This is a genomic window from Prevotella sp. E13-27, assembly GCF_023217965.1.
Lineage (GTDB): Bacteria > Bacteroidota > Bacteroidia > Bacteroidales > Bacteroidaceae > Prevotella.
Window position 1 is genome coordinate 1,209,247 of sequence record NZ_JALPSC010000002.1, and the last position, 57,671, is coordinate 1,266,917.

Genomic DNA, 57,671 nt, shown 5'->3' on the forward strand with positions numbered 1-57,671 from the left:
TGAAGTTCTGGTTTGAGTAGCCTTCCAGCTCCTTTATGGCCTCATAGGCGCCACGCAACTCAACGCTGAACACCTCGCTACCACGAAACATGTTACGATTCTGATAGGTCACAGACAGAGCTGCTCCCAGGTCACCTGCTGTGTTTGTTCCTTCAGGCTGCACACTTATTGTAGATGGTTTGTTGCCCTGTAGTTGAATGTCACAATCAAGAATAGTCGTATCGGCCTGTTGTCTGAGTGAAATGTTAGTGTATTTCACAGCCTGCATCCTGCCGAAGTGGTTATATGTGCGTTGCAAACGTGCTGCTGAATACGGCTGATTGGCTGTGAAATGTGTACACTCTTCAAGAACGCTTCGTCTGAGAGGCAGCTGATATACAGTATTGGCACCACCAGCATTATAGCTAATCTTTCCTATTGTATAGCAAGAATGCAGAGTGTCAGGAAGGTTGTCACGCTTCATTGCTGCAAGGCGCAGCGTAAGGTCGATATCCGTTGAGCCAGCCAGAGTGTCTGCCAGATAGCTTATATATTCTTTGTGGAATCGATAATAGCCATTGTTGTTAAGAAAGCTTGTCAGTCGCTTGCGCTCAGCATCGAGTTTCGCCAAGTCAAACCTCATATTAGCATTCAGCATACGTTTAGCGCTATCGCCGTTAACTTTCAACAGCGAGTCAATACGACTGTCGCCAATCTCGTATCTCAACCTACGGACATAATATGCTTTTCCAGGCTGAAGCCAATAGGTCACATGTGCCTTCTTACCACGATACTGCACATCGGCTATCACCTCTGACTGCATATAGCCCTCGTTACACAGAGCCTGACGAAGGTCTGCACTCGAACGAACCATCTGCATACTGTCAAATATCACAGGCGGCTCACCTATAGACTTTATAAAACGGTTTATCCAACGTGTAGTGTCTCTTCCTGACAAAGAATATGTGGCAAGAGATGTCTTCGCCAACGAGAACAGGCGTGAGTTGGGATTCTGTCGCACATAGCTGCGCAATTGTCCCAAGCTGACATCAGCTTCTGCCGAAGGGGCCAGTCTTACCTTAACAGTGCTAAGCAGGTATTTGTCATCTGGAACATAGCGCGTCGTAGAACAGGAATTCATCAGCATCATAATGGGAGCTATCAGCATCATAATCCATGATGTTGACAGCATTCCTTTATTATTATGCAGTTTATCCATGTGCATTTTTCTTTCTTCTGCTGAACGAAAGGTTATTTGCGTCGTCTGAACTCTGCGCAGGTTATAGCAGTTGCAATAGCCACATTCAGGCTTTCAGCCGTATCACCCTTGCGATAGCAAGGTATGAGGAGTCTCTCCGTCACCAATTGTCTCACTTCTGCTGAAATGCCGTTTCCCTCGTTACCCATTACAATAATGCCTTCCTCGGCAAGGTTCTTGCTATAAAGGTCTTCGCCGTCGAGCAATGTTCCATATACAGGCAGCGATGTTTGGCCTAACAGATCCGTGAGCTTGGTATATATAATGTTCACGCGAGCTATGCTTCCCATTGTGGCCTGAACCACTTTCGGATTCCAAGCATCGGCAGTATCCTGCGAACAATAGATGGTATCTATTCCAAACCAGTCAGCAATACGTATTATCGTTCCCAGATTGCCTGGGTCCTGCACTCCGTCAAGAGCGAGACACAGTCCGCGAGGTTCTGTCACCTCACTTGTTTTTGGCATACAGAAAGTAGCAAGCACATATTGAGGATGCTGCAGGAAGCTCAGTTTTCGCAATTCATCAGGAGTAACCTCAATACAATCTATTCCAAACGGATTCTCATAGGCGGCTGTGGCAAAGACCGTCTGAGGCTTAAAGCCACAACGCAACAGATCGCCCACCACCTTTGGACCTTCTGCTACGAAGAGTCCGCTCTGCTGCCTGTGTTTCTTCTGTTCCAGCAGTTTTACTTGGCGTAACTGGTTCTTACTTAGCATAAGTTATAACTTCAGAAGTTGATTCTATGTAGGACGCAAAGTTACTATTTTTTTTCTGTTTCTTAAAGAAAAAGGCTGGGAAAATCTCAAGGATTTTCCTCAGCCTTCTATTTTGTGTTTCCTATTTGAAAACAGATTACTCTGCAGCAAGAGTGAAGCGACGGAAGTCAGCAATCTTCAGTTCCTTGTCCTGCTGAGCGAGCCACTGAGAAACAGTAGCCTTGTCGCCGTCGCCGAACTGGAACTCCTGGTCAACGAGGCAGTTCTCCTTCAAGAACTTCTGTACGCGACCCTTAGCGATGTTCTCGATCATTACTGGCTTCAGCTGAGCCTCGCCCTCTACCTTAGCAGCAGCGATAACCTTGCGAGCCTCGTCAGCCTGCTCCTGTGTGAGCCAGCCCTTAGACATGTTGCTCTCAATGTGGTCTTCGCTATCCACGAGGTTGGGGTTGATACCAGCCTTCTTAAGCTTCATCTCAACGAACTTCTCAACCTGCTCGAGCTTTGTCTTCTCAACTGCAGTCTTGTACTCCTCGTCGAGAACCTTCTGCTCTACGTGCTCTGCGTCAAGAGCTACTGGCTTCATGGCAGCTACCTGCATAGCAAGCTTGTGACCAGCCTCCTGGTTCTCCTTTGTGGTCTGAACCATTGTGCAGAGAGTGTGCTTACCCATGTGGTCGTAAACTTCAATGTTTGCGCCCTCGAGAGTCTGGTAGCCATCGAGCTCCATCTTCTCACCAGTGATACCTGAACGCTGTGTAACAGCCTCAGAAGCCTTCATGCCGTTAACAACAAGATTGTTAACCTCATCGAGAGTCTTGCACTTTGCAGCAACAGCAGCGTCGAGGATGCTCTGTGTCAGAGCAATGAAGTCAGCACCGTTAGCCACGAAGTCGGTCTCACACTTCAGGGCGAGGATTGCACCAAAACCGTTCTCAACCTTTGTGAGCACGCAACCGTTAGAAGTCTCACGATCGCTACGCTTAGCAGCGATAGCCAGTCCACGCTCGCGAAGCAGCTCCTTAGCACGGTCGAAATCACCCTCAGCCTCAGTCAGAGCCTTCTTTACGTCAGCCAGACCTGCGCCAGTCATAGCGCGAAGCTTTTTGATATCGTCAATTGAAATTGCCATAATAATTTACGATTTAACTTGTTACGTTTTTCATTTAAGAGTGAAGAGTGAATCGTTTCCTTTTCACTCTTCCCCTTTTTACTTATCACTTACTCAGCAGCTGGTGCCTCTTCCTCAGCAGCAGGAGCCTCTGTAGCCTCCTCCTTGCGAGCACGACGTGTGCGCTTTGGAGCTGCCTCTTCAGACTCTGCCTCAGCCTGTGCCTCAGCAGCCTTCTCGTCAGCCTTTTCAGCCTTGCGCTCCTCGAGACCCTCTGCGATAGCAGCGCAGCATGCATTGAGGATTACCTCAACGCTGTCCTTAGCGTCATCGTTTGCAGGGATGATGAAGTCAACGTTCTTAGGATCGCTGTTTGTATCAACGATACCGAACACGGGGATACCCAGACGGTTAGCCTCACGAACGGCGATGTTCTCCTTCATCACGTCAACAACGAACAGAGCGCTTGGCAGACGTGTCAGGTCAGCGATAGAACCGAGGTTCTTCTCAAGCTTAGCGCGCTGACGTGTAATCTGCAGGAGCTCACGCTTTGACAGGTTGCTGAATGTGCCGTCGTTCATCAGTTTGTCGATGTTTGCCATCTTCTTCACAGCCTTGCGGATGGTTGGGAAGTTGGTGAGCATACCACCAGGCCAACGCTCGATAACATAAGGCATGTTCACGCTTGTAGCCTTGTCGGCGATGACTTCTTTAGTCTGTTTTTTAGTACCTACGAAGAGGATTTTCTTACCCTGACGGGCAATGGCCTTCAATGCCTCTGCAGCATCGTCAATCTTAACGACTGTCTTGTGGAGGTCAATGATGTGAATACCGTTACGCTCGGTATAGATGTATGGAGCCATGGCGGGGTTCCACTTACGCTTCAGGTGACCAAAGTGGCATCCAGCCTGGAGCAGCATATCAAAATTTGTTCTTGCCATTTTCTTTTTTCTTTTTAAATAAGTTGTTTACTTTCTTTTTAATCTTTTTGTTAGATCAGCCAAGTGGTAGTCTAGTTTGACTAGTTCGACTAGTTCAACTAGTTTTTCTAGTACTAGCCCCCAGAATCCCCTTGGTTTAGATACTAAACGTAGTCCAGTATGATTAACGCTTACTGAACTGGAAGCGACGACGTGCCTTTGGACGACCTGGCTTCTTACGCTCTACCTCACGGCTGTCACGTGTAAGGAAGCCCTGAACCTTGAGTGCCTTCTTGTCATCAGCGTTCAGCTTAACAAGAGCACGTGCGATAGCCATACGCAGAGCCTGGCTCTGACCTGTGAAGCCACCACCATCGAGGTTGGCATTGATGTCGTACTTTTCAGCTACTTCCAAGAGCTGCAGAGGCTGCTTAACAACATACTGCAGGATAGCTGAGGGGAAATATTCTGTAATATCCTTCTTGTTGATCGTAATTTTGCCAGTACCTTCCGACAAATAAACACGAGCTACAGAGCTCTTACGACGACCTGTTGCGTTAATTACTTCCATTGTCTTCTATTATTATTTATACTGGTTAATATCAATAGCCTGTGGCTTCTGAGCCTCATGATTGTGCTCTGTGCCCTCATAGATATAGAGGTTGTTGAGCAGTGCGCGTCCGAGGGGACCCTTTGGCAGCATACCCTTCACAGCGTGACGGAGCATCTTGTCAACACCATCCTTCTTCTTGCGAAGCTCAGCAGGTGTGTTGAAGCGCTGACCACCAGGATAGCCAGTATAACGGGTGTAAACCTTATCGGTTTCCTTCTTACCGGTGAAAACAACCTTGGCAGCATTAATAATAATAACATTGTCGCCGCAATCAACATTAGGAGTGAAACTTGGCTTGTACTTACCACGAATCAACTTAGCGACTTTAGAAGCGAGGCGACCTACCACCTGATCGGTAGCGTCGATTACCACCCACTCCTTCTTGACTGTCTCCTTGTTAGCTGAGACTGTCTTGTAACTTAAAGTGTTCATTCTTAAAATTAAATTTACTAAAAAACAGTTTTTTAAAATCTTTTTGCGGCATTTGCCGCGCTCTCGAATAATCTTGAATGTCGATTCACGAACCACGTCATCCGGCCAAAGATAAGCGCTATTCACACGGCACTCACGGGGGATTCTAAGACCCTCCCCCAATAATCGGACTGCAAAGGTACAATATTTAATTAAGAAAAAGAAACAGACACACTAACCATAATGTAAATTTATGTTTATTTAACACAACATTACGATTAATTATTATTTGTCCATCACCTTAGGTTATTGAGAAGACACGGCGTACCGACTCACCGGCGTACCGCCGTACCATTTGCATAATTCAAATGAAGTAGTAAAATAGTGAAATTAACTTTTATATATTATATATATTATATTAAATTTAATATAATATATATAATATATAAACATATTTTCAAGGTCTATGGTATGCAGCAAGTAAAAATCCTAATGGTGAGTCGGTACGCCGGTACGCCGGTGAGTCGTACGGATTCTGTTGACTATTGCTCCTGTGAATGTAGACTACTTTCCTGAATATGTTTACTTTTCTCTAATATATCATGCGACAACTCAATTTTAACATTTGAAATAAATCTGAGATAAATGAAAAGAATCCTTGTTTTGCACCCAATAATTTCGTACCTTTGCAATGCATTCGAATGACACACAACGAGCGTTTAGAAATAACGCGTGAAGCGTTTGGTAAGAAAGCGAGAGGCGTTTGGTAAGAAAGCGAGAAGCGTTTGGTAAGAAAGCGAGAAGCATTTAAATAAGAAAGCAAATAGCGGACAAATCTAAGGTCAGTAGAAAAGCAGAGAGGGGCACCACGGCAGCAGCACTCCTCCCACGATAAAAACAAAAGTCCACCTAATGATTACAAAAATGCAATGGTGAGGCCAGCCATAACAATGGACACCATAGACATGAGCTTGATGAGGATGTTCAGAGACGGACCACTCGTGTCCTTGAAAGGATCGCCAACGGTATCGCCCACGACAGTAGCCTTATGACAATCGGAGCCCTTGCCACCGAAGTTGCCCTCCTCCACCATCTTCTTGGCATTGTCCCACGCGCCACCGGCATTGGCCATGAAGACAGCAAGTGTGAAGCCTGCAGTAAGGCCACCGACAAGGAGTCCCATGACACCAGCGACACCAAGAACACAGCCCACGATGATAGGAATGATTATTGCCAGGAGCGATGGGAAAATCATCTCTTTCTGAGCCGAGCGAGTGGAGATTTCCACGCAACGACCATAGTCGGGAGTGCCTGTTCCCTCAAGTATGCCTTTAATCTCGCGGAACTGACGGCGCACTTCCTCAACCATAGACTGAGCTGCACGACCCACAGCTCCCATGGTCAAACCACAGAACAGGAAGGCAGCCATGCCTCCTATGAAGGCGCCAACGAGAACCTTCGGGTTCATGAGGTTCACCTGGAAGAAGTTCATGAAGTCGGGAATGGTGGCATCGGTAGCGCTAATGATTTCACCCTTGAGATTAGTGAGGGTGATGTTGGCACGTTCCATAGCAATCTTCACCTCTTCAATATATGATGCCAGAAGGGCGAGGGCTGTGAGAGCTGCTGAGCCAATGGCAAAGCCCTTGCCGGTAGCAGCGGTGGTGTTACCAAGGGCATCAAGAGCATCGGTACGCTGGCGTACTTCTGGCTCGAGCTCGCTCATCTCAGCATTACCTCCGGCATTGTCAGCAATAGGTCCATAGGCATCAGTGGCAAGAGTTATGCCAAGCGTGGAGAGCATGCCCACAGCAGCAATGCCAATGCCGTAGAGACCGCGAGAGAGCGACTCAGCCGACATGTCGAGGTTGAAGCCATTGGCACAGAGATAGCTGAGCATTATGGCAACAGAGATGGTGACAACGGGTATCATGGTAGATATCATGCCTGTACCTATACCTTTTATTATAACGGTGGCAGCACCTGTCTCTGAAGCAGCAGCGATGTCCTGCGTAGGCTTATAGGAATGAGAAGTGTAATACTCTGTGCCCTGACCAATGATGACGCCTGCACAGAGACCTGTGATGACTGAGAATGATGTGCCAAGCCAGTTGTCGAGTCCCAAAAGATAGAGAATGACAAACGTGGCAACAGCAATGAGTACAGCAGAAACGTTTGTTCCCAAGGCCAGCGACTTTAGCAGGTCGCGCATAGTTGCTCCGTCCTTGGTGCGGACGAGGAAGATGCCTATCAGCGAGAGGAAGATGCCCACAGAGGCAATAATCATGGGGGCTATGACAGCCTTGAGCTGCATGTCGCCATTCATGGCAAAGGCCGTAGCGCCAAGGGCTGCAGTAGAGAGTATGGAGCCACAATAGCTCTCATAGAGGTCGGCACCCATGCCTGCTACATCACCCACATTATCGCCCACATTGTCGGCAATGGTAGCGGGGTTGCGAGGATCGTCTTCAGGAATATCCTGTTCAACCTTTCCCACAAGGTCGGCACCAACATCGGCTGCCTTAGTGTAGATACCGCCACCTACACGAGCAAACAGCGCCTGTGTAGAGGCACCCATGCCAAAGGTAAGCATGGTGGTGGTTATAGTGATAAGGGCTATGCTTCCCTCAGTATAGACGCTGCTGAGTATTAGAAACCAGATAGCTATGTCGAGAAGACCGAGACCCACGACAACAAGGCCCATGACAGCTCCTGAGCGGAACGCGATGCGAAGTCCCTGGTTGAGACCCTTGCGGGCACCATTGGCAGTACGTCCAGAAGCATAGGTGGCGGTCTTCATGCCGAAGAAGCCTGCCAGTCCGCTAAAAAGTCCGCCTGTGAGGAAGGCAAACGGTACCCATGGATTCTGCACATGAAGCACATAGGCCATGAAGGCGAACACTACGGCAAGGACGATAAAGACCATCGTCACAACCTTGTACTGCTGCTTAAGATAGGCCATAGCACCACGACGCACATGGGCTGCTATCTCACACATTCGAGGTGTGCCCTCGTCTTCTTTCATCATCTGGCGGAAGAAGAAGAACGCCATACCAAGGGCAACGATACTTGCCACTGGCACTAACCAAAAAACGGAAGGAATATTCATAGTTATAGTTTATATGATGGTTGTATTAACGTGGTTCTGAATAGTTTTCTCAGCTTGAAGCTTCGCCTAAAGGCAAGGTCATGAGGAAACGTGCACCTGCAGTATAGCTGGTGTCGAGAACAATGTCACCTCCCAGTCGGCGACAGAAGCTGCGAGCTACAGTCAGTCCGATGCCGGTACCAATTTCGTATTCGTTGAGCTGAACGAACTCTTCAAATATGTGTTCAGCCTCGTTGGCAGGTATGCCAATGCCGGTATCCTCTATTACAAACTGAACCTTGCCTTCAAGCTTTTCCACCTTCAGGCGGATTGTTCCTTCCTTAGTGAAACGTTCAGCATTGTCGAGCATCAAGACGATGGCGCGAGTGGCTGCCTGCTCATTAGTGTGGAGCATCAGAGTATCACTCCCCTCGCCTACCTCAAGCTCAATGGGTATCTTATACTCCTCGCATGGAGGGAAGTTTGACGCAGCCTGGGCAGCTATCTGAAGTGCAAGCACGTCATCGTTACGCTCAATGACCGTCTTGCTGTTTGCATCGCTAAGCTCAAGCATCTTGTTAACAAGCTCGGTAATGCGATTTGTATTCTCAAGTATCTGCTTGTTGATGTCTTTGCGAGTATCTTCGTCGAGATCAGCATTCGATGTGGTGATAACCTGGGTGAAGCCCGACAGGATGTTAAGAGGAGTGCGAATCTCATGTGATATCTGCTGTATGAACGACGTCTTCATGCGCGATGACTCCTTGGTGCGCTCATTGGCCTCCTCAAGTTTCTTATAAGCTATTTCAAGACGCATGGCTGCCTTGTGTCGGAAGAAAATGAACAGGCTGAATCCAAACAGCACAAGCACCATCAGCACAATGGCTGCCAAGAACTGCTGACGCTCCATATCGGCCTTCTGCTGCATAATCTCTGTCTCTTTCTGCTGAGTGTTGTATATCGTTGCCATCTCCAACGCCTCATCACGCTGCATGCTGATTATTGATGAGTCGAGGCGCTCGCAAATAGCTCTTGCTACAGCATTGGCAGTATCAAGACGATTGGCGTTGATATTGGCACGATACTTTGGCAAGTAGTAACGTTGGATATTCTCTACTGTAGGGTGAATATTGAACTTATTCATTTGTGCATCAAGTGACTCATAGTTACGAGCTGCATCAACCCAGCGTCCGGCAGAAGTGAGATAGTTGATGGCTTCGAGTTTTCCATCACCAGTGTTTGCATAGTCAGTCAGCAAGGCTTTTTCATAGTTAAGCTTTGCGTCAGCCTTATTACCAAGACCTTCCATTGCCCAGGCACGATAAAGGTAAAGGCGAGCTGTCTGCTTGTCAAGATAGCTCTGGTTGGGATCAGGAAGATTGCTATATTCGTGAAGGAGTTCTTCGAGATGACTTGTCCAGTCATAGGCTTCCTGATAATAATGCTGGAAAAGATAGTTATCTGCAATCGTGATTACACCTACTACAGCACTTGTCACATTTGATGATGACGGCTCGTATTTTATTACTTCAAGATATTTGCTATAGGCATCATGAAAGCTCTTGGCTGCTTCATTGGAGGTGTTCAGTTTAAGCTGACAGCATCCCACAGAGAGTAACAAGTAGGCAAAGTCGCAATTGCTATCGTAGCCCTTTTCCACAAGCTTATTCATTGCAGGCACAGCAACCTTCATAGTTGACTCATATTCACCACGTAGCAGAAGCACACTGGCAAGTCTGTTGGCAGACTTAGAGTAGTATTCAAGGTCTTCGCGGTTCTTTATGTCAAGAGAAATGGCTTTCTGCCAGTAGTTCTCGGCCAGGTGCATCTTACGCTCACGAGAGTATGCATAGCCTCGCCAATAGTTGGCTTTCATCTCAGATATTTCATTTGTTGAGTCCAACTGGTCTGCCAACTGGAGCAACCTTTCATAGTCATACTGTTTATAGGCTGCATTTATAAGACTATCGGCTTGGTTCTGTTTGACTATGGTCTGACGTTCTTTATCTGTACATGATGAAACAGCTGCGATAAGGAACAATGTAAACGATATATATTTAATGAATCGTGCTTGCATCTTGAAAAATATTTTTTGCAAAGATAAAAAATATTGGCAACAAAATGACATTTTATTCAAAAAGAAAAGTAATTTTGCCATGAATAACATTAATTATTGCACATTTCGGTAAGAATATGCAAATAATCGACTTTTTAAAGTGCTGTTAAAAGAGAAATGAAATCGACAAGAGACAGTCAAATATACAAAGTGACAATGGCGGGCGGAGCAGCAAACGTAGCCCTGCTCGTATTCAAGTTCGTAGCTGGAGTTTTAGGACATAGCTCAGCGATGATTGCTGATGCCGTACACTCACTAAGTGACTTCATCACTGATGTTATAGTAATAATATTTGTATGGATAAGTGCAATACCAAAGGACAAGTCACATGACTATGGTCACGGCAAATACGAAACGCTGGCAATGACTATCATTGGCTTGGCGCTGATTGCTGTCGCAATAGGAATAGTCTATGACGGAGCAGAGAAGATAATAGCATGGGCAGGCGGTAAACAGCTCGAAGCCCCTGGCATGCTTGCCCTATGGGCAGCCCTGATCTCTATAGCCACGAAGGAAGTTGTATATCGATACACAATGACCAAGTCAGTACAGCTTAATTCACAAGCACTGAGAGCCAACGCATGGCATCATCGCAGCGATGCTCTCTCGTCAATAGGAACTGCTGTGGGCATAGGTGGAGCAATATTTCTCGGACAGCGCTGGACGGTGCTCGACCCAATGGCATCTGTCATCGTAGGATTGTTTATAGTCAAGGTTGCTATTGTGCTGCTACGCGATGCCATAGGCGACCTTACAGAGCAGTCTTTACCAGAAGATATCGAGGAAGAGATTTTGCAGCTGGCGGCATCTATTCCTGGAGTAGTTGAACCTCATGACCTGCACACTCGACGAATAGGCAGTCACTATGCCATTGAGCTACACATACTGATGAACGGTGACATAACGCTGAAAGAAGCTCACGACAAAGCCTCTGAGGTGGAAGAAGTATTGAAAAAGAAATACGGCGAAGAGACACATATTTCTGTACATGTGGAGCCGAAATAAACAATATCAGCCAAAAAACATGCGATGTATTATTGCATTATCAGATAAAAAACTCCCGATGCTCAGGAAGTGAACATCGGGAGTATTTATTGTAGGATTATCTACTACTTACAGGGCTGCACCAGCAATCCACTCATAGATGCAAGAGGCAACGCCAAGGAGGCAGATGCCTGCTGTACACAGAACGAGGGAAATCTTAGTAGCGCCGTCCATAGAGAAGGCTGGCAGAGGATTCTCCTCCTTTGTTATATACATAGCCTTCACGATGAGCAGATAGTAGTAAAGTGAAATCACAGTGTTAACCAAAGCCACGAACACCACGAAGTATGGCCAGAATGGAGCTCCGTTGTGACCATTGACAGCAGCAAGGAACACGAAGAACTTTGAGAACATACCTGCAAATGGTGGGATACCTGCCAAAGAGAACAGAGCGAGAGTCATGAGCAGAGCCAACTTAGGATTGGTGCTATAAAGACCATTGTAGGCAGACATCATTGTGCTTCCTCCATTATTCTCCACAGCGCTGATAACGGTGAAGACAGCCATGTTAGCTGCTACATAAACCAGCACGTAGAACGTTAGTGCAGTAGCACCTACCTGAGCATCGCCACCGATGACAGCCAGCATGATATAGCCTGCCTGTGAGATTGACGAGAAAGCCATGAAGCGCTTCAACTCGTTCTGACGAATGGCAAAGAGGTTAGCCACTGTAATAGAGAGCATGATAACAATCCACAACAGTGGGTTCCAATAGTCTATCATAGAATCAAACACCTTGGTGAGGATGATGCACAGAGTGAGAGCTGCAGCTCCCTTCGACACTACGCTCAGATAACCTGTGACAGGTGTAGGAGCACCCTGATAGGTGTCAGCAGTCCATAAGTGGAAGGGAACAAGAGAAATCTTGAATCCCAATCCGCTGAAGAAGAACACGAGACCCATGATGGTGAGCGGAGAAGTGGTCAGCTCATCTGCCACATCTTCAAAATACAGAGAACCTGTAGCAGCATAGAGGAACGAGATACCAAAGAGCATCACACCACTTGAGAATGTAGCCACAAGGATGTACTTAGCTGCGCCCTCAGCAGAGTTCTTACGGTTCTTATCGAAGGCAACCATACAAGCCATAGGAACAGAAGCCATCTCAAGACCAAGGAAGAACATCAGGAATGAGCCTGAAGACATCATCATATACATGCCGAGCAGAGTAGAGAGAACCAGCATGAAGAACTCGCCAGAAATCTTCTTATTGGTCTCTAACCACGTCTTCGACATAATGACAACGATGAGTGTACCCATTGTGAGGATAATCTTCATCACGTTGACCATCTCGGAGGTAACGTAGATGCCGCCGAAAGCTTCAGCAGGCTCCATAGTACCAAACAGGACGGCAGTCTGAAGGACTAATGCACCACATGTAATAGTCCAGAGTTTAGAAAGCTTATTCTCACTCTTGTTCAATGCAAAGTCAGCAAAGAAGACCACAAGCAGCAACGCTACTAATATAGCCTCTGGAATCATATTTAAGAATTGTACGTAATTCATATCTTTATTTCCTCCTTTACTTTACATTACACCAATTGATTGAAGAATGCTGCCTGCACTCGGCGAAATCATGTCGCTGAAGAAGAACGGAGCACAGCCAAGACCTGCAACACAGAAGATGAGGCAGATAACAGCAACGCGCTCATCCCAAGTTGCATCGGTGAGCTCAAGGAAGTGCTTGTTCTCAACCTCGCCATAGAGAATCTTACCAACAACACGAAGGATATAGACTGCTGTTACGACGATTGAAGTACATGCAATGATGGTAGCAACCATACGGAACGACGTGTTGGGGTCGCCAGCAAGAGGCTCAGCACCAAATGCGCCCACGAAGATTGTCATCTCAGCAATAAAGCCTGAGAAGCCTGGCAGACCGAGGTTTGCAAGACCTGCTATCACATAGCCTACTGCAAGGAAAGGCATTATCTTCATCAAACCTGCAAGCTCACGAATGTCACGAGTATGTGTACGTCCGTAGATCATACCGATGAGGGCGAAGAAAAGAGCCGTCATCAGACCGTGAGAGAGCATCTGAAGAATAGCACCTGTCACAGCTGTCTGGCTCATCATCAACAGAGCAAAGAGCACAAGACCACAGTGAGACACAGAGCTGTAAGCATTGATGTACTTCAGGTCTGTCTGCACGCAAGCTGACAAAGCACCATAGACAACAGATATTGTAGTCAGGATAAGGAATATCCAAGACAGTTGCTGAGCTGCTTCAGGCAGAAGGTACATTGCTACACGGAAACATCCGTAACCTCCAAGCTTCATCAGCACGCCAGCATGGAGCATTGACACAGCTGTTGGCGCAGAAGCATGACCATCTGGTGACCATGTGTGGAATGGGAACAGAGCGCCAAGAACACCAAAGCCAATGAAGATGAAGGGGAAGAAAGCGTTCTGTATAGATACAGGAATCATGTGAGATGTTTTTGCAATCTCGTTCACATTCATCGTATAGACACCGCTGTACTCACCATTGAAATAGTATATACCAAGCACACCAAGGATGAGAAGCGCAGAACCACCCATCAGCATAAGTGTAAGCTTCATAGCTGCATACTCCTTCTTGCCTGAACCCCATACACCAATAAGAAGGTACATAGGAATAAGAGCTACCTCATAGAACATGAACATTGTGAACATGTCAACGCAGATGAAGAAGCCAAACACACCTGTAGAAAGCAGGGTGAACCAAAGGAAATACTCCTTAGTAAGGGGCTTCAGCTGCCAAGAGGCGAATGTGCCTGTGAACACGATGATGCTCGACAGGAGCAGCATCACAACAGAGATGCCATCAACACCTACTGCATAGTTGATGTTAAGAGACTCAAACCAAGGGGTCGAAGCCACAAGCATCATATTATTTGACCAAGCAGCGGGATTATCGTGATTGGTCACATAATAATAGCAAAGCCATATAGACAGGGCAAGCAAGCAAGACGAGCCTGCCACCATCACACCACGCACCTGATTAAGGTTGCGGGCAATCCACAATCCCAGAAGCATCAGGGCGGGAATCAAAACGAATAAACTTAATATATTCATAGTCGTTATTCCTTTCTTATAGTTACTATATGCACTATAGATACTATAGAGCTAATAGGATTAATGTTAATGCCACACTACCTGTGAGGAACCACACAGCATACTGACGCACATCGCCACTCTGCCAAGAACGGAGGCTCTCGCCACCCTCATTAGCGCCCCATGCCATAAAGTTGAACGTTCCGTCAACAACGTGACGATCGAACCAGGCAATAGGAGTAGAGATACAACGGAAGATGATGCGATGGGTAACATACTGCCAAATCTCGTCCTGATAGAAACGCTTGTAGGCAGCGCGATGCAGACGAGGGAAGGTCTTGTAAAGTTTGTCGGCAATGGGCTGTTTCTCACCTTTATATATATAGGTGGCCAACAGGATAGAGCAGACAGCAACCACAATAGATGTACCGGCAACCGTCCAATCGAGATGGATGTCATACGCCTGACCGCTGGCTGACACGAAGTGACCGAAGGGCAGGAAGCCACAAAGGATGGTCACCAATGACAGGAAGATAAGCGGGAAGGTCATCATCCAAGGTGCTTCATGCGGTGTGTGATGTGCGTGAGCCTCCTTATTCTCTGTACCCCAGAAGATACCGTAGTACAGACGGAACATATAGAAAGCGGTCATAGCAGCAACACCCGTCATGATCCAACCTACCACAGGACTGTAGTGCATGCAGGCAGTCAGTATCTCGTCCTTAGAGAAGAAGCCTGAGAACGGAGGTATACCTGCAATGGCCAGACATGAAATCAGGAAGGTGATATGAGTGATAGGCATATACTTACGTAGACCACCCATCATCGACATCTCGTTAGAATGTACGGCATGGATAATACAACCGGCACCGAGGAACAGACAAGCCTTGAACATGGCGTGTGTGAACAGATGGAACATACCGGCCATATAGCCCAGCTGAGCATGGTTATCAAGCACCACACCGGCCTCGTGAGAAGGCAGGCTGACACCAAGAGACACCATCATAAATGCTATCTGTGAAATGGTTGAGAATGCAAGCACACGCTTAATATCGCTCTGAGCACAAGCAACAGCAGCTGCATAAAAAGCAGTGAATACGCCCACCCATACAACTATAGACAAAGCCTCTGGCGCATATTCGATCCACAATGGGAACATACGTGCAATCTGGAACACACCAGCTACCACCATCGTAGCAGCGTGGATAAGTGCAGATACAGGTGTTGGACCTTCCATTGCATCTGGAAGCCAAATGTGCAAGGGGAACATAGCAGACTTACCTGCACCACCAATAAACATCAGAGTCAGAGCCGTAGGAATAATGCAGGCACCTGCAGCTACAGCCTTAGACATATTACCCTCGATGAATGGTGTTGTCCCCTGCCCCATTACGATGTCACCTGCAAATGAGAAGCTGAACGAATCGGTGAAATAGCCGAAGGTCAGAATACCCACGAGGAAGAACATATCGGCAAAGCGGGTCACGATGAAAGCCTTCTTTGATGCAGCAATAGCCGGCTTCAAAGGATAGTAGAAGCCGATGAGCAGATAAGAAGAAACACCCACGAGCTCCCAGAACATATACATCTGGAAGATGTTGGTGGCCAGAACGAGACCCAGCATAGACATTGTGAAGAGGCTCAGGAAAGCATAGTAACGCTGGAAGCCCTTCTCGCCATGCATGTAGCCGAACGAATAAATGTGCACCATGAATGACACCGTAGAGATGACGATGAGCATCATAACCGATATAGGATCCAAGAGGATACCCATGTCGAAGTGCAGATTGCCAAGAGGCAACCAAGTGAAGTTATATGGAACAAACGTCTGATAAACGTCGTTAACACGATCTGCTCCAAAATACTGGAATGCAGTCATGTATGACAGAATGGTGACGAGTCCCAATGAACACGTGCCGATAAGGCCTGCGGTCTTATGCGACATCTTCATGCCAGCAAGTCCTAACACGATGAAGGACAGCAGAGGCAGAAGGAGAATGAAAATTGAATATTCGAATCCCATAGTCTTTTATCCTTTCATGTTAGTAATACTGTCTGCCGTATCGCTCTTGAAGTTGCGATAGACATTGATAATAATAGCTATAGCCACAGCACTCTCAGCAGCTGCAACACCAATGACAAAGAGGGTCATGAACATGCCTTCCATTCCATCGGGATAGAGCATACGGTTGATTGCTGCGAAGTTGATATCAACGGCGTTGAGAACCAGCTCGACAGAGATGAGCATAGCGAGCAGGTTACGACGAGTAACAAAGCCATAAACGCCGATGAAGAACAAAAGTGCGCTGAGCACGAAATAACATTCAACAGGTACCATTATTCTTTCTCCTCCTTTCTTGCTACTACTAATCCACCAATGATACATGCCAGCAAGAATATCGAGATGAACTCGAACGGCAGCACATACTGATACTTCTCACTACCCACAAGGGCATTACCAATCTCCTTCATCGAAACCTCGGCATCAGCCACAGCATCGAAATTTGAGTAGAAGCCAGTCTTCACGAGAATCAAGCTTACAACGATGAGAGAAACAAGGACAACAAGTCCGTTGCCAATCATGCGGCTAGTCTTGATCTTCTCAACCATTCCCTGCAGGGTTTGCTTAGAGACAAGCTGAATGGCGAAGACATAGATCATTGTCACGCCACCGGCATAGACGCTGATCTGGGCAGCACCAAGGAATGTATAATCGAGCAGGAAATAGATGCCTGCCACGCCAAAGAGCACAAACAACATGAATGTTGCGGCTCGCATAATTCGCGTTGTCGTCACGCACAGCAGTGCTGAGCCAAGAATGACGATCGCGAGGATTGTAAACATAATTGCGTTTGCCATAGTTGTTTACTTCGTTTTGGTGTTAAACTTACCGATTTCCTGTGGAGCACCACCATCAATCAGGTTGGGCAGCGAACCACCCTTGTACTGCTCTTTGTCAAGGTGAAGCACCAGCTTAGAGCGATCGAACGTAGCGTTCTCGAAATCGTTAGTAAACTCAATTGCGTCGAAATTGCAGGCATTAGTACAGAGCTGGCAGAACATGCAGTCGCCTAAATCATACTGATAGTCATCGAGCACCTTCTTTTTCTTACCTGTCTCAGGGTCTTCAGCCATGTGACTGGTAATCTTGATGGTGCCGTTAGGACAAGCCTTTTCGCACAAAGTACAAGCCGTACACTTGTATGCACCGTTCTCGTCGCGCTTGAACACCAAGCGACCACGATGGCGAGCAGAAACGTGAAGTGTGGTCTTGCGATTCTCAGGGTACTGCTCAGTTGACTTATTGGTAAAGAAGTCCTTGAAGTATTCCTTCCAGGTAATCTTCATACCAGTAGCCAGCGTCTTAATGCCGTGCCCGAGTTCTCCAAAATATGATTGTTCTTTTTCCATTTTAATTTTTGTTTTTCTAGTGATACTAGTCCAACTAGTTTAACTAGTTTCTAGAAATAAAATCCCAAAGCCACAACCACAGTCATCACCACAAGGTTAATGAGCGCCAGCGGCATAAGGTATTTCCACTCGAGTTTCAGAATCTGGTCGATACGCAGACGTGGGAAGGTCCACTTAATCCACATGAGAATCCACACAAGACCAAAGGCCTTCAGCATGAACCATACGATGCCAGGAATGTAGTTCATCACAGCATCAACAGCCTCCACACCAATATTCATAGGAGCCCAGCCGCCAAGGAATACGGCAGCAGCAATACCTGCTATAATAAAGAGATTGAGGAACTCAGCCAGATAGAAGAAGCCAAAGCCCATTCCTGAATACTCAGTATGATGACCAGCGGTAAGCTCACTCTCAGCCTCAGCCATATCGAACGGACCACGGTTTGCCTCAGCATTACCAGCTACGAGGAACACGAGGAAAGCGATGATAGCTGGGACATGACCTTGGAAAATGAGCCACTTCCAAGGACCGGTCTGAGCTTCTACGATTCCACTCATCTGCATTGTACCTGTCAGGATTACAGCAGTAATGAGACAGAGACAGAGCGACATCTCATACGAGATCATCTGTACTGCGCCACGCATAGCCGACACAACAGAGTATTTGTTGTTAGAGCCCCAACCAGCGAGGAAGATACCAACGACGCCAATTGAAGAGATGGCTGTCAAGAGGAATACGCCTACATTAAAATCAAGAATGGTTGCGCCATTGTTCCAAGGAAGGAAGCAGAAGGCGCCCACAGAACCGATAATAACGAGGAATGGAGCAACAATATAGAGAAACTTATCAGCCTTGTCAACGAAGAAGATCTCCTTGATAAGCATCTTCAACACGTCGGCAAAAACCTGTAGCAAGCCCCAGTATCCTACACGCATCGGGCCAAGACGGCACTGGAAGTAGGCACAGACTTTACGCTCCATAAATATCAGTGCGCAGGCAATCAGAGCATAAGCCGTTAATACGACTACACCTACGAGCACGCACTCAATTAATATCGACAGGAAATCTCCTAAACCGAGTGTCTCGCGAAGGAGAGCGTCGAACCATTGTGTAAAAATAGAGAAATCAAACATAATTCTAAACGCTTTTATCTGTCAATATCAGGAATTACGAAGTCAATAGCAGCACCTGTAGCCACGAGGTCGGCAATCTTCTGACCACGCAGCATAGGATCGAGTGCGCCTGTCAGCGAGAGACCCATTGGGCGCATCTTCAGACGATATGGGCTCTTGTCACCACGGCTGTCAAGATATACGCCAAACTCACCGCTTGCTCCTTCTACAGAGAAGTACCACTGTCCCTCGGGAACCTTAATGATTGGCTTCTGCTTAACATAGAAGTCGCCTTCAGGAATATTATCGATGAGCTGCTCAATGATGTGCAAGCTCTGATACATCTCGTTGATATGTATAGTATAGCGATCCATTGTATCACAGCCAGTCATAGTAACCTGCTCCCACTCCACCTTGTCATACATGTCATATGGATGGTTCTTGCGCACATCGTTAGCCCAGTCGGAAGCACGTCCGGCAGGACCGGTAACAGCATAACTGATGCAGTCTTCCTTCGACATAGGACCAACCTTCTCGAAACGTTTGTGAGTAATAATGTTGTCACCAAACACATCGACATACTCCTGAATAATAGGCTTCATGTACTTGATGAGGTCCTTCACGTTCTTTACGAAGTTTGGATCAATATCAGCCTGCAAGCCACCAATTCTATAATAGTTCTGAATCAGACGTCCACCTGTGGTCTCCTCCATGCAATTGAGTACATGCTCACGGTCGCGCATAGAATAAAGGAATGCAGTAAGAGCGCCCATATCCTGAGCACAGCAGCCAACATAAAGAAGGTGTGAATCGATACGCTGCAACTCATCCATTATGGTACGGATATACTTGATACGATCAGTAAGTTCGACACCCATACCCTCCTCAATAACACCAACTAATGCATGACGATGCATCATGGCGGAGAGGTAGTTCAGACGATCGGTCAAAGCCAATGTCTGTGGATAGGTCATGTTCTCACACATCTTCTCAATACCACGATGGATATATCCAAGATGAGGATAAACGCGCTTCACAGTCTCACCGTCGAGAACTGTCTGAAGACGAAGCACACCGTGAGTTGATGGGTGCTGAGGACCAATGTTCACCACGTAAGCATCATTATCGAAGAGACGGTTCTGCTTTGACTGCAGCACGCCATCTTTATCAAGATAATACTCCAAACCGTAGTCTGGCTCATTGTCATCCTCCAGTGTATATTCGTCATTGAACTTCCAATCCTTGCGGAAAGGATAGCCTTTGAAGTCAGAACGCAGGAACAGACGGCGCATATCTGGATGACCTAGGAACACGATGCCGAAGAAGTCATAAACTTCACGTTCCAGCAAATCAGCTACCTTCCAGATGTTAATGACTGAAGGCAGATATGCCATCACCTGTCCATCAGTATCGCCAGTACCATTGCTCGACATTCCGTCGCCACAGACCTGTGTCTTGGCAAGCATCTTAACGCTGCAACGCTCGTGGGTCTTGGTATTTTCAAGAATATAGATACACCCAAGCCCCTCCTCACCGAAGTCCTCACCTACAATCGTTACCAGGTAGTCGAAGCCTTTCTTCTCTTTCAGATTTGCCATCTCAGAGGCAAACTTATCGAAATCGAATGTTATAAATTCTAGTTTCATGCGTTTTCCTCCTCTTTTTGGGTGTTACTAGTATTACTAGTTTGAGTAGTCTGATTAGTTTGGCTAGCCATCTCCTTCACAAAATCCTCGGGCACATCAGTTACCACGATGGTCTCGCGGCGATGATCGCCCAGTCGGCGAGCTGTGAGCTCCTCATTAGATACGCCTAACTGAGCCTCCTCGTTGTTCTGTTTGTGGTTAGCGCCACCGAAGAATTTTTCAATCTTCACCTTACGCTGCAACTGCATCATGCCATACATGATAGCCTCTGGACGTGGAGGACATCCTGGGATGAACACATCAACAGGAACGATTTCCTCGATACCCTTTACTACATGATAGCTTGACTTGAAGGGACCTCCGCTGATAGCACAGCCACCCACAGCAATAACATACTTTGGTTCAGCCATCTCGTCGTACAGACGCTTCAACAGTGGAGCCATCTTGTGAGTGATGGTACCTGCACACATGATGAGGTCAGCCTGTCGTGGAGAGTTACGCGTAACTTCGAATCCGAAGCGGGCGAAGTCGTAACGTGCACAGCCACAAGCCATAAACTCAATACCGCAGCAGCTGGTAGCAAAAGTAAGAGACCAAAGCGAGTTTGCGCGTCCCCAGTTGATGAGCTTGTCCAGACTGCCCGTAATCACATTTACGCCACCCTCATGGAGCTGATCAATCAGCTTCTCGAGCGACTCGTTGTCATTCCACTCTTCATAGGGGATCGACTTGATTTTCGGCTTTATTTCCATTCAAGCGCTCCTTTCCGCCAGGCGTATGCGAGACCCAGCACTAATACTACCAAGAAGAACCCGATTGACAGCAGCGCCATCACTCCGAAGTCCTTCACTACTACAGCCCATGGATACAGAAACACCGTTTCCACATCGAACATGAGGAACAGGATGGCGAACAGGTAGAAGCCCACATGCACAGGCAGCCAGGAAGTACCACGAGTAGGAATACCACACTCGTAGGGTTCTCCTTTCACCTTGGCGTATGAGCGCGGACCTATCAGCTTAGCAATAATGTAAGCAGCCGCCACCAGTGTAATAGCCGTCAGGAAGACGGTAATTAACATTGTGAAATTCATAATAATATAAAAAGTTGTTATAACAATATTGTTTGCTTGCAAAGCGGTTGCAAAGGTAGTAAATTAAATGCAAACGAGTAACATAATTATTTAGTTTTTTTTCTTCAACGAAAAACATTGTCTCCTTGAGACAGCTATACTATCACGAGAAGACAATGTTATTCCATTACTAATTTGCCAATAAAACTATTGCAATTCGACATTAAGCGGATGACACATTGAGCGAAGTGTCCATTCGGAACGAGCCTGCCACTCCTGCATGGTGCGCACATCAAACTTGCTCCAGGCAGAACCGAAGCAGTAAGTATATTTCTCTCCAGAATATGCATGCAATACGCCAAGAGCGTGTCCCTCATTACCTCCACTTGGACGATTGAACATCAGCTTCTTTGTTTCGTTGACTCCTTTCGGGAACAGAGCAGCAACGAAGAGCTGGCAGTTGTTCACTCGAGGATTGTCTGTCGGGTCGGCATAAAGCACATAATCGTTACCTAACTCAACGTTCTCCTTATCCTCAGAATGAATGACTACGCCAGTAGCAAATGACACAGGTTTTGTCAGTCCTTCATAAGATACGGTCACCTTGTTGAAATTCGAGCCTTTATCAAGCTGAATTGTGCGATGCTCCACAACAGCAGAGTCGCCGTTTATCACAGCTGGATTATATGTAAGATGAACAGTTGTACGCATCGGACCATTATCCAGTATCTCATAAGATTTGAAGCAATACGGGTATTTCAGCTCGCCGTCAACCATCAAAGCAGGAGTGCCACAGCCCAGTGTAGGACCGACCTTATAGAGGTCCATTCCGCGTCCATGGTCATTATGATATGAGTTCAAACGATAGAGCGAGTCTCCGCGCTGCCAATTCTCACGACGAAGCTTTTCTACTGCCGACATCATCACCACATCTTCTATCCAATATCGTTGCTCCACAACAAGCTCAGGAGTGTTCTTCGACCACACATCCACGCCATATGAGCGCTCGCCAGTCTTCTGCAGAGCAGGGCCGTATACGCGATATGCGCCACGATCATTCTCCCACGCATAGTCATCCTTTCGCTCTGGATATATTCTTCCATAACATGTTGAAGGATAAGCCTTTGGAGTACCTTTTCTAATCTTAAACGTTAATACACTTTTAGGTTGCACTCCAGCATCCAAAAGAAGTTTTCCGTCATAGCTGAGCTGATAAGGAACTTCCAATCCACCTTCATCATACACGATAAACTGTCGCCCGCCTTGTATGCCAAGCTTCTGGAACAGCTGAGATGTTTCCACCTCAATAACCTCTTGGCGAAACTCCGAACTTTCATTCTTAACAACGATACGGCAAACAGCATCTCCTATAGCCACACCATGAGAACAACCTAACGATGCAGGACATGAAGCGTCATCAAAACGCACTTTCTCACATGCTGCTAACAAGAAGGCACCCACTCCGAAATTAGCCTCATTCTTCTCTGAAAGCTGCTGTCCCGGAATAGCCCTCTCTCCGATAGGCTGAACGAAGCCTACTGCACCTGAGGGTTGAAGTGCTTTCTCTGTCAGATATTTCCATGCACGCTGCATCACAGGCTCATATTCTGCACGGTTGAGCATTCCATGATTCATGCCCCAAAGCAGTCCATAAGTAAAGAAAGCCGTACCCGATGTCTCTGGTCCTTCAGCGTGGTCTTTGTCAAGCATAGAGCGTGTCCAGTAGCCTTCCGGCTGCTGACATTTTGCCACAGCTGCAGCCAGTTCCTTAAAACGCTTTTCGAAGAACGGACGGTTCTTATAATCTGTAGGCATATCCGTAAGCACCTTTGCCAGTCCGGCCAGCACCCATCCGTCACCACGTGCCCAAAAGTCTTTAAGTCCGTTACGAGTCTTAACCTTAGGATAGATATATTTAGCATCGCGGAAATACAGATGCTCCTCGTTGTCATACATCAGTTCGTCAGCCCATTTGTAGTTCTCGTAGAGCTTGTCCAGATACTTCACCTCACCTGTTGCCTTATACAGCTTCGTCATTACAGGCATAACCATATATAGAGCGTCAGCCCACCACCAGAAATCATTCTGAGGCATTCTCACCTCTGTATCCATCACCTCTATCGCACGCTTAATCTTGAATGGGTCTGGATTTAGTTCGTAGAGGTCCAGATAGGTCTGGAAACAAATCTGCCAGTCGCCGAAGAGCACATAGTCGTGTCCCTCACCGTAGTTCTTGTATTTCCATTTCGAAACATCCTTCTCCTGTGCTCCCATCCATTTGTTATGTCGTGCCCAAGCGTCACTATACGCCTGCCAGCGAGCCATGCCAAGCAGCTTGTAAGCCTCCATATTGCCTGTATGGTAAGCTGCTTCATCCCAGAACGAGCGCACTTCAGGCTTATGATTCTGTTGCCAATAGTCATTAACCTTAGTAATTATCTCAATGGTTGGAGGCACAGGATTTGCCTTCACGCGCTTTTTCTTGGCAGCATTCGCCGAGATTGTCACAGCAATCAGCGTCAGTAGTAAAATAGTGACTTTCTTCATGTGGTAATAGTTTTTGATGTATTAGTATGGTAATTGTATTTTAGCACGTTAGTGTTTACTTCATATTGTCATTGAAGAAGTTAATGCACTGGCGGAAGAGGTGGTTACGCGTGTTACCACCATAAATGCTGTGATTACGATTGGTATAAACCAACTGACGGAAATCCTTGTCGGCCTGAACAAGAGCTTCTACATATTCTGCCGTATTCTGATAGTGCACATTATCGTCGGCCAGTCCGTGACAGAGCAGCAACGCTCCGCTAAGCTTTGATGCTCGAGCTATGGGGTTCACCTCATCGTAGCCAGAGGCGTTCTCCTTCGGTGTGCGCATGAAGCGCTCGGTATAGACCGTATCATAATAGCGCCAGCTGGTAGGAGGAGCTATGGCCACGCCTGCAGCAAAGACCGCCCTACCCTCGCTCATCGACATCAATGTGTTCCAACCTCCGTAAGACCATCCCCAGATGCCTATGCGTTTGGCATCGACATATGACTGCTTGCCAAGCCACAATGCGGTTTCCACCTGGTCGCGAGCTTCAAGTTCGCCAAGACGCAGATAGGTACACTTCTCAAACTCCGCACCTCTGCCGCCTGTGCCACGATTATCCACACAAACCACAATATAGCCCTGCTGTGCCAAGTATTGCTCAAGAATGGCACCCTGTCTATTCATTCCTATGTTCCATGCATTCATCACCTGCTGGCTTCCAGGACCTCCATATTGATACATTATGACAGGATATTTCTTCTGCGGGTCAAAGTTCTTTGGCTTAACCATCCAGCCACAGAGTTTTGTCTCGGGAGTGGTGAAGATAAAGATTTCTTTCGTGCCCATATCGTAGGAGTCATACTTTTCCTTCAGTTCCTTGTTGTCAATGAGCGTAGCAAGCGTCTTTCCCGCGTTATTACAAAGAGTATAAGTGGTGGGATTATTCAGGTCGCTCCAAGTACATAGGAAGTTCTTGAAGTCTGAAGAGAAAACAGCTGTGTTCCAGCCAGCCTTCTCCGTCAAGCAGTCCACCTTGCCGTTCTTTCTCGACACATAGACCTTCTGGTCTGTCGGGCCTTCGCTCAGGGCAGCGAAATAGAGGTCTCCAGTAGCTTCGTTATAGCCATACACATCGGTTACTATTGTATGAGCTGTTCCGCCAAGACGTGTTCCCGGCTTCTCCAAGTCACCCACCGTGCGCACCAACTGACCATTAAGGTTATAGAGATAGATATGGTTATATCCGTCGCGCTCGCTGGTGAGAACCATATATTTGTCAGAAAACTTTACGTTTGCAAATACATTCTCGTTGATATACTTATCCACTCTGTCTTCTACAATCTGCTGACAAACAGTGGATAACGGATTAGCTACAAATACTCTTAACAGGTCTTGGTGACGATTCAATGTGAATACAACAATCTTTGACGAATCGCTTGTTGCCTTGATACGAGGTATGTAACCGTCTTCATCTAAGGGAAGAGCAATCTTGCGAGTCTGATGACTCTTTATGTCGAAGCTCCAAAGGCTAACTTTCGAGTTATCCTCGCCAGCCTTCGGATATTTATATGTGTAAAGGCCTGGATAAGCAGCATTCTCCTTACGTTCCGGCGACAAGCCTTTAAACATCTGCATGCTATATTCCTTAACCTTCGACTCATCATATCGCACCCATACAATCTGACGCGAATCGGCAGTAAACACCATTGACGAGTTGAACGAGAACTCTTCTTCGTTCACCCAGTCGGGTATTCCGTTTATTATCTCATTACGCTTTCCGTCTTTGGTAACCTGACTCTCAGCATTACCATACAGAAGTTTTACGAGCCAAATGTTGTTATCTCTTACAAAAGCCACCTGATAGCCGTCAGGGCTCCACACCGGAGTCTGCTGTGCACCTCCATTGCTCAGTGGCTCAAGTTTATTGTTGCCGATATTATATATATAATAGGTAGCCTCAAACGAGTGGCGATACACGGGCTTTGTCCCAGTCTGTATAAGAATATGCTTTTCCGTGGGACTCATGACATATCCTTCTATCTTTTCCACTTTAGCTCCGCGGGTATTCTTCACATCAAACAGAACGCCTGTCTGTTTGCCTGTCTTAAACGAATACTTCACTATCTGTTTTCCGTCTGTCGAAATCTGTGTATAGCTCTCTCCGTCAGAAAGTGCTTTTATTGAAGAGATGCCTTCAACGCGAAATGTGCCATTTGTAATATCTTTCAGGCTTAATTGTTTTCCAGCAAACAGCTCTACCACAAAAAACAGCAGAACAATACTCGATAATAATACTTTTTTCATCTCGGTGTTTAATTAGTTTTCGTGCAAAGTTAATAATTAAATCCGAAAAAATACAGAAATCATAGCATAAAAAAAGTAAATGCCTGCAAACAAGCAGACATCAACAAACTACACCAAAGGCCAAGAGAATCATTCCGATGCAGAATTAACCAACAGTTCAGTAAACGACCATCCTTTGTCTGCCTTTAGCTTTTCAGCCAGATCAACATACTCTGTATCAAAGACTTTCCTGTTCATCACGGTGTTTACCACATGATGCACCCTTCCAATATAGACTTTGGAATCGACATTTGAAGGCTCAGGGAAAATGCTCAGCAGATAGAAGCCTATACAGTCTGGCACGATGTAGTCACGCGTCATCATTGAGCGCTGACTTTCGGTATAGCCATACTTGATATAAATGGGATAGTCACTTCCAAGATATTTGTCAAGCGATATACCTAAGAAGCCGTTACCTACGACAACGCTCTGATCCAATGAACCAATCTGGGTATATACAAGCGGTATTTCAGTATTGGGAACGAGTTGCTTAAGACGCTCAAATGCCACAAGCAACTGGTCTGCAATAGGCTGGAAATCATCATATTGTCTTCCTACTTCCGAAATGATTGTCTGTAGCGTTGAATCCTGGAAGAAAGAATAAAGTCGTGAATTGATGTGTGCATCATCAACATTTCCAAGTTGCAACACATCCTCTATCAGCCTACGGGTCTGCAGAGGATAGCGTGTCTGCATCTCACGCAGCGATGCATAATCGCCTGTCGTTAGGAATGCGCTCTCAACACGGTCATAGCGTTCTACGAAGTTCACGAGATCCACCTCAGAATCACTTCGCATACGCCACTCGCATCCTAAACACGCAAGCATTGCAACCAGTAATATAATGTATGCCTTTTTCACAAAAAATACACAATACTGTTAATTTTAGATGCAAAAGTACTAAAAATACTTTTAAAAACAAAATTTTAACCTAAAATATTTAAAAATTTATTCAATTATATTACTTTTGTGGTAAAAACAAGCTATAACATGAACAGCAAATCATTATTTTTCATCACTTTTTTAGGCTTTAGTACCCTCAATTCTCAGTACACTATTGCCTCCACTTCACTTAATCAGTCTGCTCAGCTCAATGCTGACAGCAAGGCTGCAACAACTTTGGAAGTCAGCGTAAGCAACAGTACCAAGAACGAACGTCATGACGAGCCTGTTGTGATAGACTTGAAAGAATACAGCATGATACAATCTGCACTTGTTACCGATGCCGATGGCAAAGATATTCCTTGTCAGTTAGACGATCTTGACGGCGACGACCAGATGGACGAGCTGTGTTTTCTTGTTGACCTTAAGCCCAAGGGCAATGTATCTTTCAACGTCAAGCTTTTCCGTGAAGGTGAGCCTCGCCAATACACACCTCGCGTCTATGCCGAGATGCTGATGAGAAACGACAAGGTGAAGCAGAAGAACCAGCACAACAACTTCATAGAAAGCATTACTGCCAGAGGCGACTGTGCCAACTCCTATAACCTTCAGCACCACCATGGAGTAAGCTTTGAGAGCGAACTCAATGGAATAAGAATCTATTTCGACAAGCGCCAGACCCTCGATTTATACGGAAAATTCAAGAAACGTCTCGAACTGCAGGATACACAGTTCTACACTCAGGCTGACCAGAAGGAGCAAGGCTATGGCGACGATGTGCTTTGGGTAGGCAACACCTTCGGTCTTGGTGCCTTCAGAGGATGGAACGGTAGCGAGTCAACCATGATTGATCCTGTCAAGACACGCACTCAACGCGTTGTCAGCTATGGTCCTCTGCGCACGATTGTAGAAATCATTGACCGCGGATGGAAGGCTTCGGCCGACAAGGCTCCAATAAACATGACAATCCGTTACACTCAGTATGGTGGTCATCGCGACACCGATGTTGATGTGTTCTTCAATAAGGATGTTTCCGACTACACGTTCTCAACGGGCATCATCAACATTGAGAATTCTGAAGAATACTCCGACCACAATGGACTGCGCGCCTGCTGGGGTACCGACTGGCCTTCTACCGATACCTTGAAATGGAAGAGAGAGACCCTTGGCCTCGCTATCTGTATTCCACAGAAGAACATCACCAAGGAAGTAGCTGCCGTAAAGGGTTCTCGTGGGGGAGACTACACCTTCGTTGTCAAGAGCTCAGCCGACAGAATCAGCTACAAAGTAGCTTATAGTTCCGCTAACGAAGAGTTCGGCTTCCACTCAGCCGCCGACTGGTTCCGCTGGGTGAAAGACTGGAAACGCAACATCTGCAATCCTATTAAGGTAAAGTGCAAAATAAAAAAATAGAAAACATCGCTGTTTTCTATTAGTTATTCTTCGTCAAGGCAAGTCGCTGAATCGTTTCCGTCCCTTGACATAATATTGCCAGAGCAATGAGTACGAGCGTTGCTCTGGTATTTTCTTTTCCTTGCGGCTCGCCTGAATGCGCTTACGGTCCTCTTCAAAGTCCTTTCGCCAGCGCCTGAAGTCGCTACGGGCACGCAGCACAGCCTTGAAATCACCTATATTACGCTTCAGAATCAGCATCTCAAAGGCTGCCACATAGTCAAGCAGACAGCGCCAGCGCATCACGCTCTTAAGCTCATCGCCAGGCAGGCACTTGTAGAGCATAGTGAGATTATTTCTGAAGTTAAGGTATGTCTTCATGGGATTACCCTTCGGAAGCGTGCCTCCACCCACGTGGTAGATATGGCTTTCAGGCAGACAGACTATCCGATAACCCATGATTCTCATTCGCCAACAGAGGTCTATCTCCTCGTTGTGTGCAAAGAATCGGGAGTCGAGTCCTCCCACCTCTTTATATATACGCGCGCGCACGAAGAGAGCTGCTCCTGTAGCCCAGAGCACATCGGCCGCAGAATCATACTGTCCCCTATCCTCTTCTACTGTCTCAAACACGCGTCCTCTGCAAAACGGGTATCCGAAGCGGTCAAGGAATCCACCTGAAGCGCCTGCATATTCAAACATCTCACGGTTGGCTTCAGACAGTAGCTTTGGCTGACAGGCAGCCACCTCCTGATGCTCTTCCATATATCTGAGCATAGGTTTAAGCCAGTCCTGAGTGACCTCAATATCTGAATTTAGCAGCAGATAATACTCTGCGTCAATCTGCGCCAGCGCCTTGTTGTAGCCTTCAGCAAATCCCCAGTTCTTGTCAAGCAATATCAGCTTACATTCAGGGAACTGCTCTTTCAACATCTGAACAGAATCGTCTGTCGAGGCGTTGTCAGCCACATAGACTGTCGCATCGTCGGAAGAGTATTTCAATACCGACGGCAGGAAACGACGCATCATTTGAGCTCCGTTCCAGTTAAGTATGACTATTGCTATTTTTTCCATTCTATGTTCAATGCTTTTAGCGCCGACTTGTCACGATTGAAGTCGCCCAGATCCACCGTTACGAGTTGATTGTCTAGCTCTGGTCGGGCATTGGCAGCACTCAGTTCAACTCTCAGATAGTTGCGTGTGAAGCCATGCATTGCCTTGCCCCTATTAGCTTTCTCAAACAGCACCTCCACACTTTTGCCTATGTGCTCTGCATAGAAATCGTGGGTTTTCTGTTCCGACAGCTCCAGAAGCCGCTTGCTTCTCAGCTTTTTATCCTGCTCCGTTACCACATAGTCTATCTTCAGAGCAGACGTTCCAGGGCGTTCCGAGTATGGGAACACATGAAGCTGAGTGACAGGAAGCGACTGCAGCAGGTTGTAGGTTTCCTCAAAACGCTCGGGTGTCTCGCCGCGGCAGCCCACCATCACGTCCACACCAAAGAAGACGTCTGGCATTGCTTCCTTAATTGCCAAAATCTTGTCGGCAAAGAGCTTGCTGTCATAATGGCGATGCATCAACTTCAATACCTCGTCGCTGCCACTTTGAAGCGGTATGTGGAAATGAGGCATGAAAGCACGACTCTGCGCACAATAGTCTATCAGCTCCTGACTAATCAGGTCGGGCTCCAAGCTGCTTATGCGATAGCGACTGATACCCTCCACCTCATCAAGAGCCTTGACAAGCGACAGGAAATCCTCGCCAGTAGTCTTTCCGAAGTCACCAATGTTCACGCCTGTGAGCACTATCTCCTTTCCACCCTCGGCAGCTGCCTGCCTTGCCTGCTCCACGAGCGACGCTATCGATGCGTTACGACTGAATCCGCGAGCGTAGGGAATGGTACAGTAAGTGCAGAAATAGTCACAACCGTCCTGCACCTTCAGGAAATATCGCGTCCTGTTGCCACGCGAGCAACTTGGCGCAAACGACGTTATGTCTTTCGTCTTTTTAGAGAAAGCCTTCTCATTGCATTTTCCACTCCAAGCGTCAGAAAGAAACTGAATGAGATTTGACTTCTCGTCTGTGCCAAGCACAAGATCCACTCCGTCAATCTTCGCCACGCTCTCCGTCTTCAATTGCGCGTAGCAGCCCGTAACCACAACAAAGGCGCCGGGGTTCTCCCTGACAAGCCTGTGTATCACCTGACGGCATTTATGGTCGGCTACCTCAGTTACAGAACAAGTATTTATAAGGCAAATATCTGCCTTTTCGCCTTCCTCAGCAGCTACAACGCCCATTTCTCCGAGCATTTTTCCAAATGTGGATGTCTCAGAGAAATTCAGCTTGCAGCCAAGCGTAGCATATTTTGCTTTTTTGCCATGGAAAGCAGAAGAGTCTATCATAACAAGTCGCTAATATATAATAATATGTGTAATAAGTAAAACAGCAGCCCGAACAGTCTTTTCTGTACGGACTACAAAGGTAACACATTTTTACGAGAAAACTTAAAAAACAACAATTTTTCGTATACGTGTATTTTTGATACCAATTTTTAACATTTCACAACTCACTGATTTCTAAGCAGTTATTCAAAAGTTACAAAAAACGGCAAAAAAAAATCAAAAAAAATGTATCGCCGTATAAAAAAAATACGTACCTTTGCATCGTTTTAAATAACAAATGATTGTTTTACAGATTTATTAAAAAAGCAAAGAAATGAAAAAGATTGCATTTATGTTCGTTGCAGCTGCTCTGTTCGCAGCTTGCGGTGAGAAGAAGGCCCAGGAGGCTGAGGTAGCTGTTGTAGAGGAAGTTGTTGAGACAATCGACACTGCAGCTGTTATGGCACTCGTTGGCGATACCACTGGTATGGATTCTGCCGCTTTCGCTGAGCGTTTCGCATTCGTAGCAGACTCTTTGAAGGCTGCTGCTGCTGACACCACAGCAACTGACTCAACTGTTGAGGCTGCTCAGTAATATCTGACGAACTTAATGGTAACACAAATGCTATTGGACGTGAGTCCAGTAGCATTTTTTATGTGCATATTGACGAGCCATGATTCAGCGTGGCACAATTCGCTACCGCCGTGGCCAACGAACTAATGTGGGCATTGGAAGGCCTGGTACATTATGTATCAAACTACTATTCTAATAGGCCTCAAAAGACTTGTTTTTCCCCTTATTTGACAAATTATAAACCCCAAAAAGCGTTTGGCCTAAACACTCGAAGTGATCTAACTAAACACTATGGGCGTTATTACTAAACGCTCATGACGTTAAATAAGAAAAAACAAATGCGTTTGTTTTGTTCTTCTCTCGACTTTTCGTAACTTTGCCGACAGATATAGAATAATATGGTATTACGCCTACTGCATATCATTGGTTTCTGGATGTGCCTGTCACTTGCCGTGACAGCACAGAAGTATCAGGTGACCGGCATCGTGTATGATGCGGACACCGAGAAGCCTATTGAGTTCGCATCGGTGATGCTCGCTGAGAGCGGACTATGGGCGGTGACCAATGCGAAGGGCGAATTCACGATAAAGAACGTGCCCAAGGGCTGGAACACGCTCACGGTGCAATGTCTGGGCTACAGGAAGCGCACGTTCCCTATGGAGCTGACACGAACCGTTGACGACATGCGACTGCGCCTGAAGCCCGAAAACCTAAAGCTTAGCGAGGTGACTGTCGTGGCAAAGAGAAAGACCGACGAGGCCACCACAAGCTATACCATAGACCGACAGGCGCTGGATCAGCAGCAGATAATAAGTCTGAGCGACATTCAGGCGCTATTGCCTGGCGGCAAGACCGTTAACCCATCGCTGATGGACGACAGCCGATTGGCTCTAAGAAGCGGCAGTGGCGAGAAAGGCAACGCCTCGTTTGGCACAGCCATAGAGGTTGACGGCATGCGCATGGACAACAACGCTGCGCTGGGAGAGACAATGGGTGCATCGATACGCGCGCTGAGCTCGTCGAACATAGAAAGCGTGGAGATAGTGACGGGCATACCATCGGTGGAATATGGCGACCTGTCAAACGGCGTGGTGAAGGTAAACACGCGCAAGGGTAAGTCGCCGTTTATAGTAGAGGGAAAGATAAACCAGCACACTCATCAGATAGCAGTAAACAAGGGTTTTGAGCTGTCGAAGAGGGGCGGAGTGATAAACACGTCAATAGAGCGTGCACGCTCGTTCTCAAACGCGGCATCGCCTTACACAGCCTATGAGCGCAACGTGCTCTCGATGCACTATATGAACATTTTCATGCGCGAGACAACGCCGCTAACGCTCAACGTGGGACTGACGGGCAACCTTGGCGGATATGACTCGAAGGCCGACCCCGACGAGATGCTCAACGACTACTCGAAGGCTCACGACAACACGCTGCGCGCTAACGCAGAGCTACACTGGCTGCTGAACAAGCGCTGGATAACAAACATGTGGCTGAGCGGAGCCTTCGCCTATACAGACCGCAGGACGGAAGACTACAGCAGCACGAGCAGCGCCACTACCCTGCCCTATATCCACGCTATGGAAGAGGGCTACTTCATTGCCGACCAGAGCCCCACAGGCTACTGGTACACCCGACGCTTCAACGACTCGAAGCCCACAAGTTGGAACGTGAAGCTGAAGGCCGACTGGACGCGACGCTTCGGCGACACAGCCTACAAACTGCTCATAGGCGCAGACTACTCAGGAAGCCACAACAACGGACGCGGCACATACTACGACGACCCAAAACTCACGCCCACATGGCGCGAATACAGCTACAAGAATCTGCCCACAATGAACAATCTGGCGCTGTATGCCGAGGAGAAGGTAGTAGTGCCCACCACGAAGAAATCAACATTTGAGCTGACGGCAGGCGTGCGAGAGGATATCACGATAATAGGCGGCTCCGACTATGGAACGGTGGGCAGCCTCTCGCCACGTGCCAATTCTCGCTATGTGTTCTGGAGAAACCAGCGCCGACAGCTGGTGAGCGACCTGCTGATACATGCCGGATGGGGAAAAAGCGTAAAACTGCCATCGTTTCAAGTGCTCTACCCCGCCCCAGTCTATACCGACCGCGAAGCCTTCGCCTCGACGAGCGACGCAGCCAACAGGACGTTCCGCGCTTATCACACACAGCCTTCGAAGGCATACTATAACCCCGACCTGCGCTGGCAATACACCAACCAGACGGACATTGGCGCAGAAGCCACCATCAAGGGCACACGCATAGCCCTGTCGGCCTTCTACCACAGAACGAAGCATGCATATATGTCAACGACATCGTACACACCGTTTGCCTACAGCTACACCACCGACCCCAACACGCCTGCTATAGCTCCAGAGAACCGAGTGTTCAGCATAGACCGCAACACGGGTGTGGTGACCATGAGCGACGCTACAGGAGTGGTGGCACCCACAGAGCTCACAGGAACGACGAGGAAGACTTTCGCCACAAACCAGTCATATACCAATGCCGGCATGCCCATTGAGCGCTACGGTCTGGAATGGACGGTTGACTTCGCCCCGATAAAGCCGCTACGCACATCGGTACGCTTCGATGGCAACTACTATTATTATAAAGGCATGGACGAGACACTCTTTGCCGACGTGCCATTAGGCATCAACTCATACATGGCCAACGGACAGCTTTATCAATATGTGGGCTACTATCGCGGAACGAGCGTCAGCAGCACAGCCAACATAGCCGACGCGACGATAGCCAACGGCTCGCTGTCGAAGCAGCTGAACCTCAACGCCACCATAACGACCCACGTGCCAAAAATAAGACTTATAGTGGCACTACGACTGGAGACTACCCTCTACAGTTACCACCGCGACCTGAGCCAGCTGACCACAGGCACGCGAGGATATGTGCTGGAAAACGAAAACGGATATACCGGCGAGCCCTATGACGGCACACCTACCAACAAATCAATAGTGGTCTATCCGGAATACTACACCACATGGGACAACCCCGAGGAAAAGATTCCATTTGCAGAGCGCTTCCTGTGGGCGAAAGACAACGACCCCACACTCTATAGCGACCTGTCGAAACTGGTGCTGCGCTCAAACTACGGCTACATGATGAACCCCAACAGGATATCGGCCTACTACTCAGCCAACCTCAGCGTGACGAAAGAGATAGGCGACCACGTGGCAATATCGTTCTATGCCAACAACTTCTTCAGAAACATGAAGACCGTACACTTGTCGCAGACAGACCTGAGAGAATCGCTCTTCTCAAAAAACTATATACCAAACTTCTACTACGGACTATCGCTAAAACTGAAACTATGAAGAGACTGCTTATAAACATAATGACGATAAGCCTTCTGCTCACGGCATGCGACACGAGCTACGAAGAGAAGATGGAGCTCTACCAGCTGAAGGTGGTTCTCGCAGACAAGGCACACCCTGAGAAATCGTTCCAAGGGGCTACGCTTGAGTTGAGAGGCATAGGGCGCGACGCCATCTTCACCGACACCGCCGACGCCAAGGGAGAAGTGACATTCAGCGTGCCATCAGGCATCTATGAGGCCACATCGCAGCACATCACCAGAATTAAAAACGGAATAAACAATGTGGAGATAAGCAACGGCACATCGGGACAGATAGTCGTGGGAAGAGAAAAAGCCACAAGCATAGTGCTGAACATGGTGAGCGCCAAGGTGAGCCAGCTGGTGATAAAAGAACTCTACAACGGAGGAATAACAAAGGACAACGGACAGGCCTTCCAGAGCGACAAGTGCTTCATACTCTACAATAACTCAAACACAGTAGCTACCTACGACAATCTATGCGTAGGAATAATATCGCCATACAACAGCCATGCTGGCAACAAGTGGTATGACAACGACGGAAAGCTCATCTACGAGAGTGAAGGCTATCTGCCTGCACTCGACGGAATATGGTTCTTCCCGCAGGACTTGACGCTACAGCCCTACAGTCAGGTGGTGGTGAACTGTCATGGGGCTATAGACAACACGCAGACCTATCCGCAGTCGGTGAACTATGCCAACAGCGACTACTACTGCATGTACGACCCCGAGACAGGCTACGTGAACTCAATGTACTACCCCACACCATCGAGCGTCATTCCAGCCTCACACTACCTGAAGGCGGCAAAGATAGGCATATCAAACGCATGGGCGCTGAGCGTCATGTCACCAGCACTCGTGATCTTCCAGGTGAAGGGCACAACGCCACGCGAGTTTGCCACCAACGTGAGCAACCTCACCTACACCCCAAAGGCAAAGCAGGACGATATAAACAAGGTGCTGAAAATACCTGTGGAATGGGTGCTCGACGGCATAGAGGTGTTCATGACAACAGCCAAGAATGCCAACCAGAAACGACTCACCTCGCAGGTTGACGCAGGCTCGGTAGGACTGACAAACCAGCATGGTCACACGCTCTATCGCAACGTGGACAAGGAGGCTACAGAACAGCTGCCTGAGAACGCAGGAAAGCTCGTCTATAACTATCAGCTGGGAGTAGAACCCACCACCGATCCAAGCGGCATTGACGCCGAAGCATCGGCAAAGAATGGTGCCCACATCATATATATGGATACAAACAATTCAACAACCGACTTCCACGAACGACTGAAATGCTCACTTCGAGAATAATCACCATATTGGCAGGCATAACGCTGAGCATCAGTAGCTTAGCACAAGACTCGCTACTACTTCGCGACTATAGGTTCGTGAAGCAGTCGGACCCGTGGCTCACGTCGAAGAATGCTGCGGGCCTCGTCAGATGTGACCTGTTGTCGCCAATCGCCGAAGCAGAGGTAGCCTACATGAACGCTAACGGCGGTCTGACCAACTACGACGGAGCGCCAACGATGTCGAACACCAATGCCGGCATAGAGTCAATATATCGTTTCTCTCCACGAACCGTGCTCTCAGGCGGACTGTCGTACGAGTATTTTGATGGAAAGGAGATGGGCAGCTCGGTGTTCATGCCTATAAACACCCACAGGCCCTTTGACATAGTAGAAGACTCGGTGACCAATCTCGGAAAGAAGCATAGCGACACATACAGGCTCTACGGACGCTTCGCCACAGACATCTGGAACGGAATTGCCATAGGCGCAGACATCAACTATACAGCAGCCAACTATGCGAAATACAAGGACATGCGCCATCAGAACAAGCTGGTGGACATGACGCTTACGGCAGGCATCTACGCTCCGCTTAACAGCTGGTGCAGCGTTGGAGCCAACTATGTGTTCCGCCACAACATAGAGAGCGTGAGGTTTGGAACCTACGGAAAGAGCGACAAGGTATATAAGACGCTCGTGGACTATGCCAACTTCACAGGAATGGTGGAACAGTTTGGCAACGACGGCTATACTGACAAGAGCCGCGAAATGCCACTCGTAGACGACAGACACGGACTGGGCATTCAGCTGTCGCTACGACCTACGAAGCAGACGTTGCTGTTCGGAGAGTTCGGATATGCCCACAGAAAAGGATACTACGGAAGCCATTCGCCATTCACGATAACCTATACAGACCATCATGGCGACTTGTTCGAATACAGGGCACAGCTCAACCACACAACAGGAAGCACGCGACACATAGGTGACTTCTACATGAATGTAGAGAACCTCGTGAACGAGGCTAACACCTATCGCGAGACAAAGAATACCTCTGGTGCTACAAGCTACGAGTATTTCACGCCAGTGAAGACTGCCAACAAAATGTGGATGGACTATGGACTCTCCTACACACTTCTCAGCGGCATTCGCCATCAGTTGCCTACGCTCTCGTTACAGGCAGGCATAAGCAGGATGAAACGCAAACAGACAGCCTATATATATCCCTTCATGCGCAGGCAGGACATAAGCCGCACGCAGCTGTTTGCTAACGCAACTTATAATCTCATCTGTTCACGAGGAGTGTGGACGCTAAGTTTAGATGGCTCGCTGGCCAAAGGCAAGGGCAACGCTTTCGACGATGAACTCTTCGCAACGCCAAGCAGCAAGCAGACACCTCCGCCAAGTATGAACGAATGGCTCTATCAGGAATATGAATATCTCACGGCAGCACAATACAGGCTGGGCGCTGGCGTGAAATATGCCTTCGTATTCCCTGGCACCCGAATGAAGACACATGCCCGCCTGGACATGCATCATGCCAAAGCCAACGAAACCTATACAAACAACAATGGCCACGACCGCACGGAAGCTGTCGTAGCCATTGGATGTACTTTCTAGAGGATGAATTCGAGAAGAATTCTCAATTCTCTATTCTCAATTCTCAATTACTTCACATTTCCAACCTTTATCAGGTATTCTGCAATCTGGACTGCGTTCAGGGCAGCACCCTTGCGAATCTGGTCGCCAGAGAGCCATAGAGTGAGACCGTTGTCGTCGGCCAAGTCCTTGCGCACGCGACCAACAAAGATGTTGTCCTTGCCGGCTGTTTCGAGAGGCATTGGGTAAGTGAGAGTAGCAGGATTGTCAACGAGCGTACAGCCAGGAGCTGCAGCTATAGCCTTCTGGGCATCCTCAACGCTAATGGGCTGCTCGGTCTCAATCCAAACGCTCTCGGAATGACTGCGCAGAGAGCTTACACGAACACACATGGCTGAGCAGCGTGCATCGGTATGCATAATTTTGCGAGTCTCGTTATACATCTTCATCTCCTCTTTAGTATAACCGTTGGGCTGGAACACGTCAATCTGAGGAATAACATTATATGCCAGCTGATGGGGGAACTTCTTGATGGTCTTCACCTCGCCTGTTTCAACAATCTCCTTGTACTGCTGCTGAAGCTCCTGCATAGCGGCAGCACCTGCACCAGAAGCACTCTGATAGCTTGACACGTGAATGCGCTTGATGTGGCTCAGCTTCTCCAAAGGCTGAAGAACCACCACCATCATTATAGTAGTACAGTTGGGGTTGGCAATGATTCCACGAGGACGGTTCAAAGCATCCTCAGCATTGCACTCGGGCACTACCAATGGCACATCATCGTCCATGCGGAAAGCGCTGGAATTGTCAATCATCACGGCACCATACTTAGTAATATCCTCAGCAAACTCCTTAGATGTTCCAGCACCGGCAGATGTAAAGACTATGTCAATATCCTTGAAGTCGTCGCCATGCTTGAGCAACTTAACCTCGATGTCCTTACCCTGATAGTTGTACTTACGGCCTGCGCTACGCTCTGAACCAAAAAGCACAAGCTCGTCCATTGGAAAATTTCTCTCTGCGAGAATACGGAGGAATTCCTGTCCTACGGCGCCACTGGCACCAACAATTGCTACTTTCATAATGTCTGTTTTTTTGTGTTTAAATTGCAATTTGCGCGCAAAAGTACGAAAAAAGCACGAAGTTGTTAAGTTTTTCATAGAAAAAATGTAATTTTGCAGACAAAAAGCGACAAAAATCAATGGGTTACCTTCACATAACCGACCCCACGCTCATTTTCTTCGTAGTACTGATGATTATTCTGTTTGCGCCGATAATCATGAGTAAGCTGCGCATTCCCCATATCATCGGTATGGTACTGGCAGGCGTGCTCATTGGCGAGCACGGACTGAACATCCTGGAGCGCGACGAGTCGTTTGAGCTTTTTGGACGCGTGGGACTGTTCTACATCATGTTCCTCGCAGGTCTTGAGATGGACATGGAGAGCGTGAAGAAATACTCACGCAAGTTCGTCATTTTCGGACTGCTTACATGTTTCGTTCCGCTCATCCTCACCTACCTCATGTCAATGACGATACTCGGCTATAGCGGCAAGGCATCATTCCTGTTGGGATGTATCATGGCTTCAAACACGCTTATTGCCTATCCCATCGTGGGACGCTACGGTCTGCAGCGAAACTCAAGCGTGATGCTCAGCGTGGGCTCAAGCATGATTTCGCTATTCATGTCGCTTGTAATGCTGGCAGGACTGGCAGCCACGTTTAGCGACGACAGCGGATGGCTGTTCTGGGTGATGTTTGCAGTAAAGCTGGCAGCTTTTATAACAGGCAGCATCTTAATCATTCCTCGTCTGACGCGCTATTTCCTGCGCCGTTACAGCGACTCGGTCATGCAGTATATCTTCGTGCTGTCGGTAATGTTCCTCAGCGCAGCACTTTCCTCGCTCATAGGACTGGAAGGCATCTTCGGAGCATTCTTCTCAGGACTGATACTCAACAGATATATACCCCATGTGTCGCCACTGATGAACCGTATAGAGTTCATAGGAAACGCTGTCTTCATTCCATATTTCCTTATAGGTGTGGGCATGCTAATAGACCTTAGCACGCTGGCAGAGAACCCCAGCATGTGGTGGATTGTGGCGATGATAACATTCTTCGGCACATTCGGAAAAGCTCTCGCAGCCTATGCGTCGAGTCTCATCTTCCGACTATCTAAAGCCGATGGCCACATGATGTTCGGACTCACCTCAGCCCACGCAGCAGGAGCCATAGCCATGGTTATGGTGGGAATGAGACTGGAAGTATCGTCAGGAGTGATGCTGGTAGATAATGTGATGCTCAACGGTATCGTGATAATGATTCTCGTAACCTGCATCGTGTCAACACTCATGACTCAGAAGGCTGCCATAGACATAAGCATAGGCAATGCCTCAGCACTACCAAGAAAAAACGAGAGCGAAAATGGCAAGACAAAGACACTCATCTGTGTGAAATATCCTGAGATAGCACCACAACTGGTATATCTCGCACTACTCATGCGCAAGCCCAAATCAAAGAGCGAACTGGTGGCGCTTAACGTGGTCTATGATGACGAGAACAGCAGTAAGGCTCGCGAAGACGGACTGCAACTGCTGGAGAAGCTGCAGAAGCAGGCAGCAGCATCGGAAGTGGCGATGCAGACACAGGTGAGACTGGCAACAAACATTGCCAACGGCATAAAGCATGCCTTCCGTGAGTGTGCCTGTTCAGACATCATAATGGGCATGCACGTACACACTAACGTGACGCAGAAGTTCTGGGGAGAGTTCATACAAAGCCTCTACAATGGACTGAACCGTCAAATCATACTAACACGTTTTGAACAGCCGCTCTCTACTCTCAGACTGATACATGTTGCCGTGCCATCGAGAGCAGAGTATGAGCCAGGCTTCCACCGCTGGCTGGAGCGTCTGTGCCGCTTTGCCGAACAGCTTGACTGTCGCATAATGTTTCATGGGCGCAACGAGACGCTAAAACTGCTGAGGGAGTTCATTGAGAAAGAACATCCAAGCGTGAGAGGAGAGTATAAGTTCATGGCTCATTGGAACGAGCTGCCCACGCTGGCTGCTGGAATAGAGAAAGACCACTTGTTCGTGGTGGTAACAGCACGTAGGGGAACCATCAGCTACAAGAACGCATTAGACCGTCTGCCCGATGAGCTAACGAAGTATTTCGCAGGCACAAACCTCATGATTGTGTTTCCAGACCAGTATGGTGTGCAGAAGGAAGACACGATGAGCTTCACAGAGGCACAGCACCACGAGGAGAACAGTATCTACGACACTATCCTGAGATGGGTGCATAGGAAGAGGTGAGAAGTGAGAGGTTAGAGGTTAGAAGTAAGAATTATGATTGAAATAGAAAATATAACAAAGAGCTTTGGCTCACTACAGGTGCTGAAAGGCATCGACCTTAAGATTGACAAGGGCGAGGTGGTGAGTATCGTTGGTCCGAGTGGTGCAGGCAAGACTACACTGCTACAGATTATTGGTACGCTGGACCGCCCTGATACAGGCACACTGAAGATAAACGACATAGACGTTACGAAGCTGAGCGAAAAGAAACTAAGCGACTTCCGTAACCGTCATCTGGGATTCGTGTTCCAATTCCACCAGCTGCTGCCAGAGTTCACAGCCATAGAAAACATCATGATACCAGCATATATAGCTGGAGTATCAAACAAGGATGCTAAGGAGAAAGCACAAGAGTTGCTTAAGTTCATGGGACTGAACGATCGCGCAAAGCACAAGCCTTCTGAGTTGTCGGGAGGCGAGAAACAGCGCGTGGCAGTAGCTCGTGCGCTGATAAATAACCCCGAGGTGATACTTGCCGACGAGCCTAGCGGCTCACTCGACACAAAGAACAAGCAGGAGCTGCATCAGCTCTTTTTCGACCTCAGAGACAGGTTCGGACAGACATTTGTCATAGTGACTCACGACGAGGAACTGGCAAAGCTTACTGACCGCAATATTCACATTAAAGACGGACAAATATGCTTAAACTCGGAGATTTTAATACCCTAAAGATTGTCAAACGCGTAGATTTCGGACTCTATCTCGACGGAGGCGACGAAGGCGAGGTGCTGATGCCTAAACGCTATGTGACACCCTCGATGCAGATAGGCGACGAGATAGAGGTATTCATATATCTCGACCAGGACGAACGCGTGGTGGCCACCACAGAAAAGCCGCTTGCGAAGGTCGGCGACTTTGCTTATCTTGAGGTGGCGTGGACAAACCAGTATGGTGCGTTCTTAAAGTGGGGTCCGATGAAAGACCTCTTCTGCCCTTTCCGTGAGCAGAAACAGCGCATGGAGACTGGCAAGAGCTATATTGTCTATGTGAAGGAGGACGAGGAGAGCCACAGACTCATGGCAACAGCAAAGGTGGAGAAATTCATTACCCCACTCTATCCCACCGAAGGAGGAAAACATGGACAGGAATGCTCAATACTCGTATGGCAGAAAACCGACCTGGGATTCAAGGTCATAGTTGACAATAAATATCAGGGACAGATATATGACAACCAGGTGTTTCAGCCACTCCACACAGGCGACTGCATGACGGCCTACATAGACCACGTGAGACAGGACGGCAAGATTGACATAACGATACAGCCAACAGGCAGGAAACACACGCTTGACTTTGCCGAGGTGCTGCTACGCTATCTCTACGAGAACAACGGTTTCTGTGAGCTTAGCGATAAGAGTCCCTCAGAGATTATTGCTGACCGATTCAAGGTGTCGAAGAAGATATACAAAAAAGCCATCGGCGACCTTTATCGCAGACGGCTTATCACAATCTCTGATGACGGAATAAAACTTGTTACGGAATAGTAACCTCTAATTATATTCCGTTCTCTTTCATCATTTTGAGGATAAATTCTTTGTCGGGTGCGAATACATGATTTAGCACTCCGACAGACACTATCCGTACCTTACCTCCATAGTTTATCTTACCTATGGAGACAATATAGTAGTTGTCAACAGTCACGATGTTGTTGATGGCAAACCCGCTACTCAAGCCTACTGCCGACTGACCAATCATGTTGAAAATAGAGCCGATAATATCATCGCTCTTGTCTATTCCGAACTTCTCGTTGATTGCAGCGCTAAACTCCCTGTTCAGCACGGCCTTGTGCTCAGCCTCAGAAGGACAAGTGACAAACATAGCAACAACAAGTACCACTAAAGCAACTATTATAAAAGCGCAACCTTTTCTCATTTATATTTTTGGGGAATAATTACATATTTACGAATAATTACTTCTCAGCAAAAAATTATTTCAGATATTTCTTTCCTTTGCTCACGACAATTTCATGCTGAAGACTATTAGCATCTTTCTTCACGCCGCCTACAGTATAATAATCGTTGACAGAAGCCTTAGTCGAGAGCAGGCGCTCAACGCTTGTCGTTGTCTTGTAATCATCTATGCTTTTTGCGAAGTTGATGTCATAGATCTCGCAAGAACCGTCAGTATTAGAAGAGGTCAGACCGAAAATGGTCTGACCTAAACATACACTTGGATGATCGCCTGTGAAGTTCTCATAGATGCCGCTGGAAGATATGTTCCATGCTATGAGCTGCTGACTGTTGCCATCGACGGTTATCGTCTGACTGTGAGCAGGAGCAACCTGTGTGCCGTGATTGGAACCGTTGAGCCACCAGAGATAAGACATTCCGCTTGACAGGCTGAGTCCCTTTCCGCGAACCACGAGATAAGTCTGCGCCTTCTCAATGGTGTAGTCGGTATCCTGATATTTCAACATAAGGGCAATATTGTTTGCGCCTGTAGCCTTTGCCTTCAGAACATTGCCTTCACTCTTGATGTTGCTTGCCGAGATGCGTGCTGCGTCGCCAGTAGTCCAGTCGGATGGATTGAAGATATAAGCCGACGACACATAGTCTTTAACAAGTCGCAGATAGTACATTCCAGGATTCATAGTGCCTGCATTTGCACTAAGACGAACCACGAACTGTGTCTTCACGTTGCCGCTGGCATCCTTCAAGAGTGATGCGGGTATAGGATATTCAATGTTGAAGAATCCGTTGAACGACTTCTTCACCTGTGCAGGAATCTCTATATCGGCTACCTTAACGCCGTCAATGGTCAGAGTGCCCTTGCGTCCTTTGTCGGCTGTTGTAAAGCGAAGCATTACAGCCAGTCCCTCTGACACCTTGTTAGGATTGAAGAGTGTGAACTGCACATATCCGCCGTTTTTTGCGTCGCGATAACTCTCGCCATTATACGAGCCCTTGTTTGAGTCAGAAGAGTAGTTGAACTCATGACCTGCCTCACTCTGCTGCTCGCCAGGAGCCACGAAGTCAAGCGTACGGGCATTAAGCGCCTCTGCCTCTGCCTCAGTCTTTGCCATATCGCTCTTTGCGAAGTTCTCAGCTGTCTGCTGATACCAGTAGCACATATAGCGGGCGTGTTGTATGCTGTAGAATGGCTTTAGTGTGAGGGTCTTCCAAGTATAGGTCTCCACGCCTTCGCGACGTGCGTCGATGGTGAATGTAAGCTTTGACAAGTCAACGGCATTTATGCGGTTTAGTACACTCGAGCGCTCACCAATGAGCAGCGGTGCCGACAACAAGTTCTTAGATGTTCCCATGCTGCCTGGAGCGTGATCCATGCGTCCTGCGCCAGCATATTCGTTCTGCAGTTTCTCATAGTTGAGACCTGTTGCTGCTGCATCAGCTTCATTCATTGCCGTTGTCTGGGCACCAAGAAGTATTGGACCATAGGTGAAAGCCACATAGTCAGTATAGTTTGGACATACTACATATTTCAGTTCCATTGGCAGTTCAACAGTCACCTTGTCGCCCACCTTCCATGTGCGATTCACGCTGACATAGCTTGCCGTGCCCTTTGTAACCTGTGAGTTGACGGCTGTACCGTTAACCTTCACTTGATAGCCGCTTCCAGCCCATGCCGGATGGCGCAGAGCGATGGTGTAGCTGCCAGCCTTCTCAATAGTAAGCTCTGTCTTCGCCTCGTAAGGGAAGCTGGTATTCTGAGTCAAAGCGAAGGCATCGCTTTCAAGACGCGAAGGTGTAAAGAGGTTCACATAGAGTGTGCTGTTGCCATTGTGGGTGTAGATGAAGTGTCCGTACTTAGAGTGGTTCTCCATGCCTGTACCCACGCAGCACCACATGCCTGAGTTAACCTGCGAATAGATGCGGTAGCCCTGTGGACGCAAAGTAGTGAAATAGACGTAACCGCCTGTCTCAGGATCTTGCGTAGAGAGTATGTGGTTCCACATGGCATACTCGTAGAAGTCAGCATATTTTGCATCTCCAGTACGGTCGGAAAGCATCTCAGAGAATTTCAGCATGTTGTTCGTGTTACATGACTCTGGTCCGTCGAGCTGGTCAATGTAGCGATTTGAGTTAGATACTGAGAGGAAGTGCTCGTTGACAGAGTTTCCGCCTATGCAGACGGTACGGTTCTGAGCCACGTCCTGCCAGAAGTTCTGCGCAGCGCTACGATAGCTCGTGGCTGTGGAATCTTCCTCGAACACGCGCTCCATACCAATATATTTTGGTACTTGTGTGTTGGCATGCTTTCCGTCAAGGAACGTGGTGTTCAACGACTGCATGCCGTTGAGCATCTGCTTGTGGGTGAAGCGCTTCGCAGCTGTAAGATACTTAGCCTGCTTCGTAAGCGTGTAGGCATCAAGCAGCGACTCATTCACTCCGCCATGCTCTGTGTTAAGCATGGACTCCATCTGCTGGTCGCTTAGATTCGAGGTGACGAGTATGCACCAGTCGCAGAGTTTCAGGAACATAGTCTTAGCTGTTTCGTTGCCTCCATAGACGTAGGCATCGCGAAGACCAGCAAGAATCTTGTGCTGACAATACCAGGGAACAGCCGTAGCGCCTTCGCCCTGAAGTGCTATATTTCCATCTTTGTAGAGAGCACGCCAAGCGTCGTTCATGGGCTGTCCGCCAATGAATCCCTTCAGTCCCTGTGTGTCGTTGTCATACTGGTCCTGACAGTCTTTCATCACCTCTACCATATAGTCCATGCGCTGCTTCAGCTGTGCGCGCATGTCTGTATCGTGACAGGCAGCATAAGCCAAAGCGAGAGCCGTGAGATAGTGTCCGCCAACATGTCCGCTGAGGTCAAAGTCAGATTTTCCCCAGTTGCTGAAGTTAGGATGATTCGTAAGCCATTGGTAGTACTTGCTGTTCTTGTCTGTGGTCTGTGCAAGTCCGGCCTGGCGCACATAGGGTGTCAGCAGACGATCAACATCATACTGCATCAGCAATTCGATGTTCTTGTTCATCGCAGTCTTCATGGGACCATCGAGGAGCGTTACCTGCTCTAAGTCGAAGTGTTTCGGATAAAGCTCAGTCTGCGCATTTGCAGTTGTTCCACAAGTTATTGCGGCAGCGAGAGCAACAGTTAGTTTTAGTTTCATATTATTGAAAAATTAGTAATTTTCAGGAGAGTATTAATAATAACACGTGATAGTTATTGTGTTTACGATTGCAAAAATACAAAAAGTCAAGCTAATAACAAAATAATTACCCTACAAATAATCATTTCCCAAATAATCATAGACACTAAGAAAACAAAAAAGCGTTCTAGAAGAACGCAATAAGAGATTAATAAGAACGAGCTGAGAGTTTAAAAAGAATGCTCGTCTATTTCCATTTCATAAGCACAAGCCCTAAAGCAATCCACAGCAGTTCGCGAACGCGACAGATTATGCTGACAAAGATGCCAAGTGCAGCAGACAGTCCAAGGGCAGCAATAGAGAGCACGAAGCCACCCTCCTGAACGCCCAACTGCATGGGAAGGAAACCAATAAGGTTGGCCAATAGCGACGTAAATGAGAGTATCAGTACTGAGTGGAGAAAGGTGAGCATAAGACCTGTGAAGCCTCCTCCACAGTCGATGTCGAATAGGAGCAACATGAAGAATATCTCAAGACTCTGAACGATACGTGAGAAAAATTCGAGGGCAAAGCTGCGATAGAAAGTAGGTTTGTCCTGATTTCTGAGAGCAGCTATCTGCTCATCAACCTCATTGATGGTCTGCTCGTGATTAGACATGAAGCGACGCCCCCACCCTCGCAGTCCAGGTATGCGAGCCACCCACGACATGAGCATCTTTACGACGCCGTGACGATAGCCACGAATGAACAATGCAAAAGCCGTGACGCAGAGCACTATGGCGAGGAAGAAAAGCACCATGAGGACAGGCGTCAGAGCAAGGTCGCCAACAGCAGCAAGGAAAAGATAGAGAAATATAGACACGAACCAAAACCAGAAATGGGCATAGATGTGCATCATGGCATATAGGATGACCGATGATGTGGCATGCTCCTTTGAAATGGTTCGCGAGAGTTCCATTATACGATAAGGCTCGCCCCCAAGTCCGCCAACAGGTGTGGCGTAATTGAGGGCGTAGCCAATGATAGTAAGACGATAGATGCTGGGAAAGGAAACATGTTCGCCTTCATCACACTTGCTCTTGACGATGAGCTGCCACGACCAAGCATTGATGGCGTAGATGACAGCCCAAACCCCTACTATGGGGACAAGCCAATAACCAGCGTGGCATAGATGCTGCCAAAGCTCGGAAAAGCTGACGTCGAACGTAAATAGCATCACCACAACGGTGGCCAGTCCGAGCAGGAAGAACAAGTTGTTCAGGCGATTCCTATTCCACATCTATTAAATGTAACTTCCTTTTTTATTAGAAAACCACCTTCTTTCCTCCTACGATATACAATCCGTGACGAGGATTAGAGTTTACGCGACGACCCTGAAGGTCGAACACTTGCTGTTTGCCATCAGCTTTTACATTAACGGTCTCTATGCCATCAGCAATTGCTTCTGGCTTAATGCCGTGCCAAGAGATAAACTCGAGGTCATTATGATTTACTGCTCCATTGGCAGCAGCAATCTTGTCTGCTATCGAATTGGTAACGATGATAAACAGACGGGCACCGTCACTGAATGTAGCCTTGTTGTAGGACCCTTCGACAGCAGGAACACGCTGGAAGCCTATATTGTCCTTCGTGTTCTGGAACTTATAGAACATACGGTCCTTCTGGCTGACAGACTTCTCATCCTCATCAGCCCAGTTAATTATAGAAGAGCGTGTGCGCATGACGCCCTGAGACTCTGACAGACTTAGAGTATATGAGCCAGGCTTGCCTACAGCAATCCACGGACCCTTGATGAGAAGCATGGAATCAGCAGGAAACTCACCATAAGTCAGATCAGTAGTAGAAGCTGTGTTGCTGGCATTAACATGAACGAACACCACTCCCTTAGGTCCACAGAAAGGTTTGTCGAAGTTTACCTCAGTAAAACCGCTCTCAGGAATGACGAGTGTTGTCTCACTTATACCTGAAACTATATCACTATAAGTGCGGATTGCAAGATTGGTTGTAACCTCGAAATCTACTGAAGAATTGTTGGTGTCGAACAGTATCTTTCTGCCATCGCTTGCTATGAAAGCTGTCTTACGCACCAGAGCCTCACCGTTGTTGCCTCCTGGAGAGGTGGTAGCTATGAAGCCTGCATCGTAGCTATCGGGTATGCGCTTCTGACTGGCATCAGGCTCAGTCTTTGCTGTGTGCTCAACGAAATCTACAGCATCGATGGTCTTATAGGCCTGAACAATCTTAAACTTCGTTCCTTCCGTCTGTCCACGATAGAAGTCCTCTGTATCCAACTTAGCGTCGGCTGCCAAAAGCACCAGTCCAAAAGGACCAGGCGACATGAACTGTAGGAAAGTATTGGTCTCTGAGTTAGTCCAGATGAGTTTCAGTTCAGGCACTTCGTCATTATGCATGTCCTTATATACTTTGTGCTGACTCTTCACCTCATAATCGGCTTGTGACAGGTCGGCTGCATTAGAAGCAGTTGTAGTGTGATTGAGAGCGCTGTTACAGATAACAAGACTTGCACCTGGACTGAGCAGACGAGTAGTCTCTGTAGGAATCTGGAACACCTGCTTTAAGGCGATGCAGCCAGAGTGGTCTTCAGCCATATTTGATGCTGTCCAGGCAGTGGAGAACTGAGCAGATGTAGTACTTGTGTTATCAGCAACACCAAGATAGATGCCTGTTATGTCGAGCGTATCAGCACAGTTGTTATACAGCTCAATGTAATTAGCCATAATGAACGCCCTGTCTTCATTGTCTTTCATATTGTTATAAAAGACCTTACTGATTAACAGTTCACCAGATACCGAACCACCGCTGGGTTTCTTCGGCTTAGCAGAAGAAGTCGAGACGCCCACAAGGAGCATCCCGACCGCTAATGTTATTACTTTTTTAGAAATGTTATTTCTCATAAGCTTACTTAATTACAACCTTCTTGCCATTAACAATGTTAATGCCCTTCTGCAGCTGGCTCATGCGAACACCCTGCAGGTTGTAGATCTCAACATCGGTAACCTTCTGTGAAGAAACATTGGTGATGCCTACGGTAGAAGTCTCGATTGAGATTGGGAGCAGCTGATTGGCTGTTGCAGACTTTGCTACGAGGATAGCCACCATTGCGATGTTCTCAAGCTTGGTGTCCTCTGCCCAGTCAGTAATCTTGCAAAGCTGCTGGTTTGCTGTTGCACTACCATTGTTAACGTCGATAGAAACTTCACCCTGAGTCAGCTTGCCTGCTGTTGCAGAAGTCTCTTCGAGTGTAGCGCCGTCAATCTTAACAACCTTGTTCAGGTTTGCAGCAACGTTAACCTGCTCGATAGTTCCCTCAACAATAGTATAGTTGTCAATAGGTGTAGCCTCAATGACGCTCTCAAGTGTAGCCTCAGCTTCCTTCATTTGAGTATTACCAGAATTATCACGCTTTACTACATATACAGTACCGTTTACCTTTGTCTTCTCAGTCAGTCTGCCATTGAGTGAAGAATACTGTATCCAGCATCCACCTGTTGCATCCTGAATCCATGCTGTTGAGAAACCATCGGCAGAAATACCTGTAACCTCAGCATCGGTAAGAGTCACCTTAGCGTATGAACCAGCGGCAAGGGCATTGAATGCAGCGATATTTGCACACTCAACATAGTCGATAGCAGCAAGTGCTACAGTCTCTTCATTATCTTTGTCAACCAAAGTAACAATTGCATTTGCGAAATAAGAAGTGCCACCCTGCAGGAAGCGTACACCTTCAGCATTGCCTTCCCAAATCATTCCTGTAATAGCGCCAGAAGATGGAACAAAGTTGTTGATATTGCTGTTACCAGCAGCAACAAATTCAATCTTAGTGATAGCCTTGCCTTCAGGAGCACGGAAAGTCAACGTAGTGTATTCCTTATAGGTAACGAGACACTGGCCACGATTGCTATCATCATAGATGCGCGATGGAGCAGAACCTGCTGTAATCTGAAGTGTAGCGCCATCAACGGTGAAGATTTCGTTGTAGATATAGCCTTGAACATCGGTCATTGCTGTACCAATATGCTCACGGATGTTAGGATCGCTGAAATCGAATGTAGCGAAAACTGGCTCTGGCTCTGGTGCTGCGACAGCAGAAACGAACTCTACCTTTGCAACAGTCAGATACTTGTACTTCAGAGAAACGCTCTCAGCAGCAGCGAGCTTCTCAACATCAGCAGCTTTGAGGATGAAGTCAACAGACTTTGTATCCTTGTTGATTTCGCTGATGGTCTTAATCTCATCAGCGCCAAACCACAGACTGATCTCACCTGTTCTTACATTGCGTGCAGGAGTAGCCTGACGAGCCTCAACATTAGCAATGGCAAATGATACACGGATGGTGTCCTTTGCCTTAGCAACGTCCTTCAACTGGCTTGCAGGAATAGTGATATAGGTATAGCCATCCAATGTTGATGTCTCACCGTTCTCCCATAGAACAACTGGACCATCGGCAACTGGCTCTGGTTCAGCAGCCTTTTTCAATACGAAATCCATAACCACAAATGGCTGAGATGGTGAACCACCTGGATTGAAATAAAGGCTCTCCCAGTTGTCGAGTTCATAAGTATAAACAGAAGGATAAATATCAGCAGCGATATTGGTTGCGAAATAGACATCATTGCTCACATCCACAGACTTTGCATCTTCTTCATTCTTTTCTTTCATGGCTGCAAGTTTACCATTACCATTGGCCGACCATCCATAAACAACGACCTTAGTAGCCACCATGCCATCAGGGAATGTAACGTTGATAGCACTACCCGTAGAAAGTTTCAAAGGAACATAAACATTTTCACCTATGGTGACCTTACTCATTCCATATTGGAAAGTCTTGCTCTCATCAACCATTGCGAATGAGATACCATTTGAAGTAACTGTGTTAGTATTAGCTCCTTCCACATTTTCACCATCCACACTAAATGCAATGACATTACCCAACTGAGAATAAGTTTTAGCAACGTTTGTGACGGTAACAGTATAATTGTCTGTACTATTAATTGTAAATGTATAGACGAAAGAGGTTCCATCAACAGTTTTTGTAACAGTTGTTGCTCCAGATGAAAGTGTTACACCTAAGACACCAATACCGTTTAGGTTAGACCCATCAATTGTTAATTCTTTTGTTGACTTAAGCGTAGCGAGATTATCTGCACTGATGGCAACACCATTAAGAGTAATAGCTGTTATTTCCTGAGTTATAACTTCAGTCTGCTCGTAGGTAATCTTCCATGTGCCCACAATCTGAGCGTTGCTGCCTTCGGCAAATGTTAGCTTGATGCTATCAACTGCTTCAATATCTGAGAGTACTATATCACCAATTGTCGATTCACCTTTTGCTGAAAGAGTTACATTTGCAGATAGTAAATTGTTGCCACCATCTACAGTTGCAGAAACGATATCAACAGCAGTAGTCGTATTTCCGCAGCCCCAGAATTCAAATTTTGAAATCTTATAACCTGCATTAACAGCAAACACCAATTTACCTTGGTTACTTCTCAGTTTTACGCCCTTATCTGGCATATTACCTTGCTTAAAGCTACCTTTACCTGCGACATACTTGCCATCGAGAGAATAACTGTTTCCGATAATTGTAACATTACTTTCACCAATGTTACCTGAACTCTCTGTGTCAGCCCAAGCTGCTACAACAAACAGCATCAGTAACGTCACTAATGATAGAATTTTTTTCATAAGCATTGTTTTTTAGTTATTAATAGAATTCACTAGTGTCCGGTTAAATTTTTCCGAACGTTAATTAAATGTTTAAATTTCAATGAGATACAGCGATTTAAAAATTTTCCGATTTGATTTTTTATCTTTGTACTGTCTCATATATAAGATAGCACAGGATATGAATGCCGGAAATACTGTATTCTCGCAACTGATGTCTCTCATCCCTGACTACGAGCTCAGGAAATGTATTGACAGATATAGAGGGGATTTTCATGCAAGACGATTCACTTGCCGTGACCAGTTCCTTGTCATGAGTTATGCTCAGCTGACCAGCAGCGCAAGCCTTCGTAGCATAGAGGCTCAGTTGACTGCTTTCAACTCCAAGTTGTATCATGCCGGTCTGAAGGTGATGCCCAAGTCCACTCTCGCCGACATGAACGAGAAGAAGGACTGGCGTATCTATCAGGACTACGCAATGGTACTTGTCGAGAGGGCTAAAGTCCTGTATAAAGATGAATACTATCGGTTGGGAATTGACAATATGGTGTATGCCTTTGACAGCAGTACCATCAACCTGTGTCTGCATCTCTGTCCATGGGCGAAGTTCCATCATGACAAAGGTGCTTTCAAGATGCACACTTTGATTGATGTAAAGAACAACATACCCAACTTCATCATGCTTACTCCTGGCAATGTGCATGATACTCAGGCTATGGACAGCTTGCCTGTAGAAGCAGGGGCTTACTATCTGATGGATAAAGGCTATGTGGACTTTGACCGTCTGTTCCGTCTCTTCCAACAGCAGAAGGCTTACTTTGTAACCAGAGCAAAGGACAACATGAAATATTCCGTATTCGAGGCAAGAGAGGTTGACAGGCAGACTGGCGTCATCTCTGACGAGTCCATCAGTCTTACTGGTCTCTTTACAGCCAAGAAGTACCCTGATTTGTTGCGTCTGGTCGTCTATGAGGACTTTGCGCAGAACGTAGTGTATCGATTCCTGACGAATGACTTCACCCTTGAAGCAATTACCATTGCGGAACTGTACCGAGAGCGCTGGACTATCGAAACGTTCTTCAAATGGATCAAGCAGCACCTGCACATCAAGACGTTCTATGGGACGTCCCAAAACGCAGTCTTCACACAGATATGGATTGCCATCTGTGACTACCTGCTGCTTATTATTGCTCTGAAGATGTATCATATCGAACAAAATCTTTACATATTCTCTAATGTCATCGGCCAAGTTCTCTTTGAGAGGACTCCGCTGAATGAACTTTTTGACAAACCAATTATTAATCAAAATCCGGAAGATGACCGCCAACTTTCGCTTTGGTGAAATTTAACCGGACAGTAGTGAATAGAATTGATTTAATTGAGTTAATACCACTTACAATGATTCTGCAAAAATAAGAAAAGTATTTCTAATCTGCAATACCAAATAGTCGGTATTTTACATTTTCGGAACAATTTTAACGCAAATTGGGCGATTTTCTTCGTTCTCTGATTAGTTGTAATCGCTCCTGAAGGTCAGAATAATGCAAAGCATTAAGCGATTCATTCTTTGGCAGACTCTTCAGATAGTTCTCCAGCTTGTTCATGTGCTGAAGGAGATAGAGTTGCACGTCAGTTCCATCAGTACGCTGAGAGGAAAGTGTTTTCTCAGGAGTATTGATGAGTGTTCCAAGAAGGTCGATATACTGGCGCTGAAGATTACGACGCTCCATGTTCTTCCATTCATTAGCATCAGTAAGTGGCTTCCACACCTCAGCAAACAGGTCGTTGAGATATTCCTCTACGCTATAAGCCTCAGGACTTCCAATAGACTGGTTGTATATCTTGATAAGGATATATCCTCCCAGCATTCTACCAAGAACATTCTCCTGGCGACTATTCTGCAGGGCTATTGGGTCGGCTGACACTTTGTTCAGCATATCAGCAGGATAGAGCCAAGCTGGAGCATCGAACACATGAGTGCCTATGTAGTGAACGGCTTCTTTCTGGCGCGACTTTGGCTGAAGCGTGATAGGCTCTTTGCCAGGCATGTTGTTGAGATAACGGCCTCCTATGCATTTCAGCACGTGGTTCTGATAACGAGTGAACTGCGAATGAACAGCCTGATACATCTCGCGAAGGTCATCGTAGCGATCGTTGTCTTCATGGGTCCATTGCTGAAGATTGGCCATAACGCGTTTCAGGTTCTTTATGCCGTATTCAGAAGCTTTTACGCTATTGTCGCCCAGGTCTTCAGTCTGAGCACGAGGGTCTTCATCCTTACCCTCGCCACCAAACCACAGACGTGGATTCTGGCGAAGCACGTTGCTGGTTTCAGTCATCAGCTTCTCTTTTTCCTCGAACTCATCCTTGAACTCAGGACGCCATTGATAGCCCCACTTGATGGCCCACTTGTCGTAGTCGTTGATGCGAGGGAAGAGTCCCTTCTCGCCAATCTTGTCCTCTGGCTGGGCAACATAGTTGAAACGGGCATAGTCCATGATGGAAACGGTATGTCCATGAGCCTCAACCCATTGCTTGTCGCGAAGCTTCTCAACAGGAGTAGCAAATGAAGCGCCCATGTTGTGACGCAGTCCAAGAGTGTGGCCTACCTCGTGAGAGCTAACAAAACGAATGAGCTGTCCCATGAGCTTGTCGTCGAACTTCATGGTCTGAGCGCGCTTGTCGAGAGGTCCACATTGAACCATATACCACTTGCGAAGGAGGTTCATTACATTATGGAACCAACAGATATGTGACTCGATAATCTCGCCTGAACGAGGGTCAACTATACGTGGACCATAGGCATTCTCAGTCTCTGAAGGCAGGTATCTAAGCACAGAGAAGCGTGCATCATCGAGACTCATTGTTGTATCGTTCTTTGGCCACTCCTTTGCCACGATGGCATTCTTGAAGCCTGCTGCCTCAAAAGCTACGTTCCAGTCGTTGATGCCCTGAATGAGATAGGGAACCCACTTCTTTGGCGTAGCAGGGTCTATGTAATAGACAATCTGCTTCTCAGGCTCTACAAGATGACCTGCGAGATATTTCTTCTTGTTCTTAGGCACCAGACGATAGCGTGAGATGAATGACTCATGTTGAGCCTTTGTCTGGTCATCGCTGAACTGACGGAACGAGTTAGTGAAATAGCCCACACGCTCATCCCAAAGACGCTTTCTCATTGGCTCTTTTGGCAACAACACCATCGACGTGTTGAATCCCATAGTCATAGAACCCGTCTTGGAAGCAGCAGAAGCTCCTGCTGAAGAGCTATAGGTGCGAGTTGTCACCACTTCGATATTTGTGGGGAATACCTTCAGGGTGTCAATATAAGTACGGTCGCTCTGTAACGAGCTGATTTTCAGCGTAGTCTTGGCACCTGACGCAAAACTCATGAGGTTATTATCCTTGTTGAAAAGACCTGTAACCTCAATAAGCTTTACATTCTTCTTCTCACATCCAGACACCATCTTGAAAGCCATGATAATAGGGTCAATAGTGGATTTCTCAAGTGTACGCGAGATGTTGTCCTTGTCGTTGGCAAGATAGCTCAACAGATACTGGCGCATGAGAATGGTTGTCTCGTCGCGCTTCTCAAAATAGATGGTGCTGTGGGTTACCTCTTCGCCAGCAAACTGTCCAAAACCCTGAGGAACGGAAGTAAAACGCGTGACGCAAAGAATGAGGCGTCCAAACATGGAGTCTGGCACCTCGAAGTAGTATTTATCCTCAATATGACGAACGGTGAACAGACCCTCTCTACAGGTTCCGCCTTTCTTCATCAGCTTGTCATAGTCAGTCTCCTTCTCTTCTTTCTTGCCTTCCTTACCATCGTCAGAACCCTTCTTAGCCCTGCGTTTGTCTTTTTTGCCCTCCTCGTTCTTGAGAGTATCAGACTTTATGGTGTCAGTCTTAAGGGTGTCGGCCTTCAGATAGAGCACAGAGTGTCTTGACTGAGCTGCAAGGGTAAGCATCAGACACGAAAGAGTGATAATGATTTTCTTCATGTGAAATTATTGTCAGGTAGTATTATTTCAGTTTCACGTTACTGGTATTATAGGCCAATGCGGCTCCGATGGCTGTACAGAACTCTGAATACTTAGGAATGTGGAAACGCACATTATAGAGTTTCTCAAGCGGAGGGAAAATGTCTTTGCATTGTGGCAGAAGGGTAAGATTGCCTATGAGCACCATATCGCGACAGCCTGTTCCCTGAGCTGCTAATACTGAAGCAGAGCCAATGGTCTGGAGCACCATTCCTATGATGCCAGCTGCCACATCTTCCTTACTCGTATCGCTCTTAGCACGAGCAAAGATGCTGGCAGTAGCCTCCATTGGAAGTCCTGGAAGAGGCTGGGCAGAGATGTCACCAATAAGAAGGTTTACATTCTTAAGATTACCCTGCAAGGCTAATTCTGAAATCTGGTTTATATCACTAGTACCCAGACAGATACGCGACAGTCCTTGCAGAGTGCCGCCACCTATGCCGATACCTCCAACATGACTCATCTCGTTGCCCTTACACATAACAAACGACGTTCCTGTTCCCATTGAGATGACTATAGCATGATCGATGTTTGACTCATAGCGTGCGCCAAGAGCATCGGCAATAAACTCGTCGCATCGGCTGGTAGCCACTCCATAGACATCGTTCTTCACATAGCCTGCTCCAACGCCTGTCAGCATTACGTGTTCAACCTCTGACAGAGCGATGTTGTTGTCATAGAGATATTTTCCAAAGGCACCATAAAGCGACGTCACAGGGTCAGCAGCAGTTATGCGTATAGGAGCCGTAGGCTTTCCGTCACGCAGTCCGACAATCTTTGTGGTCGATATGCCCACATCAATTCCAATTATTATTCCCATTATTTCAGTAATTTGTTTTCGTGATAAAAATTGTTTGTTAAAAAGAGATCTACCTAAACGCAAAGAGCGTTCTTACCAAACGCTGAGAGTATTCTTACCAAACGCTAAGAGTGTTCTTACCAAACGCTAAGAGTGTTCTTACCAAACGCTAAGAGAGAAAAGCTCAATTATATAGAGACACTCTCAATGCGAAGGCGAAGCGTTCCTGCTGGAACTTTCACTTCCACTTCATCGCCAGCTTTCTTGCCAAGCAGAGCCTCAGCAATGGGCGACTTAACAGAAATCTTTCCCTCTCGCAGATTAGCCTCATGGGGACTTGCTATCGTATAGGTCATGCGACTGTTGTTTGCAAGATTAGTCATCTCTACCCTACTGAGCAACTGTATACAGTCAGTATGAACTCTCGACATGTCAAGCACGCGAGCATTCTCCAGCACCCTCTGCATAAAACGTATTCTGCCCAGAATGCGGCCTTGCTCACGCTTGGCAGCATGATACTCAAAGTTCTCGCTGAGGTCGCCCTTATCGCGAGCCTCGGAAATGGCATCCTTCACCTGAGGCAGATCGACGGTCTCTAATTGACGCAATTCAGCCACGAGTTTGTCGTAGCCTTCTTGAGACATATATTCCATATATATAATAATGTGTTGTTATTCAGCGTGCAAATTTAGTGAAAAATGCGAAGAATATGCTAATTTTACATTACGAATTAAAGTTTTTAGTGTAATAATTGCACAAATTTAAAAAATTATGCCTACTTTTGTAACCATTATAGATTTTGATGAAACATTTTAAACGAATTAGACTTTATGCTTAGAATTGCAG

Annotated in this window: 42 protein-coding genes and 2 pseudogenes (2 of these 44 only partly in view); 11 read left to right on the forward strand and 33 right to left on the reverse strand. The window is 47.0% G+C overall.

Going from position 1 to position 57,671, the window contains the following annotated elements:
• From M1L52_RS14090 to M1L52_RS14125, 8 genes are all read right to left on the reverse strand, one after another.
• Positions 1-1,198, reverse strand: the 5' portion of a protein-coding gene (locus M1L52_RS14090) for a BamA/TamA family outer membrane protein (RefSeq protein ID WP_248615663.1). Its footprint begins 1,061 nt before the window's first position; only the first 1,198 of its 2,259 coding nucleotides appear in the window; it begins with the start codon at positions 1,196-1,198; its stop codon lies off the left edge, out of view.
• Between the two features lie 32 nt (positions 1,199-1,230).
• A complete protein-coding gene (locus tag M1L52_RS14095) occupies positions 1,231-1,959 on the reverse strand; it encodes a TrmH family RNA methyltransferase (RefSeq protein ID WP_248615664.1) in 729 nt (242 codons plus the stop codon).
• Between the two features lie 136 nt (positions 1,960-2,095).
• The gene (gene tsf / locus M1L52_RS14100; RefSeq protein ID WP_248615665.1) at positions 2,096-3,091 is read right to left on the reverse strand and encodes a translation elongation factor Ts; all 996 of its coding nucleotides are present in this window, start codon (positions 3,089-3,091) and stop codon (positions 2,096-2,098) included.
• Between the two features lie 89 nt (positions 3,092-3,180).
• Positions 3,181-4,011: a 30S ribosomal protein S2 gene (gene rpsB / locus M1L52_RS14105; protein WP_248615666.1), complete on the reverse strand. Its 831-nt coding sequence runs from the start codon at positions 4,009-4,011 to the stop codon at positions 3,181-3,183.
• A gap of 163 nt (positions 4,012-4,174) precedes the next feature.
• Positions 4,175-4,561, reverse strand: coding sequence for a 30S ribosomal protein S9 (gene rpsI, locus M1L52_RS14110; RefSeq protein ID WP_248615667.1), 387 nt, complete (start codon positions 4,559-4,561; stop codon positions 4,175-4,177).
• Between the two features lie 12 nt (positions 4,562-4,573).
• Complete coding sequence (rplM, locus tag M1L52_RS14115; protein ID WP_248615668.1) at positions 4,574-5,035, reverse strand: 50S ribosomal protein L13; 462 nt, start codon at positions 5,033-5,035, stop codon at positions 4,574-4,576.
• Positions 5,036-5,930: 895 nt separating this feature from the next.
• Positions 5,931-8,123, reverse strand: a complete 2,193-nt coding sequence (locus M1L52_RS14120; RefSeq protein ID WP_248615669.1) for a sodium-translocating pyrophosphatase — start codon at positions 8,121-8,123, stop codon at positions 5,931-5,933.
• Between the two features lie 49 nt (positions 8,124-8,172).
• Positions 8,173-10,179, reverse strand: coding sequence for a sensor histidine kinase (locus M1L52_RS14125; protein ID WP_248615670.1), 2,007 nt, complete (start codon positions 10,177-10,179; stop codon positions 8,173-8,175).
• Between the two features lie 156 nt (positions 10,180-10,335).
• Between M1L52_RS14125 and M1L52_RS14130 the strand changes: the two genes are divergently transcribed.
• A complete protein-coding gene (locus M1L52_RS14130) occupies positions 10,336-11,223 on the forward strand; it encodes a cation diffusion facilitator family transporter (protein WP_248615671.1) in 888 nt (295 codons plus the stop codon).
• A gap of 108 nt (positions 11,224-11,331) precedes the next feature.
• On the opposite strand, the gene M1L52_RS14135 is transcribed toward M1L52_RS14130, so the two are convergent.
• The 14 genes and pseudogenes from M1L52_RS14135 to M1L52_RS14195 form a co-directional block, all read right to left on the reverse strand.
• Complete coding sequence (locus M1L52_RS14135; protein ID WP_248615672.1) at positions 11,332-12,768, reverse strand: NADH-quinone oxidoreductase subunit N; 1,437 nt, start codon at positions 12,766-12,768, stop codon at positions 11,332-11,334.
• Between the two features lie 21 nt (positions 12,769-12,789).
• Positions 12,790-14,319: a NuoM family protein gene (locus tag M1L52_RS14140; RefSeq protein WP_248615673.1), complete on the reverse strand. Its 1,530-nt coding sequence runs from the start codon at positions 14,317-14,319 to the stop codon at positions 12,790-12,792.
• Between the two features lie 43 nt (positions 14,320-14,362).
• The gene (gene nuoL, locus M1L52_RS14145; RefSeq protein WP_248615674.1) at positions 14,363-16,321 is read right to left on the reverse strand and encodes an NADH-quinone oxidoreductase subunit L; all 1,959 of its coding nucleotides are present in this window, start codon (positions 16,319-16,321) and stop codon (positions 14,363-14,365) included.
• 6 nt (positions 16,322-16,327) lie between these two features.
• A complete protein-coding gene (nuoK, locus tag M1L52_RS14150) occupies positions 16,328-16,636 on the reverse strand; it encodes an NADH-quinone oxidoreductase subunit NuoK (protein ID WP_248615675.1) in 309 nt (102 codons plus the stop codon).
• A complete protein-coding gene (locus M1L52_RS14155; RefSeq protein ID WP_248615676.1) occupies positions 16,636-17,157 on the reverse strand; it encodes an NADH-quinone oxidoreductase subunit J in 522 nt (173 codons plus the stop codon). Before M1L52_RS14155 ends, nuoK begins: the two co-directional genes overlap by 1 nt.
• A gap of 6 nt (positions 17,158-17,163) precedes the next feature.
• A complete protein-coding gene (locus tag M1L52_RS14160; RefSeq protein ID WP_248615677.1) occupies positions 17,164-17,709 on the reverse strand; it encodes a NuoI/complex I 23 kDa subunit family protein in 546 nt (181 codons plus the stop codon).
• A 50-nt stretch (positions 17,710-17,759) separates the two neighbouring features.
• Complete coding sequence (gene nuoH, locus M1L52_RS14165) at positions 17,760-18,845, reverse strand: NADH-quinone oxidoreductase subunit NuoH (protein WP_248615678.1); 1,086 nt, start codon at positions 18,843-18,845, stop codon at positions 17,760-17,762.
• A 14-nt stretch (positions 18,846-18,859) separates the two neighbouring features.
• A pseudogene (locus tag M1L52_RS14170) lies at positions 18,860-20,005 on the reverse strand (NADH-quinone oxidoreductase subunit D); the annotation flags it as partial.
• Positions 20,006-20,059: 54 nt separating this feature from the next.
• Positions 20,060-20,470, reverse strand: a pseudogene (locus tag M1L52_RS16590) (NADH-quinone oxidoreductase subunit C); the annotation flags it as partial.
• Entirely contained in the window at positions 20,467-21,222 is a 756-nt protein-coding gene (locus M1L52_RS14175; protein WP_248615680.1) for an NADH-quinone oxidoreductase subunit B, read from the reverse strand. The pseudogene M1L52_RS16590 and the gene M1L52_RS14175, both read right to left, overlap by 4 nt.
• Complete coding sequence (locus M1L52_RS14180; RefSeq protein WP_248615681.1) at positions 21,213-21,563, reverse strand: NADH-quinone oxidoreductase subunit A; 351 nt, start codon at positions 21,561-21,563, stop codon at positions 21,213-21,215. The genes M1L52_RS14175 and M1L52_RS14180 overlap by 10 nt, the downstream gene beginning before the upstream one ends.
• A 186-nt stretch (positions 21,564-21,749) precedes the next feature.
• On the reverse strand, positions 21,750-24,089 hold the full coding sequence (locus M1L52_RS14185) for a DUF4861 family protein (RefSeq protein ID WP_248615682.1): 2,340 nt from the start codon (positions 24,087-24,089) through the stop codon (positions 21,750-21,752).
• A gap of 55 nt (positions 24,090-24,144) precedes the next feature.
• On the reverse strand, positions 24,145-26,382 hold the full coding sequence (locus M1L52_RS14190; RefSeq protein ID WP_248615683.1) for a S9 family peptidase: 2,238 nt from the start codon (positions 26,380-26,382) through the stop codon (positions 24,145-24,147).
• 129 nt (positions 26,383-26,511) lie between these two features.
• The gene (locus M1L52_RS14195; protein WP_248615684.1) at positions 26,512-27,219 is read right to left on the reverse strand and encodes a gliding motility protein GldB; all 708 of its coding nucleotides are present in this window, start codon (positions 27,217-27,219) and stop codon (positions 26,512-26,514) included.
• A 192-nt stretch (positions 27,220-27,411) separates the two neighbouring features.
• Between M1L52_RS14195 and M1L52_RS14200 the strand changes: the two genes are divergently transcribed.
• Positions 27,412-28,716 carry a DUF4861 domain-containing protein gene (locus tag M1L52_RS14200; RefSeq protein ID WP_248615685.1) on the forward strand — a complete coding sequence of 435 codons (1,305 nt, stop codon included), beginning with the start codon at positions 27,412-27,414 and terminating at the stop codon, positions 28,714-28,716.
• Between the two features lie 33 nt (positions 28,717-28,749).
• Here M1L52_RS14200 and M1L52_RS14205 read toward each other — a convergent pair whose 3' ends face one another.
• On the reverse strand, positions 28,750-29,769 hold the full coding sequence (locus M1L52_RS14205; RefSeq protein WP_248615686.1) for a glycosyltransferase family 2 protein: 1,020 nt from the start codon (positions 29,767-29,769) through the stop codon (positions 28,750-28,752).
• Positions 29,757-31,097 carry a tRNA (N(6)-L-threonylcarbamoyladenosine(37)-C(2))-methylthiotransferase MtaB gene (gene mtaB / locus M1L52_RS14210; protein WP_248615687.1) on the reverse strand — a complete coding sequence of 447 codons (1,341 nt, stop codon included), beginning with the start codon at positions 31,095-31,097 and terminating at the stop codon, positions 29,757-29,759. The genes M1L52_RS14205 and mtaB overlap by 13 nt, the downstream gene beginning before the upstream one ends.
• A gap of 313 nt (positions 31,098-31,410) precedes the next feature.
• On the opposite strand from mtaB, the gene M1L52_RS14215 reads away from it, so the two are divergent.
• The 4 genes from M1L52_RS14215 (at position 31,411) to M1L52_RS14230 (ending at position 37,914) form a co-directional block, all read left to right on the forward strand.
• Entirely contained in the window at positions 31,411-31,671 is a 261-nt protein-coding gene (locus M1L52_RS14215; RefSeq protein WP_248615688.1) for a hypothetical protein, read from the forward strand.
• Positions 31,672-32,048: 377 nt separating this feature from the next.
• Positions 32,049-34,988, forward strand: coding sequence for a TonB-dependent receptor domain-containing protein (locus tag M1L52_RS14220; protein ID WP_248615689.1), 2,940 nt, complete (start codon positions 32,049-32,051; stop codon positions 34,986-34,988).
• Complete coding sequence (locus M1L52_RS14225) at positions 34,985-36,319, forward strand: DUF4876 domain-containing protein (protein ID WP_248615690.1); 1,335 nt, start codon at positions 34,985-34,987, stop codon at positions 36,317-36,319. The genes M1L52_RS14220 and M1L52_RS14225 overlap by 4 nt, the downstream gene beginning before the upstream one ends.
• Positions 36,301-37,914: a DUF6850 family outer membrane beta-barrel protein gene (locus M1L52_RS14230; RefSeq protein WP_248615691.1), complete on the forward strand. Its 1,614-nt coding sequence runs from the start codon at positions 36,301-36,303 to the stop codon at positions 37,912-37,914. Before M1L52_RS14225 ends, M1L52_RS14230 begins: the two co-directional genes overlap by 19 nt.
• A gap of 47 nt (positions 37,915-37,961) precedes the next feature.
• Here the strand turns inward: M1L52_RS14230 and M1L52_RS14235 are convergent, their stop codons facing one another.
• A complete protein-coding gene (locus tag M1L52_RS14235) occupies positions 37,962-38,975 on the reverse strand; it encodes an aspartate-semialdehyde dehydrogenase (RefSeq protein ID WP_248615692.1) in 1,014 nt (337 codons plus the stop codon).
• Positions 38,976-39,094: 119 nt separating this feature from the next.
• Here M1L52_RS14235 and M1L52_RS14240 point away from each other — a divergent pair, with 119 nt between their 5' ends.
• From M1L52_RS14240 to M1L52_RS14250, 3 genes are read left to right on the forward strand one after another with little or no spacing between them, the layout of a single operon-like run.
• Positions 39,095-41,209: a cation:proton antiporter gene (locus M1L52_RS14240; protein ID WP_248615693.1), complete on the forward strand. Its 2,115-nt coding sequence runs from the start codon at positions 39,095-39,097 to the stop codon at positions 41,207-41,209.
• A 33-nt stretch (positions 41,210-41,242) separates the two neighbouring features.
• A complete protein-coding gene (locus M1L52_RS14245) occupies positions 41,243-41,917 on the forward strand; it encodes an ABC transporter ATP-binding protein (RefSeq protein ID WP_248615694.1) in 675 nt (224 codons plus the stop codon).
• Positions 41,887-42,729 carry a S1 RNA-binding domain-containing protein gene (locus tag M1L52_RS14250; RefSeq protein ID WP_248615695.1) on the forward strand — a complete coding sequence of 281 codons (843 nt, stop codon included), beginning with the start codon at positions 41,887-41,889 and terminating at the stop codon, positions 42,727-42,729. The genes M1L52_RS14245 and M1L52_RS14250 overlap by 31 nt, the downstream gene beginning before the upstream one ends.
• A 10-nt stretch (positions 42,730-42,739) precedes the next feature.
• Here the strand turns inward: M1L52_RS14250 and M1L52_RS14255 are convergent, their stop codons facing one another.
• From M1L52_RS14255 to M1L52_RS14275, 5 genes are all read right to left on the reverse strand, one after another.
• Complete coding sequence (locus tag M1L52_RS14255) at positions 42,740-43,117, reverse strand: hypothetical protein (protein ID WP_248615696.1); 378 nt, start codon at positions 43,115-43,117, stop codon at positions 42,740-42,742.
• A gap of 55 nt (positions 43,118-43,172) precedes the next feature.
• The gene (locus M1L52_RS14260; RefSeq protein ID WP_248615697.1) at positions 43,173-46,319 is read right to left on the reverse strand and encodes a beta-L-arabinofuranosidase domain-containing protein; all 3,147 of its coding nucleotides are present in this window, start codon (positions 46,317-46,319) and stop codon (positions 43,173-43,175) included.
• A 226-nt stretch (positions 46,320-46,545) separates the two neighbouring features.
• Positions 46,546-47,577: a lysylphosphatidylglycerol synthase transmembrane domain-containing protein gene (locus tag M1L52_RS14265; RefSeq protein ID WP_248615698.1), complete on the reverse strand. Its 1,032-nt coding sequence runs from the start codon at positions 47,575-47,577 to the stop codon at positions 46,546-46,548.
• 25 nt (positions 47,578-47,602) lie between these two features.
• On the reverse strand, positions 47,603-49,066 hold the full coding sequence (locus tag M1L52_RS14270; RefSeq protein WP_248615699.1) for a DUF4876 domain-containing protein: 1,464 nt from the start codon (positions 49,064-49,066) through the stop codon (positions 47,603-47,605).
• A 151-nt stretch (positions 49,067-49,217) separates the two neighbouring features.
• Entirely contained in the window at positions 49,218-52,004 is a 2,787-nt protein-coding gene (locus M1L52_RS14275; protein ID WP_248615700.1) for a hypothetical protein, read from the reverse strand.
• 160 nt (positions 52,005-52,164) lie between these two features.
• Between M1L52_RS14275 and M1L52_RS14280 the strand changes: the two genes are divergently transcribed.
• Positions 52,165-53,325, forward strand: a complete 1,161-nt coding sequence (locus tag M1L52_RS14280; protein ID WP_317231464.1) for an IS4 family transposase — start codon at positions 52,165-52,167, stop codon at positions 53,323-53,325.
• Between the two features lie 133 nt (positions 53,326-53,458).
• Here the strand turns inward: M1L52_RS14280 and M1L52_RS14285 are convergent, their stop codons facing one another.
• The 3 genes from M1L52_RS14285 to greA form a co-directional block, all read right to left on the reverse strand.
• Complete coding sequence (locus M1L52_RS14285; RefSeq protein WP_248615701.1) at positions 53,459-55,987, reverse strand: zinc-dependent metalloprotease; 2,529 nt, start codon at positions 55,985-55,987, stop codon at positions 53,459-53,461.
• 22 nt (positions 55,988-56,009) lie between these two features.
• A complete protein-coding gene (gene coaW, locus M1L52_RS14290) occupies positions 56,010-56,846 on the reverse strand; it encodes a type II pantothenate kinase (RefSeq protein ID WP_248615702.1) in 837 nt (278 codons plus the stop codon).
• A gap of 167 nt (positions 56,847-57,013) precedes the next feature.
• Complete coding sequence (gene greA / locus M1L52_RS14295; RefSeq protein WP_248615703.1) at positions 57,014-57,478, reverse strand: transcription elongation factor GreA; 465 nt, start codon at positions 57,476-57,478, stop codon at positions 57,014-57,016.
• Positions 57,479-57,655: 177 nt separating this feature from the next.
• On the opposite strand from greA, the gene hisG reads away from it, so the two are divergent.
• Positions 57,656-57,671: the start of an ATP phosphoribosyltransferase gene (gene hisG / locus M1L52_RS14300; RefSeq protein ID WP_248615704.1), read on the forward strand. 836 nt of this gene lie beyond the right edge of the window; 16 of the gene's 852 nt are visible here — the first part of the coding sequence; the start codon lies at positions 57,656-57,658; its stop codon lies off the right edge, out of view.

What these genes read in the sequence shown, in the direction of transcription:
- M1L52_RS14095 (WP_248615664.1), bottom strand. Translation starts at nt 1,959, where the DNA reads ATGCTAAGTAAGAACCAGTTACGCCAAGTAAAACTGCTGGAACAGAAG.
- tsf (WP_248615665.1), bottom strand. Translation starts at nt 3,091, where the DNA reads ATGGCAATTTCAATTGACGATATCAAAAAGCTTCGCGCTATGACTGGC.
- rpsB (WP_248615666.1), bottom strand. Translation starts at nt 4,011, where the DNA reads ATGGCAAGAACAAATTTTGATATGCTGCTCCAGGCTGGATGCCACTTT.
- rpsI (WP_248615667.1), bottom strand. Translation starts at nt 4,561, where the DNA reads ATGGAAGTAATTAACGCAACAGGTCGTCGTAAGAGCTCTGTAGCTCGT.
- rplM (WP_248615668.1), bottom strand. Translation starts at nt 5,035, where the DNA reads ATGAACACTTTAAGTTACAAGACAGTCTCAGCTAACAAGGAGACAGTC.
- M1L52_RS14120 (WP_248615669.1), bottom strand. Translation starts at nt 8,123, where the DNA reads ATGAATATTCCTTCCGTTTTTTGGTTAGTGCCAGTGGCAAGTATCGTT.
- M1L52_RS14125 (WP_248615670.1), bottom strand. Translation starts at nt 10,179, where the DNA reads ATGCAAGCACGATTCATTAAATATATATCGTTTACATTGTTCCTTATC.
- M1L52_RS14130 (WP_248615671.1), top strand. Translation starts at nt 10,336, where the DNA reads ATGAAATCGACAAGAGACAGTCAAATATACAAAGTGACAATGGCGGGC.
- M1L52_RS14135 (WP_248615672.1), bottom strand. Translation starts at nt 12,768, where the DNA reads ATGAATTACGTACAATTCTTAAATATGATTCCAGAGGCTATATTAGTA.
- M1L52_RS14140 (WP_248615673.1), bottom strand. Translation starts at nt 14,319, where the DNA reads ATGAATATATTAAGTTTATTCGTTTTGATTCCCGCCCTGATGCTTCTG.
- nuoL (WP_248615674.1), bottom strand. Translation starts at nt 16,321, where the DNA reads ATGGGATTCGAATATTCAATTTTCATTCTCCTTCTGCCTCTGCTGTCC.
- nuoK (WP_248615675.1), bottom strand. Translation starts at nt 16,636, where the DNA reads ATGGTACCTGTTGAATGTTATTTCGTGCTCAGCGCACTTTTGTTCTTC.
- M1L52_RS14155 (WP_248615676.1), bottom strand. Translation starts at nt 17,157, where the DNA reads ATGGCAAACGCAATTATGTTTACAATCCTCGCGATCGTCATTCTTGGC.
- M1L52_RS14160 (WP_248615677.1), bottom strand. Translation starts at nt 17,709, where the DNA reads ATGGAAAAAGAACAATCATATTTTGGAGAACTCGGGCACGGCATTAAG.
- nuoH (WP_248615678.1), bottom strand. Translation starts at nt 18,845, where the DNA reads ATGTTTGATTTCTCTATTTTTACACAATGGTTCGACGCTCTCCTTCGC.
- M1L52_RS14175 (WP_248615680.1), bottom strand. Translation starts at nt 21,222, where the DNA reads ATGGAAATAAAGCCGAAAATCAAGTCGATCCCCTATGAAGAGTGGAAT.
- M1L52_RS14180 (WP_248615681.1), bottom strand. Translation starts at nt 21,563, where the DNA reads ATGAATTTCACAATGTTAATTACCGTCTTCCTGACGGCTATTACACTG.
- M1L52_RS14185 (WP_248615682.1), bottom strand. Translation starts at nt 24,089, where the DNA reads ATGAAGAAAGTCACTATTTTACTACTGACGCTGATTGCTGTGACAATC.
- M1L52_RS14190 (WP_248615683.1), bottom strand. Translation starts at nt 26,382, where the DNA reads ATGAAAAAAGTATTATTATCGAGTATTGTTCTGCTGTTTTTTGTGGTA.
- M1L52_RS14195 (WP_248615684.1), bottom strand. Translation starts at nt 27,219, where the DNA reads ATGCGAAGTGATTCTGAGGTGGATCTCGTGAACTTCGTAGAACGCTAT.
- M1L52_RS14200 (WP_248615685.1), top strand. Translation starts at nt 27,412, where the DNA reads ATGAACAGCAAATCATTATTTTTCATCACTTTTTTAGGCTTTAGTACC.
- M1L52_RS14205 (WP_248615686.1), bottom strand. Translation starts at nt 29,769, where the DNA reads ATGGAAAAAATAGCAATAGTCATACTTAACTGGAACGGAGCTCAAATG.
- mtaB (WP_248615687.1), bottom strand. Translation starts at nt 31,097, where the DNA reads ATGATAGACTCTTCTGCTTTCCATGGCAAAAAAGCAAAATATGCTACG.
- M1L52_RS14215 (WP_248615688.1), top strand. Translation starts at nt 31,411, where the DNA reads ATGAAAAAGATTGCATTTATGTTCGTTGCAGCTGCTCTGTTCGCAGCT.
- M1L52_RS14220 (WP_248615689.1), top strand. Translation starts at nt 32,049, where the DNA reads ATGGTATTACGCCTACTGCATATCATTGGTTTCTGGATGTGCCTGTCA.
- M1L52_RS14225 (WP_248615690.1), top strand. Translation starts at nt 34,985, where the DNA reads ATGAAGAGACTGCTTATAAACATAATGACGATAAGCCTTCTGCTCACG.
- M1L52_RS14230 (WP_248615691.1), top strand. Translation starts at nt 36,301, where the DNA reads ATGCTCACTTCGAGAATAATCACCATATTGGCAGGCATAACGCTGAGC.
- M1L52_RS14235 (WP_248615692.1), bottom strand. Translation starts at nt 38,975, where the DNA reads ATGAAAGTAGCAATTGTTGGTGCCAGTGGCGCCGTAGGACAGGAATTC.
- M1L52_RS14240 (WP_248615693.1), top strand. Translation starts at nt 39,095, where the DNA reads ATGGGTTACCTTCACATAACCGACCCCACGCTCATTTTCTTCGTAGTA.
- M1L52_RS14245 (WP_248615694.1), top strand. Translation starts at nt 41,243, where the DNA reads ATGATTGAAATAGAAAATATAACAAAGAGCTTTGGCTCACTACAGGTG.
- M1L52_RS14250 (WP_248615695.1), top strand. Translation starts at nt 41,887, where the DNA reads ATGCTTAAACTCGGAGATTTTAATACCCTAAAGATTGTCAAACGCGTA.
- M1L52_RS14255 (WP_248615696.1), bottom strand. Translation starts at nt 43,117, where the DNA reads ATGAGAAAAGGTTGCGCTTTTATAATAGTTGCTTTAGTGGTACTTGTT.
- M1L52_RS14260 (WP_248615697.1), bottom strand. Translation starts at nt 46,319, where the DNA reads ATGAAACTAAAACTAACTGTTGCTCTCGCTGCCGCAATAACTTGTGGA.
- M1L52_RS14265 (WP_248615698.1), bottom strand. Translation starts at nt 47,577, where the DNA reads ATGTGGAATAGGAATCGCCTGAACAACTTGTTCTTCCTGCTCGGACTG.
- M1L52_RS14270 (WP_248615699.1), bottom strand. Translation starts at nt 49,066, where the DNA reads ATGAAAGACAATGAAGACAGGGCGTTCATTATGGCTAATTACATTGAG.
- M1L52_RS14275 (WP_248615700.1), bottom strand. Translation starts at nt 52,004, where the DNA reads ATGAAAAAAATTCTATCATTAGTGACGTTACTGATGCTGTTTGTTGTA.
- M1L52_RS14280 (WP_317231464.1), top strand. Translation starts at nt 52,165, where the DNA reads ATGAATGCCGGAAATACTGTATTCTCGCAACTGATGTCTCTCATCCCT.
- M1L52_RS14285 (WP_248615701.1), bottom strand. Translation starts at nt 55,987, where the DNA reads ATGAAGAAAATCATTATCACTCTTTCGTGTCTGATGCTTACCCTTGCA.
- coaW (WP_248615702.1), bottom strand. Translation starts at nt 56,846, where the DNA reads ATGGGAATAATAATTGGAATTGATGTGGGCATATCGACCACAAAGATT.
- greA (WP_248615703.1), bottom strand. Translation starts at nt 57,478, where the DNA reads ATGGAATATATGTCTCAAGAAGGCTACGACAAACTCGTGGCTGAATTG.